The sequence below is a fragment of the Lysobacter sp. 05T417 genome, from assembly GCF_056396405.1.
On record NZ_JBFTLK010000006.1, the window covers coordinates 1 to 57,671 of the forward strand.

The window sequence follows — 57,671 nt, forward strand, 5'->3', positions numbered from 1 at the left end:
TGTGGTCCCACCCGATCCCTTTCCGAACTCGGAAGTGAAACGCACATGCGCCGATGGTAGTGTGGCCTAAGCCATGCAAGAGTAGGTCATCGCCAGGGGCTTTACCCTAAAACCCCCAGCCGAAAGGTTGGGGGTTTTTCTTTGTGCGCACGGAAAGTTGATGCCCGCGCAAAGTTAATGCCGCCATTAACTTGCGGGATTATCCGGACGCGGCTTTCAGCCCGAGACGGCGGGCCGACCGCGCCAGATTCGCGCGATCCACCCCCAGCGATCGCGCCGCCGCGGCCCAGTTGTTGCCATGGCGATCGAGCGCTTGCTGGATGAGGCGCCTCTCTAGCGTTGCCAGGCTGTCCCGTAGGCTTTCGCCTGGCGGATGTTCTGTCGATTCCGGCTCGGGTTCTGCCGCCGGCCGCGCGCCTGGAAGATCGAGATCGCCGGCCTCGAGGCTCAGGATGCGCGGCCTGGTGGCGCGGGCGCTCAGGGCGCGGAGCGAACTGCGCGCGATCAGATGCTCCAGTTCGCGCACGTTGCCTGGCCACGCATACGCCAGCAGCGCGGCCTGCGCGTGGGCGGTCAGGCGCAGGCCGCCCAGGCCGAGACGGCGGCGATTCTCTTCGAGGAAATACCCGCTGATCAGCAGGATGTCGTTGCCGCGCTCACGAAGCGGGGGCACCTGCAGCGGGTACACGCTGAGGCGATGGTAGAAATCGGCACGAACGCGGCCGTTGCGTACCTCCTGGGCCAGATCGCGGTTGCTGGCAGCGATGATGCGAACGTCGACGCGGTGTTCGCGATCCGAGCCCACGCGCTGGAGCTGGCCGCTCTGCATCACCCGCAGCAGCTTGGCCTGGACCGGCAACGGCAGTTCGCCGACTTCGTCGAGAAACAGGGTTCCCTGGTCGGCCAGCTCGAACTTGCCGCGACGATCGCTTGTCGCGCCGGAGAATGCGCCGCGGACATGACCGAACAGTTCGCTCTCGACCAGCGACTCCGGCAACGCCGCGCAGTTGATCGAGATCATCGGCTTGCCGGCGCGCGGTGACGCCGCGTGCAGCGCCTTGGCGACCAGTTCCTTGCCCACGCCGGTTTCGCCCTTGAGCAGGACCGTCAGTTCGCTGTTGCCGACCGCCTGCAGTTCCGACTGCAGGCGCTTGAAAGCAGGGCTTCGTCCCAACAACGGCCGGGCGGCTGCGCCGTCCGCAGCGACACGGTAACTTTCCGCGCGCGACCGCGCGTGCTCGGCATCCTGGGCCAGTTGGCGAATGCGTTCGGCCGCGCTCACCGCAGCAGCGGCCAGGCTGGAGAACGTCCGCAACAGCTGCACATCGGAATCGTTGAAGCGACCCGGATCGAGCGCGTCGATGGTGAGCAATCCCCAGGGCCTGGCTGCCACGGTCAGCGTGCATCCCATGCAGTCGTGCACATGCAGGCGGCTGTCGTGGCCGAGCACGAGTCCGTCATAAGGATCAGGCAGATGGCTGTCGGCAGGAAAGCGCGTTGGGGCGTTGCTGGCCAGCAGTGCGGCCAGGCGCGGATGTTCGGAAACCAGGAACCGGCGGCCCAACGTGTCTTCGCTGAGTCCATCCACGGCCATCGGGACGAGGGTGTCGCCTTCGAGCTTCAGCAGCGCACTGGCGTCGCTGCCAAACAGGGTCCGCACTGCAGCCAGCAGCCGTCCGTAGCGCTCGTGCTCGGGCAGGTCGCGCGAGAGGTCGTCGACCACGGGAAGAACGGTCTCGAGCAGGTCCGGTGCAGTCAGATCGACACTCATCGGAGTCGATTCTACCGCCGGCGGCCGTGGTCGATTGGACCACCGACCGAACCATCTTGTTGATCTAGTTGGCTCAATTACCTGGCACGGGACTTGAGTAGACAGGGAGTAACCCACAACGAGAGACGGCTGCATGCTGACCACCGAACATCGCCAGATCATCAAGTCCACGGTCCCGCTGCTGGAGAGCGGTGGCGAGGCGCTGACCCGGCACTTCTACGCGATCCTGCTGGGTGAGAACCCACAGTTGCGTCCCTACTTCAACCAGGCCAACCAGCACAGCGGCGAGCAGCCGCGGGCGTTGGCCAACGGCGTGCTGATGTATGCCCGCCGCATCGACCAGCTCGATCAGCTCGCCGAGCTCGTTACGCTGATCTGCAACAAGCACGTCTCCCTGCAGATCCAGCCGGAGCACTATCCGATCGTCGGCGCCTGCCTGCTGCGCGCGATTGGCGAGGTGCTCGGGCCGGACATCGCCACCGATGCGGTGATCGAAGCCTGGGCGGCGGCGTACCAGCAACTGGCCGGGATCCTGATGGATACCGAGGCCAACCTGTATCAGGTGGCTGCGGATCGGCCGGGTGGCTGGCGCGGCGCACGCAGGTTCACCGTGATCGACAAGGTCATCGAAAGCGACGAGATCACTTCGTTCTACTTTGCGCCGAGCGATGGCGCACCCATCATGGCGCACGCATCGGGGCAGTTCATCGGTCTGCGCCTGGAGGTGGATGGTGTCGATCAGCGCCGCAACTATTCGTTGTCCGCGGCAGCCAACGACAATCACTATCGGATCAGCGTGAAGCGCGTCGCGGGCGGTGCGGTTTCAGGTCATCTGCACGCGCATGTGCAGGTGGGCGACGAGGTCGAGCTGTTCCCGCCTTCCGGGCATTTCGCGCTCAAGCCTGCCGAACGGCCGCTGGTGTTGATCAGTGGCGGCGTCGGCATCACGCCGACGCTGGCCATGCTGCAATCGGCGCTGCCGAGCGGACGCCCGATCCATTTCATCCATGCCGCGCGAAATGCCGGCGTGCATGCATTCCGCGAGTGGATCGACACGGCGGCACGCGAGCATCCGCACCTCCAGCGCTTCTACTGCTATGAGGACGAGGCCAATGCCGAAATGGCCGATGCCGTCGGTTACATCGACCGCTCATTGCTTGAGCAGTGGATGCCGCAGACGCGCGATGTGGATGTGTACTTCCTCGGACCGAAACCCTTCATGCGCGCGGTCAAGCGGCATCTGCGATCGATGGGCGTTCCCGAGCCGCAGTGCCACTACGAGTTCTTCGGTCCGGCCTCCGCGCTGGACTGATCGGCGAACAGACCTTGCAGCGTCCGGGTGCTTCAGCCCGGACGCCATGCCTGCAGGTCAGATCAAAGCAGCGTCGGCGGTTCGCCGCCGATGATCACGACGTCGGCGGGGCGGCGGGCGAACAGGCCAACGCTGACCACGCCCGGGATCTGGTTGATCGCCTGCTCCAGCGCCACCGGATCAACGATCGCCAGGCCGTGGATGTCGAGGATGACGTTGCCGTTGTCGGTGACCACGCCGTTGCCGGCGGCATCCTGACGCCACACCGGCTGGCCGCGGGTCATCGCCAGGATCTCGCGGGCGACCAGGCTGCGCGCCATCGGAATCACTTCGACCGGCAACGGGAACCTGCCGAGAACGTCGACGCGCTTGCTCGGATCGACGATGCAGACGAACTTCTGGCTGGCCTCGGCGATGATCTTCTCGCGCGTCAGCGCGGCGCCGCCGCCCTTGATCAGGCGCTTGTGCGGATCGCACTCGTCGGCGCCGTCGACGTAGAGCGACAGCGTGCCGGTGGAATTGAGGTCGAGCACTTCGATGCCGTGTGCGCGCAGGCGCTGCGTGCTCTGTTCCGAGCTGGAAACCGCACCCTTGATGCGATCCTGGATGCGCGCCAGGGCGTCGATGAAGTAGGCCACCGTGGATCCGGTGCCGACGCCGACGATCATGCCGTCCTCGACGTACTCGATGGCTTTTTCGCCGGCCAGGCGCTTGGCTTCGCTCATGGTTTCAACTCGTGGGGGCAGGAATTCTTTGCAGCGAGCGACAACGGGTTCACTCCAGCGACAGCAGGTACTTCCACTGCGCCGCCTGGACCGGGAACACCGACAGCCGGTTGCCCTTGCGGATCAGCGCGAAGTCCTCGCCGAGTTTGGCGGCGTGCTGCTTGATCTCGTCCAGGGAGATGGTCCGCTTCAACTTGCGATCGAAGGCGACATCGACCAGGAACCAGCGCGGTTCCTCGCGCGTGCTCTTGGGATCGTGGTAATCGGACTTCGGATCGAACTGGGTTTCGTCGGGATAGGCCTTGCTCGCCACGGTGGCGGTGCCGACGATCCCGGGAACCTCGGTATTGGAGTGGTAGAACAACACGCCGTCACCGATCTGCATGCCGTCGCGCATGAAGTTGCGCGCCTGGTAGTTGCGAACGCCGTTCCAGGGTTCGGTGCCGACGCGCTTGAGATCGTCGATCGAGAAAGCATCCGGTTCGGACTTCATCAGCCAGTAGCGGCGGCGTGCGGTCATGCGGTGGCCCTGCTGCTGCAATTGATCGTCGTCGTCCCGGTGCAGACCGCGTCGAGGGCGACATCCCAGTCGGCGCGGTCGAGCGTGTCGACGCGCTGGCTGTCGAAAGCCGCTCCCACCAGCCAGGGCGGAGCCGGCTGCTGGTGGCGGAATGCGAAGCTGCGATCGTACCAGCCGCCCCCCATGCCGAGCCGGTGGCCACGCTCGTCGAAGCCCACCAGGGGCGCCACCACCAGGCTCATCTGCTCGGGCTCGAGCAGCGAGGTCGGCGCGACGTCGGGTTCCGGGATGCCGTGACGATTGCTGACCAGCGGGTCGCCCGGACGCCAGGGGGCGAAGCGCAGGCGACCGTCCTCGTGCAGCACCGGCAGGCAGTACACGCATTCGCGCGGCAGCCGCAATTGCCAGACATGCAGGGCGATTTCGCCGTCGGTGGCCCAGTAACCGCTGACGTAGCCCGATTCCGGCGCGAACGGCAGCGCCAGCAGCTGCGCGGCCAGCCGCTCGGCGGCGGCGATGCGGTCTGCGGCGCCCAGGGCGCGGCGGCGATCGCGGAGTTCGCGGCGCAGCGCCGCGCGGTCAGCCGTCATGCGGCGCTCGTCCTTTGCTGTGAAAAAAGATCGGGCGCGAAGTCGCGCCCGGTCCTGGGGTACCGCGCGGGCCGATGCCAGGATCGACGCCGCTGAATGAGTAGTCCTCCGCCGATGGCGATGCCTGCGAAACGACCTTGAACCCGGGGTTCAAGTGGGAACGCTTGGCTGCCTTCGGGCTTCCCGCTACGAGGCGGACCTGCACTCCGGGCCTCCGTCGCGCCCCCGGTGTCGTCAATAAGGGACAAGGCGAATGTTTGCGCACGCTGTCGCGCACAGCAGAGGACAGAACGAAGTATAGCGCGCAGCCTGTGAAGTAAGTGCCCGCTCGTCGGTATGGACGTGGAACGGTTCAGTGCAGCCGTGTGCCGGATGCCTGGCGCGCGACGCTGGATTCAGCGGGCGGGCAGGTCGAACAGGTCGTCGAGGCGACGATGCAGATCGGTCAGCGTGCGCGAGAACTCGCGGTCGCGGCTGGCATGTTCGGTGCGCAGCTGTTGCAGGTCGTGGGCGAGATTGAGCGCGGCCAGCACTGCGACGCGGTCGAGCGCGGCCATGCGGTTGTTGCCGCGGATCTCGCGCATCTTGGTGTCGAGCAACTTCGCCGCCGACAGCAGGCTGTCGCGCTCGTCGGGCTCGCAACCCACGGTGTACTCGCGATCGAGCAGCCGGATGCTGACCGGTTCGCTGGCGCTGCTCATCGGGCCGGGCCCTGCGATGCAGATGCCGTCGATCCGGTGCCCGCCCCGATGCGCATCAGATCACCACTCACGTGTGCTGCTCCAGTGACTTCAATCGCGCGATCATCGCCTCTACGCGGGCGCGCGCCTGTTCGTTCTTTGCCAGCAATGCCGAGCGTTCCCCGGCCAGCTGTTCCTGTTGCTGGCGCAGGCTGCGGTTCTCCTCGCCCAGCCGGCGCGAGCGCTCGGCAAGCTGCTCGACCCGGTCGGCCAGCGACTTGAGTTGGGCGAGAAGTTCGGCTTGGTCCATGCCGCGCACGATAGCAGGGCCGGGGGACCGGTCAAGGGCGGCCGCGGCCCGGGTTCATCCGGAGTGCTCACTCCGGCCCGGTGCGGCCCCCGTGTCCGCCATGTCCGCCGTGTCCGCCGCGGTCAGCCCGGCGAACTGACGGTGCCCACGGTGCCGCCGGCGCCATCGCCGCTCGGTACCGACTGCGGTGTCCAGGCGCGGATGAAGGCCAGGCAGTCGGCCGCTTCGAGCGGACGCGCCAGCCAATAGCCCTGGATCTCGTCGCAACCGCGACCACGCAGGAACTGCATCTGCGCTTCGGTCTCCACGCCTTCCGCGATCACGGTCAGGCCGAGCGAATGCGCCATGGCGATGACCGTGGTGGTGATCGCCTCGTCGTCGGCGTCGCGGGTGAGGTCGCCAATGAATTCCTTGTCGATCTTGAGCGTGTTGATCGGCAGGCGTTTGAGGTAGGCCAGCGACGAATAGCCGGTGCCGAAGTCGTCGATCGCAAGGCCGACGCCGAGCGCGCGCAGTGCATCGAGCGTCGCCGAGGTCTGCCCGGCGTTGGCCATGATCACGCTTTCGGTCAGCTCCAGTTGCAGCATTTCCGGTGGCACGCCGCTTTCGACCAGCGCGCGTGCGACCTGCTTGGGCAGGTTGCCGCGCAACAGCTGCAGCGACGACACGTTGACCGCCATGCTCAGCTGGTCCAGGCCGTTGTGGCGCCAGCGCTTGAGCACGCCACAGGCCTCGCGCAGCGCCCATTCGCCGATGTCGAGGATCAGGCCGCTTTCTTCGGCGAGCGGGATGAACTGCGCCGGCGAGATGTCGCCCAGTTCGAAGCTGCGCCAGCGCAGCAGCGCCTCCACGCCGGTGATGCGCGACTGGTCCAGCGACAGCTTGGGCTGGAACACCAGGCGCAGCTCGTTACGGTCGAGCACGCCGCGCAGCGCTGCCGAAATCGTGGCGCGGCCGCGGATTTCCACGTCCATCGCCTCGGTGTAGCGCATGAAGGTGCGGCGACCTGCGGCCTTGGCCTGGTACATCGCGGTGTCGGCGTGCTTGAGCAGGTCGGTCGGCACCAGTGCATGGTCGGGGTACAGGCTGATGCCGATCGACGGCGAGATGACCACGTCGTGGCGCTGGTCGATGTCCAGCGGCGTCTCGAAGGCGACCAGCACGTCGCGCGCGACCTGCTCGGCCTGCTCGACGTGCTCGAGGTTCTCCAGCAGCACAGTGAACTCGTCGCCGCCAAGGCGGGCAACGGTGTGCTGCGGTCCGACCGCCTGCTGCAGGCGGATCGCGGCGGCGCGCAGGATGCGATCGCCGGCGGCATGGCCCAGCGAATCGTTGATGTCCTTGAAGCGGTCCAGGTCGAGGAACAGCATCGCGATGCGGCTGCCGTGGCGGCGCGCACGCACGATCGCCCGCGACAGCCGCTCCGACAACAGCGCGCGGTTGGGCAGGCTGGTCAGCGTGTCGTAGTTGGCCAGGTAGCGCAGTTCCTGCTCGGCGCGCTTCTGGTCGGTGATGTCGCCCAGCACGGCAACGTAGTGGCCGTGCTGGCCGCTGGAGTCGAGCACTTCACTGCCCTGGAACCAGCACAGGAACTCGTCGCCGTTCTTGCGTTGCTGCCAGATCTCGCCGGACCAGCGACCATTGCGGCGCAGTTCGCTGCGCACGTGCTGGTAGAACGCCGGATCGTGCTGGTCGCTGTCGAGCAGGCGGGTCGGGCGCCCGATCACTTCCGAGTCGGCATAGCCGGTCATGCGGGTGAAGGCGGGGTTGACCGAGACGAACTGGAACTCGCGATCGAACACCGCGACCGCCTCGATCATGCTGTTGAGCACCTGCCCGGCGATGAGGCGATCGCGCTCGGCGCTGCGGTTGGCGGTGATGTCGCGGGCAGTGCCGGCCACGCGCAGGGCGCGACCGTTGGCGCCACGCTCGACGACGCGGCCGCGGGCGCGCATCCATACCCATTTGTTGTCCTCGCGCACGCGATGCTCGGACAGGAAAAGGGCGGCATCGCCGCGCAGGTGGCGCTTGAGTTGTTCGACGGCGTGCGGCTGGTCTTCCGGATGGATCTGCAGGTTGGCGTCGACCAGGGTCTGCACGCCCAGTTCCGGCGTCAGTCCGGCCTGGTCGTCGGCGCGGGTGCGGCGCAGCACGCGGCTGTCGAGGTCGTAATCCCAGAACTGCTCGCCGGAGGCCCACAACGCCAGTTTCAGTCGTTCGTCGCGTTCGCGGATCTGGGCGAAATAACCGCGCTCGCGCCGGCGGTCGCGGTGGCGTCGCCATGCCAGTACCAGCGCCAGCGCCAGTGCGGCGAGCACGGCGCCGGCAATGACCAGCGGATGACGCCACAGCGGCGGCGCGATATGGACCGGGATTTCAAGGGTCTGCTCGTTCCAGACACCGTCGCGGTTGGTGGCCTGGGCGAGGAAACGGTAGTTGCCCGCCGGCAGGCGCGTATAGGTGATGTCGTGCTGGTCGCCGTTGTCGACCCAGTCCTTGTCGAAACCGTCCATGCGGTAGCGGTAGCGGATGCCGGCCGCAGGTGCGAAGTCGAGCGAACCGATGCGCAGGCGCAGCAGGCCGGCGGCATCGGGCAGGTCGAGCCGGGTCGGCTGCCACAGGGCGCGCGGCTCGGTGGTGGCCTCGCTGCCGACCCACGCGCCGAGCAGGCGCAACGGTGCGGTGTAGTGCGAGTCGACGATGCGGGTGGGGTCGAACACGTTGAGGCCGCGCACGCCGCCGAAGACGATGCGGCCGTCGCTGAGCTGCGCCGCCGAGCCACCATGGAACTCGAGGTCCTGCAGGCCGTCGGCGAGGCCGTAACTGCGCGTGCGCTCGCTGGCGATCTCGAAGCTGATGATGCCGGCCTGGGTGCTCAGCCACAGCCTGCCGGCCGGCCCTTCGGCGATCGCGAACACCACCGGCACCATCGAGCTGTTGAGCGTGCCGGTCAGCGGCTGGACGAAGCTGATGCCGCCATTGGCGGCTTCGGCCACGCGGCTGAGGCCGGCATGCGTGCCGACCCAGAGCGTGCCATCGCGGGCCAGGTGCAGGGCGCGCACGCGGTTGCCGGGCAGGCTCGACTCATCCTGGCCGACGTGGCGGAAATGGCGCATGCGGCCATTGGCCGGATCGAGCACGTCGAGGCCGTCGCCGGTGCCGATCCAGACGTGGCCGTGGCGGTCTTCGGCAATGGCGTGCACCACCGGGTAGCTGACGCTGTCGGGGTCGTTTTCCCGGTACGGGTAATGCGTGAGCGCGCCGCTGTCGGGCGTGTAGTGGTACGCGCCGTTGCCGTGGCTGCCGATCCACAACGAGTTGTCGCGCGCGACCGCCAGTGAGCGCAGCGGTTGCCGCTCCAGGCCGGGGATCGCCATGTAGCGCGCCTGCCGCCGCTTCGGGTCGAGCCGGTACAGGCCGACATCGGTGGCCACCCACAGGTCGCCCGCATCTGCCGGTGCAAACCCGGTCACGCGCGGCGGCTTGGCCTGGTCCTGGTCGGAGATCAACGCGGTGAGATCGTCGAAGCGATCTTCCTGGGGCTCGTAGCGCAACAGGCGTGAGTTGTCGGTGCCGAGCCAGAGCGCGCCGTCCTCGCCCTGCGTGACCGAACGGATGCTGTCGGCCGCCGCCGGGCTGCGCGTGCGCGGCTGCTCCAGGTTGAACACGTAGCTGAAACGCGTGCCACGGGGATCAGCGACCGCGACGCCGCGGAACTGGCCGCCGACCCAGAGCATGCCGCCGCGGTCGACCATCATCGCGTTGACCGCGTCATCGGGGAGGCTGGCCTCGATGCCCGGCTCCTCGTGCACCTGCACGTCCTTGCCGCTGGCCGGATCGAAGCGGCGCAGGCCGTAGCCGTAGACCGACAGCCACAACTGGTGGTCGGGCGCCTGCACGATCGCGCGGACGGCGGTCGCGTTGGCATCCTGCGGCGGCTCCTGCGGCCATGCACGCACCAGGTCGCGGCCGTTGCTGTGCAGGCGGAACAGGCCATCGTTGCGACCCAGCCAGAGCTGCCCGGCCTTGTCCTGCTGCAGCGACAGCACCGCCACTTCCGGTCCGACGCGCTGCACCGTCCCGGCCGGATCGATCCGGTACAGGCCCAGCGGGCCGCCGTACCAGGCCATGCCGTCGCGGGTCGCCAGCAGGGTCTGCCGGGCCGGGCTGCCCGCCGGCTGCGATTGCAGCGACAGCACGGTCCGGCGCGCGCCGCTGACCGGGTCCAGGCGCTCCAGGCCCGCAGCCGTGCCGACCCACAGCTGGCCGCGCCACGGCAGGACCGCGATGACCTGGCGATGAGGGTGGCTGGGGGCCGAGGCGGCGTAGCGGCGGATCTTGCCGTTGCCCAGGTCGAGCCGGCTCAGGTACTCCGAATACGTGCCGACCCACAGGGCGCGATCGCCTTCCAGCGCCAGCGAGGTGATGTTGCTGTCGGGCAGGCTGTCGGGGTCGCGCGGGTTGTGCCGATACGGCAGATAGCGCTGGCCGTCGTAACGATGCAGTCCGCCCTGGGTGGCCACCCAGACGAAGCCCTGGGGGTCCTGCACCATCGCCGTGACGGTGTTCTGGGTCAGGCCGCGTTCGCCGCCCAGCCGCGAGAAGTAGAAATCGCGGGTCGCCGCCGCGACCGGCGCGGTCGCGGTCGTCAGCACCAGCGCCAGCATGGGACCGGCAAGCCGGCCTAGCCACACGAGCCGGATGGGGAAGCTGGAGGCTGGGGAGGGCGGACGCACGGACACCCGGGGTTTGAGTATTGCAGCGCGCAGTGTAGGCAAGCGTTTGCTCCGGCAACAAGACGCGGCTGCGTTGCTACACTGCCGTGACTCCCCCGAGCCTTGTCCCGTGTCCGAAATTGAACTGCCCGATCTGACCGCCATCGAGGCCGAGAGCCGCCAGCTGGCCCTTGCTGCTTCGCCCTTTGAGCTCCATGGCGGCCTCTGCGGCTGGCTCGCCGGCGGCGGCGCCGCGGTGCGCGAATGGCCCGCCCGGGTGCTGGCCGACGAAGCCCTGCCGGCGCCTGCCGAAGGCAGCGCGCTCGACGAACTGCGCAAAGCAAGCGCCGCCCAGCTCGCCGACCGCAGCTTCGACTTCGCCTTGTTGCTGCCTGCCGCCGACACCTCGCTGGCCGAGCGCAGCGGTGCGCTGTTCGAATGGTGCCGCGGTTTCCTCGGTGGTTTCGGCCTGGCCGGTGGCGGCAAGACCAAGCTGTCGGAAGAAGGCCAGGAAGCACTGGCCGACCTGGGCAAGCTCGCTGCCGCGCAGCCGCAAAGCGACGGCGACGAGGAAGACGAGATCGCGCTGGTCGAGATCGAAGAGTTCGTTCGCGTCGCGGTATTGCTGCTGCACGGCGACTGCGTGCTGGCGGCGCAGCACAGGCAGCGCCTGAACTGATCGATCGGTCCATCGGCCCGGGGCGAATGCCCCGCGCGGGTGGGAGCAGGGCCCAGTCAACGGAACTCCATGCCCAAGCCCATCACCATCCCCGCCAAGGCCTACGCCCGCCGCCGCAAGCAGCTCATGCGCATGGCCGGCGACGACGCCATCCTGGTCCTGCCGGCCGCGCTCGAACGCATCCGCAGCCGCGACACCCACTATCCGTACCGGCAGGATTCCGACCTGCTCTACCTGACCGGCTTTCCGGAGCCCGAGGCGGTGCTGGTGCTGGTGCCCGGCCGCAAGCACGGCGAAGTGCTGCTGTTCTGTCGCGAGCGCGATCCCGAGCGCGAAGGCTGGGATGGCCCGCGCTTCGGCCCGGAAGGTGCGGTCGAGGCGTTCGGCCTGGACGACGCCTATCCGATCACCGACCTCGACGACATCCTGCCGGGCCTGCTCGAAGGTCGCTCGCGGGTGTACTACCACTTCGGCCGCGACCAGGAATTCGACCTCAAGCTGATCGGCTGGCTCAACCGCGTGCGCGCGATGGTGCGCCAGGGCGCGCAGCCGCCGCACGAATTCCTCGAGCTGGGCCATCTGCTCGACGAGCTGCGCCTGTTCAAGGATCGCGACGAGATCCGCATCATGCAGCGCGCTGCCGACATCAGCGTGCTCGCGCATGAAGCGGCGATGCGCGCCGCGCGTGCCGGCATGCACGAGTACGAGCTGCAGGCGGAAGTCGAACGCGTGTTCCGCCAGCACGACGCCGAACCGGCCTACAGCAGCATCGTCGGCGCCGGCAGCAACGCCTGCGTGCTGCATTACCGCGCCAACAACGCGGCGCTGAAGGACGGCGACCTGGTGCTGATCGATGCCGGCGCCGAATACCGTGGCTATGCCTCCGACATCACCCGCACGTTCCCGGTCAGCGGCCGCTTCAGCAAGGAGCAGCGCGCACTGCACGACCTGGTCGGTGCAGCGCAGGCGGCATCGCTGGCGCAGGCGCGCGCCGGCATCCCGTACGAGGCAGGGCACGTGGCGGCAGTGGAAACGTTGACCGAAGGGCTGCTCAGGCTCGGCCTGCTCAAGGGCAGGCTCGAGAAGAACCTGGCCGATGGCAGCTACCGCCGCTTCTATCGCCACAAGACCGGCCATTGGCTCGGCCTGGACGTGCACGACGTCGGCGAATACCGCATCGACGGCGAATCGCGCCTGCTTGAACCGGGCATGGTGTTCACCATCGAGCCCGGCCTCTATGTGGCGCCCGATGACACCAGCGTCGACGCGAAGTGGCGCGGCATCGGCATCCGCACCGAAGACGACGTGCTGGTGACGCAGGATGGCTGGGAGGTCCTGACCGACAAGCTGGCGCGCAGCGCCGACGAGATCGAGGCGTTGATGGCGCGGGCGTGAGTGCGGCGAGGCAGTCGAACGGACCGCGCTGATCATCCCTTCACCGTGCGGCCGTAGGCTGCGACGGTGCCCATTGCGAAAACTTCATCGACGATCCGTCCGCCGCGCCCGGCCAGGGCCATCGTCGGGCTCGGCATCGCCCTCGTCCTGCTCGCCAGCGCTGGCGCAGTGCCGGCACGCCAAGCCGACTGCAGGCAGCGCCTGCTGGAGCAACTGGGCTGGCGGTTCGTGCCGTCTGCCGGTGCGGCTGTAGAGATCGCTGCCGGCTCGCCCTGCGACCGGGCCAGCCTGGCCGAGGCGACGGCCGCGGGCGATCTGGTCGTACGCGTGCCCGAAAGATTCGACGCAGCGGCGATGGAACGCCTGGGCGACGAACTGCTGCACCATCCGGCCACGAGTTGCGCCTATGGCTTCGCGCTGGGAGCCGCAACCCGGCGTGCGGTCGACCGGCTGGTCGCCAACCCCGGCTTCCGCTTCACATCGGTGCAGACCGGCTGGATCGGCTTCGGCGCGGGCGGCGCGGCACACGACGGCTGGAAGCCCATCGCCACCTTCGGCCGCGGCTATCAACCCAGCGGCAGCAACTCGCGCGCGATCGAGGCGTTCTACAGCGGGCACGTTCGCGGCGAATGCGGACTGGGCCGGCAGGTCGCGCAATACGCAACCCTGGCCGAGCTCTACGGCAACGAAGGATTCGACAACGCGTTCGACGCCGACGAGATCGTGATTGGCACCTTCAACCGGCTGCGCTCGACGCGCAGCATCCTGCTGGGTTCGTCGGCCGGCGAGTTCACCCGTGACGGCCGGGCCGAGGCGGCATCACGGCAGGGCCGGCAGGCCTTCATGGGGCTGCCGGGTTTCATCTTCCACGTGTTCGCGCGCAGCAAGCTCGACGACCTCAACAACCAGGCCGAGAATTTCGTTGTCTACGACGTCAGTGCGCAGGCGGCCGCGGCATTGCGCGAGCATGAGGGCTTCGAGTTCTACAACGAACGCAATCAACAGATGTGGTCGCTCGCGCGCACGATCCAGGCGCGCAAGCCGCGGCGGTACTTCGAGCGGCTGTTGTACGAGAAGGATCCGGTTCTGCGCGCACAACAGTCGGCGGCGACACTGGCGACCCTGGCGCGCATCGACGCGCTGCTGGACGATCCGTTCTATCGCGGCTTCGAGGTCTACGTGCACCGGCAGGGCGTGAAGCCGGTCGGGTTCCACATCGCACGCCTGCTCGATCGAAACCCGCGCACGCCGTTCCGTATCGAGCTGGCGCTGCACAACGTGCACAACGCGTTGTACGAGCGCTATGTCGCGTACCGGCTTCGCACCTGCGCCGCGCAATCGACCAGGGCACCGCAGCAGCGCTGAGCGCTCAGGGCGCTGGGCCGGTGGTCGTTTCGATGATGGTCCGCAACGACGCGGTGGGCGCACCGGCCTCGTCGACGATGTTGCGCGCGCACGCCGGCACGCGCGCCTGGCCGCACAGGCCGACGTAGTTGTTCCAGTAGACATCGAGGTCGCGATCGGCCGGGCGCACGGTCACCACCACCGAATAGACCGTGCGACGACCGATGCCGTTGTCGGGATCGAGAGTGGCGACCTTCAGGCGGATGCGTGCGTCCTTGCTGTCCTCGACCAGGGCCAGATCGAGCGACTGGCGCAGCTGTTCGCGGATCGCTTCGACGAACAGGCGGCCGACCTTGTCCTGGGCCGAGGCCGACACCTGGACGGTGATCGCCACGTCCTGGGGGACGTCGACCGGCGGCGCTTCGGGAGGCGCAGGTGTTGCGGACTGGGCCGTCCCGGGCTTCGTCTCCTGTGCCAGCCCCCGCGCAGGCGCCACTGCGCCCGCCGTGGCCAGCACCAGTCCGAACACCAGCCCGAGCACCATCGTTTGCCGCATGACTCCCCTCCCGCCGCAGGCCCATGGTCAGGCTAACGGCGAGCGGGGAAATTGCAGGTAACGGGCCGGCCACTTCCTTCAGGCGTGCCCGTTCCAGGCGTGCCCCCTCCCGGCGGCAGAGGGAGGCTTGCGCTCAGGCCGCCTCGTCGAAGCCGTCGCGGGTCAGGTTGGCCGGTGCGGCATCGGTGCAGGCGACGTCGTCTTCGATGCGGATGCCGCCGAAGGGCTTGAAGGCCTCCACGCGCGCCCAGTCGACGCTGTCGGCATGGCCGTTGGCCTTCACTTCGTCGAGCAGCATGTCGATGAAGTAGAGGCCCGGCTCGATGGTCACGACCATGCCTGGCTCCAGCACGCGGGTCAGGCGCAGGTACGGGTGGCCATCGGGCCTGGCGATCGTGCCGCCACTGTCGCTGGCGGCGAAGCCGGCGACGTCGTGCACCTGCAGGCCGATGCCGTGGCCGATGCCGTGCGGGAAGAACGCGCTGCTGACGCCGGTGGCCAGCGCCGCTTCCGGCGACACCTTGATCACGCCGAAATCCTTGAGGATGCCGGCCAGCGCCAGGTGGGCGTCGACATGGATCTGCTTGTAGTCGGTGCCGGCGCGGACCTGGTCGCACATCTTCAGCTGCGCGGCATCGACGGCGTCGATCATCGCCTGGAACTCGCTGCCGGCATCGAGCGCATAGGTGCGGGTGATGTCGCAGGCGTAGCCGTGGTGTGCGGCGCCGGCATCGATCAGGAAGCTGCGCACCTGCGCCGGCGGCACCAGGTCGCGGTCGGTGTAGTGCAGCACCGCGCTGTGTTCGTTGAGGGCGATGATGTTGCTGTACGGCAGGTCGTTGGCATCCTGGCCGGCGGCCTGGCAATACACCAGGTGGATGCCGAACTCGCTGGCGCCGGCACGGAACGCGCGCTCGGCGGCGCGGTGCGCGCGCACGCCGCGGCGGGTCGCCTCGCGCATCGTCGCGATCTCGTACGGTGTCTTGTAGGCGCGGTGGTACTCGAGGTAGTTGACCACCGGCGCGGGGTTGTTCGGCACGAACGCGCCCAGTGCGCTCTGCGCCTCGCCGATGATCGCGCAGCGCGCGGGATTCGACGGCAGGTGCTGCAGCGCCTCGTCGGGCTTGCGGATCACGACGACGTCGAAGTGATCGGCCCAGTAGCCGCCCGGTGCCGACGGCACCACGTGCCAGTAATCGAACGGCTGCAGGAAGATCAGCTTGGGCTTGTGACCCGGCGTCGCCACCAGCCAGCTGCCGGGTGCGCGCGTCAGCGGCAGCCAGGCCTTGAACTGCGGGTTGACCGCATACGGGTAGTCGCGATCATCGAACGCCTGGTAGTGCGAGGTGCCGCTGGGCACGACCAGGTGATCGAAGCCGCCGCGTGCCAGCGCCTGTTCGGTGCGGCGGTGCAGTTCGGCGAGGTGCTGGGGGTACAACGAGGCGAGCGTGCTCATGCGTAGGCGGCGGGATGTCGGAGACCGGACCATTTTGCCGCATCGACGTGCAGGCGCGGGTCGCCTTTGCTGGCGGTTGGGCCGGTTGCCGCGGCTGGTTCAGGAAACGGTCGGCCCCACCTGTGCCGGGGTCGATGCCGGCATCAATGGCCGTTGGTCGTGTCCAGCCAGTTGCGCAACTGCTGCAGCTCGCTCTCGAGCATGGTGATGAAGCGGAAGCCCGACCAGGTCTGGCCCGGCGTGCTGGTCTTGTCCTGCCACAGCAGGTGCGCACCGACTTCGATCGGTGAACTCTGGTGCGGGGTGCCGCGCAGGTTGAAGCGCAGCTGGTACAGGCCATCGTCGACCAGTGGCGAGTTGGCGATCAGCAGCATGCCGCTCTCGGACAGGTTGCTCAGTTGCCCGATCACGGTGTCGGTCATCGTGTCGACGACCTGCACCGGCTCCTGGATGGAGCGACGTCGGGCGCGGCGGAATTCTTCGTTCATGCGTGCGCCTCTTGCGCGGTCGGGCCCGATACCAGGTTGCTCAGTGCGCTGACCACGGCGCTCCAGGCGCGATCGACCAGGCGGCTCTTCTCGACCGTGACGATGCGCGCGCGGCCCGCGGCCATCTGCCGCGCCAGGCTGTCGAGCGACTGCTCGCCGACGCGCTGGCCGCGCTGGTTGACGAACAGGGCGTTGTCGGTGAGCGGGCTGAACCAGGACAACCGGCGGCGGATGACCTCGCCCGGCGCTTCCAGGTCGAACTCGAACCAGGTGCCGAAGGGTAGCGTGCGCAGGTGTTGCCAGCATTCCTGTTCGTGCGGATCGCGCGGCTGAGTCTCCACTGCGCGCGGCGCATCCTCCTCGCCCAGTCGCGTGCGCGACTTGAGCTTGAGCGCCAGCTCGGTGCGGGTGGCGGCGTCGTCGTTGGCGGCGTGGCCGGTGGTCAGCTGGCGCGAGATCGCACCGGCGTCATCGACGTGGTAACCGACCTGGGTCAGTGCCTGTTCGATATCCTCGCCGAGCGGTTCCGGCGCCGGGGCGCGGTTCTCGACCGTGTTGGCGGCGATGATCTGGCGCGTGGCTTCGAGCTGGCGCTGCCACTCGTCCGACTCCTCGCCATGGCGAAGGAGCGTGAGGGTCAGCACGTCGGTCCACGCCTGGGTCAGCAGGGTGTGGACGAACTTGGGCAGCTTCTGGTCGTGCAGCGCCTCGGTGATCGCCTCGGTGGCCTGGTGCTTGGCCAGCACCAGCTTTTCCTTGCCGCGTGCGGCTTCGACGTGGCGACGCTCGGCCACTTCGGCCTTGCGCGCCATCAGCCGCAGGTGCTCCTGCAACTGCTGGTTGGCCGACTCGAACACGCCATCGTCGCCGTCGTAGTGCTCGACCACGTGATCGACTGCGCGCCGCAGCTGTTCGTTGAGCGCCGGGTCGGCCTCTTCCTTGGGCAGCCAGTGCGCGCCGGCTTCGGCGACCGCATTGAGTAGCTGTCGCGCCGGATGTTCCTGGCGGACGAAGAACGCCTGGTCCTGCAGCGCCAGGCGCAGCAGCGGCACCTGCAGGCGGTTGAGCAGTGAGGAGACGGCGGCGTCGTTGCGCAGTTCGCGGCCGATCTCGTTGTAGAACTGATCGAGCAGCTCGAAGGTGTCGGCGTCCTCGCGGGTGAGTGAGGTCGCTTCACCGCGCTGTTGCCGCGCCTGTGCCAGCAGCGTCTGGCGCACGTCGTTGAGGTTGCGCGGCGGCGTGGCATGGGCGGGGATCGACTGCAGCCCCGCCAGCGCGCTGGAAATGTCGCTGGCCGACAAGGTCGGCCGCGGCGTGCCGGGGTCGCCACCGGTACGCAGCTTGTCCATCAGCTCGCGGCGGCCACTGAGCAGGTTCTGCAGCGAGACGTAGGATTCGTGGTCGTCGCCGTGGTTCAGCACTGGCTGCCCCGGCCACGCGGTATGCGGGCGCTGCGGATCGAACAGCGGACTGCTGGCGTCGGCGCCGCGGCGCGGCACCATCGAATCCTCGCGTTGTCCCTGCCCCTGTTCGCCGCCCTGGTCCTGTGCCTGGCCGTGTCCCTGCGCGTGGCCGTGCCCCTGGCGCTGGCCCTTGGCGCGGCTGCGCACCGGCACGAACGACAGGCTCGGCAGCACGTTCTCGCGTGCCAGCAGCGCGTTCATCGTTTCGACCAGTTGCGCGTAGCCCGACATGACGTGCTGGTCGAAGACGCGGTACAGGTGCAGTCGCGCTTCTGGAGTGATCTGCAGCGACTGCGTGGCTTCGGCCAGGATCCTGCACAGCTGGTACGGACCGACCGGCAGGCGGTCTGCGTCGAACGCAGGCGCGCCGCCTAGCACGCCGAAGCGCTGCCCGAGCAGCAGCAGCGGCAGGCCGGCGCGGGCTTCGTGGCGGATCGCGATGCTGCGCAGCAGGTTGGCTTCGTCGGCCTCGCCGTCGTCTACCAGGCGCAGGTCGCGGAAGGTGGGCAGTGCCGCTGGCGCTTCGGTGGTGGGTGTTGGATCGCGGACGGTGGTCAGCGCGCCTTCCAGCAAGGCCAGGAAGTGCGGAACCAGGTCGGAGCGATTGAGTCGTGCAGTGCGCAAAGTTTCAAGATGGGCCGACTGCTGCGCCGACGTGCGCGCCTGGTCGGCATGCTTGAACAGCTGCTGTTCGAATTCGCCGAGCATGTGCTCGAGCTGGCGCGCCATCTCATCGGAGACCAGCGCATAAAGATGCTCCAGTACCCGTCGAACCCGCTTTGGCAACGCGGCTGACGCCAGCGTAGGCCTGGGAATCGAACTACCGAGAGGTTCGAACGTTGCAGACATTAGGGTCACCCTGGCGATCGGGACGATCATGCATCGTCACCCCGGTGCCCCGCCAGCCTCCCGCCCCAGCGGTCCTCAGGGAGCGACCAATTGTTGTAACGGTGAGGGCGGCCATTAGCGGCCAGCGCAAGCCCGCCTACGGGGCCTTGCGCTACTTTGCGCGGTCAACCATGACGCGCTGCGACACGTTCGGACCTCCCGGGTCGTTCTCGGTCTCGCCGGTCGCATCCTCGACCAGGAACAGCTCGACGACGTCGTTGGTGAAGCGACGCCCCAGTTCGGTCGGACGCACGCGGTCGCCGTCGGTTTCCAGCCAGCCCTGTGCGATGGCCTGGGTCAGTTGCGGGGCGATGGCCTCGCGCGTCAGGCCGGTGCGCGCCTCGAACGCGGCCAGGCTGAAGCCTTCGACCAGGCGCAGGGCATTGAGCATGTACTCGAACGGACGCCGCGCCGGCTCGACCCGGTCGTCGCCGCCGATCGCACCGGCGTGCCCGGCCTGCACCAGGTACTGCGTCGGGTGCTTGGTCTTCCAGCGCCGCAGGACGGTCTGCTCGGCACCCAGGGTCAACTTGCCGTGGGCGCCCGCGCCGATGCCGAGGTAGTCGCCGTATTGCCAGTAGTTGAGGTTGTGCTGGCACTGACGGCCAGGCTGCGCGTAGGCACTGACCTCGTACTGGGCGTACCCGGCCGCGGCCAGCAGTGCCTGGCAATGCTCCTGCATGTCCCAGCTGGCGTCTTCGTCGGGGATGCCTTGCGGCGGCCGCGCGGCAAACACCGTGTTCGGTTCCAGCGTCAGCTGGTAGTGGCTGACGTGGGTGGGCTGCAGGGCGAAGGCGCGTTCGAGGTCATGCTCGGCCATCGCCAGCGTCTGCCCGGGCAGCGCGTACATCAGGTCGAGGTTGAAGTTGTCGTAGCCGGCGCCCTGGGCCAGCTTCACCGCCGCCTCGGCCTCGCCGCTGTCGTGGATCCGGCCCAGGCGCTTGAGGCAGCCGTCGTCGAAGCTCTGGATGCCGAAGCTCAGGCGGTTGACTCCGGCTTGTCGGTACAGCTCGAAGCGGCCGTGTTCGGCGGTGCCTGGATTGGTCTCCAGGGTGATCTCGCAGCCCGGGACGAAGCGCAGGCGGCTGCTGGCCTGCTGCAGGAAACGGTCGATGTGTTCGGGCGGGAACAGGCTGGGCGTGCCGCCACCGAAGAACACCGAGTGCACGTTGCGGCCCCAGGCTAGCGGCAGGTCGAAGTCCAGGTCCGCCAGCAGCGCATCGACATAACTGTCGAACGGCAACGCGCCGCGACCCTCGTGCGAATTGAAATCGCAGTAGGGGCACTTGCGCACGCACCATGGCAGGTGGACGTAGAGCGACAGCGGCGGCGTGGTCAGCGACACGGCGGTCAGTGCGTTCCGACGTGCAGCAGTTGCCGCAAGGCGGCGAGGGCGCGGCCGCGGTGACTGATCCGGTTCTTCAGGCCGGTTTCGAGCTCGGCGGCGCTGCAACCGTGGTCGGGATCGAAGAACACCGGGTCGTAGCCGAAGCCGCCGTCGCCCCGACGCTCATGCAGGATGCGACCGGACCAGCTGCCTTCGGCGATGAAGGGCTGCGGATCCCCGGCGTGGCGCAGCAGCACGATCACGGCGTAGAAATGCGCGCCGCGCTGCGCGTCGGGCACATCCCTCATCGCGTGGAGCAGCTTGTCGATGTTGGCGCCGGCATCGCCGTGAACGCCGGCGTAGCGCGCCGAGTACAGGCCCGGAGCGCCACCCAGGGCATCCACGCACAGGCCCGAATCGTCGCCGAGCGCCGGCATGCCGGTCTCGCGCGCAGCCTTGCGCGCCTTGAGCAGCGCGTTCTCGACGAAGGTCAGGCCGGTTTCGTCGGCATCGCCGACGCCGAGCTCGCCCTGGGTCACGAACTCGATGCCGCTGCCGCCGAGCAGATCGCGGAATTCGCGCAGCTTGCCGGCGTTGCTGCTGGCGATCACCCATTTCATCGGCAGGTTCATTGCTTCAGTTCCAGCAGGTCCCAGCGATTGCCGTACAGGTCTTCGAACACCGCCACGATGCCGTAGGCCTCAAGTCGTGGCGCTTCCAGGAACCGCACGCCATTCGCGCGCATCGCGGCATGGTCGCGGTGGAAGTCGTCGGTGTGCAGGAAGAAACCGACACGGCCGCCGGTCTGGTCGCCGATGCGCGTCCGCTGGGCGTCGTCGACGGCTTGCGCCAGCAGCAGCGCGGTCTCGGCCGCGCCGCGCGGCGCCACGCGCACCCAGCGCTTGCCGTCGCCCAGGTCGATGTCGTCGAGCAGGTTGAAGCCGAGCGCGCCAGTATAGAAGGCGATGGCCTCGTCGTAGTCGCGGACGACGAGGGTGACGTTGGCGATGGTCTGTTTCATGGCAGCAGCTACATGGCGGCGGCGAACTCAGCCCGCCAGCGCCTCGCGCTGCCTGGCCACCAGTTCGGCGATGCCGGCCTCGGCCAGCGCGGTCAGCGCGTTCAGTTCCTCGCGGCGGAAGGCATGGCCCTCGGCGGTGCCCTGCAGCTCGATGAAGCCGCCGCCGTCGTTCATCACCACGTTCATGTCGGTGTCGCAGTCGCTGTCCTCGGCATAGTCGAGGTCGAGCACCGGCACGCCACGGTAGATGCCCACCGAGACCGCGGCGACCGCGCCGAACACCGGATCGCGAGTGATCTCGCGGCGCGACTGCAACAGGCGCACAGCATCGACCAGGGCGACATAGGCGCCGGTGATCGCGGCGGTGCGGGTGCCGCCATCGGCCTGCAGGACGTCGCAGTCGAGGGTGATGGTGCGTTCGCCCAACAGCTTGCGATCGACGCAGGCGCGCAGCGAGCGGCCGATCAGGCGCTGGATCTCGAGGGTGCGGCCACCTTGTTTTCCGCGTGCGGCTTCGCGGTCGCTGCGCGTATGCGTGGCGCGCGGCAGCATGCCGTACTCGGCAGTGACCCAGCCTTCGCCCTTGCCGCGCAGGAATCCCGGGACCTTGTTGTCGACGCTGGCGGTGCACAGCACCCGGGTCTCGCCGAAGCTGACCAGGACGGAGCCCTCGGCGTGGCGGGTGTAGCCGCGCTCGATGCGGACTTCGCGCATTTGCGCGGGCGCCCGCCCGCTGGGGCGGACCACCGCCTGCGCGGTTTGGCCGGCGGAAGGGGCTTGCGGCGTGCCGGTCGTGGTCATGATGGCCGATGATTACCGTTCTGGGGGCGCGCGAGTTTACCATTCGCACCCTGCCAGCCCTTGGATTTGCCGATGATCCGCAGCATGACCGCCTTCGCCAGCGGCGAACGCGCCACTCCGTGGGGCACGCTCGGCTGCGAGCTGCGCTCGGTCAACCACCGTTTCCTGGAGCTGGGCGTGCGCTTGCCCGACGAGCTGCGCGCGCTGGAGCCGGCACTGCGCGAGCGCGTCGCCGCCCGTGTCGCCCGCGGCAAGATCGACCTGGCGCTGCGCCTGCGCACCGCCGATGGCGATGGCGCGCTGCAGCTGAACCCGTTGCGCCTGCGCGAACTGGGCGAGCTGGCGCTGGACCTGGAGGCACGGTTCCCGCGCCTGCAGACCGATTTCACCCAGCTGCTGCAATTCCCCGGCGTGCTGCAGACCCAGTCCGCCGACCCGGCCGCGCTGCAGGCGCAGGCCCTTGAGCTGCTGGAGCAGGTGCTGGACGAGTTCATCCGTGCGCGCGAACGCGAGGGCGCCAAGCTCTCGACGGTGATCGTCGAACGCGTCGACGGCATCGCCGCGATCGCGGCCGAAGTGCGCACGCTGATGCCGGTGATCCGCGCCGGCCAGCGCAGCAAGCTCGAGGCGCGCATGGCCGACCTGGCGCAGCCGCTCGACTCCGGTCGCCTCGAACAGGAACTGGTGATGTGGCTGCAGAAGCTCGATGTCGACGAAGAGCTCGACCGGCTGGATTCGCATGTCAGCGAGGCGCGCCGCGTGCTCAAGCTCAAGGAAGCGGTCGGCAGGCGCCTGGACTTCCTGCTGCAGGAGTTCAACCGCGAGGCCAACACCCTGGGTTCGAAGTCGGTCGACGCGCGCAGTTCGGCGGCGGCGGTGGAGCTGAAGGTGCTGATCGACCAGGTCCGCGAACAGATCCAGAACATCGAATGACACGGGCCCACTGATGCGCGGAACTCTCTTCATCGTCGCGGCGCCGTCGGGCGCCGGCAAATCCAGCATCGTCAATGCGGTGCTCGAGCGCGACCCGAACATCTGCCTGTCGATCTCGTTCACCTCGCGCCAGCCGCGACCGGGCGAGCGCCACGCCGAGCATTACCACTTCGTCAGCAAGGAAGAATTCGAACGCATGGTCGCCGCCGGCGACTTCTTCGAGTCGGCGCTGGTGCACGGCGACTGGAAGGGCTCGGCCCGGCAGTCGGTGGAGCCGCAACTGGCCGCCGGCAAGGACGTGCTGCTGGAGATCGACTGGCAAGGTGCGCGCCAGGTCCGGGCCAAGGTGCCCGATGCGGTGAGCGTCTTCATCCTGCCGCCTTCGCGCAAGGCGCTGGACCAGCGCATGCGCAACCGTGGCCAGGACACCGAGGAAGTGATCGCGCAACGCCTGGCGGCGGCGCGCGAGGAGATGTCGCACTACGGCGAATTCGACTTCGTCATCGTCAACGAGCACTTCAACACCGCCGTCGACGAGATGTGCGCGATCTTCACCGCCAGCCGCGTCCGCCGCGACCAGCAGGTCGCGCGCCATTCGCGCCTGATCACGGCGCTGCTCGCCGACGAGTGACGCGGTTCGACCCCCTCCCAGCCTCTCCCTGCAGGCAGGGGGAGAGGCAAAAGTGGACAGCCGGTCAGTTGTGCGCGCCTAACTGATTGATTTTCAACGAACGGCTTGCTTCGCACCCGCGCCGCGACTACACTCTGCGGTCCCTTAAAGCCTGTATGGACGGCCCGCCGGCCGCCAGGAGCCCCATGGCCCGCATCACCGTTGAAGATTGCCTGGAAGTGGTCGATAACCGCTTCGAACTCGTCATGATGGCCGCCAAGCGCGCCCGCCAGTTGGCCAATGGCGTTGACCCGCAGCTGGACAACAGCGAAGCCAACGACAAGCCGACCGTGCTGGCCCTGCGCGAAATCGCCGCGCGCCGCATCGATACCGATTACATCGACGCCGTCGAGAAGGCCGAGCGCGAGCGCAAGGAGCGCGAGGCGCTGGAATGGGCCGCCGCCGAAGTGGTCGCCGACGACGACCTGTCCAAGGGCGACGACTGATCCAACCCCTTCGCAGCCGCGTTCAACCGGCGCCGCGAACTGCACGGCCCCGCCTCGGCGGGGCCGTTTGCATTTGTGCGCCCTGATTGCACAGCGCGCCGCCGCACGCGTAGATTCTCTCCATGACCCCCGCAGAGTCCGCAATCAGCACGCATCCCGCCGTCGTCCTCGATGACGCGGACGTGCCGGACTACGTGCGCGAGCTGGAAAACGCCGCCGAGTACCTGCCCGCGCCCCAGCGCCAGAGCCTGCGCCGGGCCTGGGCGATCGGCGCGGCCGCGCATGCCGGCCAGACCCGCAAATCCGGCGAGCCCTACATCACCCACCCGGTGGCCGTGGCCAAGGTCCTGGCCGACCAGGGCCTGGACGTCGAGACGCTGATCGCGGCGATCCTGCACGACACCATCGAAGACACGCCGCTGACCCGCGACGGCCTTGCCAGCGAGTTCGGCGAAACCGTGGCCGAGCTGGTCGACGGCGTCACCAAGCTCGACAAGCTGCAGTTCCGCGACCGCCAGGAAGCCACCGCGGAAAGCTTCCGCAAGATGCTGCTGGCGATGTCGCGCGACCTGCGCGTGATCCTGATCAAGCTCGCCGACCGCCTGCACAACATGCGCACCCTTGGCGCGCAGAGCATGGAGGCGCGCCACCGCATCGCCCGCGAGACGCTGGAGATCTACGCACCGATCGCCCAGCGCCTGGGCATGAACCTGATCAAGGCCGAGCTGCAGGACCTGGGCTTCCGCGCGCTGCATCCCTGGCGTCACGCGGTGATCGAAAAACGCCTGCGCACCCAGCCGGTGGTGCGGCGCGAGTCGCTGGTGCAGATCGAGGCGCAACTGGCGCAGCGGCTGGCGAAAGAGAAGGTGCCGCACCGTCTGGTCAGCCGGGTCAAGTCGCCGTGGAGCATCTACACCAAGATGCGCTCGGAGCACAAAACCTTCGCCCAGGTGATGGATGTGTTCGGCTTCCGCGTGGTCGTGCGCACGGTGCCGGACTGCTACCACGCCCTGGGTGTGGTGCACGCCTCGTACAAGCCGCTGGACTCGCGTTTCCGCGACTTCATCGCGATTCCCAAGGCCAACGGTTACCAGTCGCTGCACACGGTTCTGTTCGGCCCTTACGGTTCCCCGATCGAAGTGCAGATCCGCACCGAGGAAATGGACCTGATCGCCGAGCGCGGCATCGCCGCGCACTGGTCCTACAAGCACGGTGGCGACGGCCCGAGCAGCGCGCAGAGCCGAGCCCACAGCTGGATCGCCAACCTGGTCGAGTCGCAACGCTCCACCGGTTCGTCGCTGGAGTTCCTCGAGAACGTCAAGGTCGACCTGTTCCCGGACGAGGTTTACCTGTTCACGCCCAAGGGCGACATCATGTCGCTGCCGCGCAATTCGACCGCGCTCGATTTCGCCTACGCCGTCCACACCGACGTCGGCAATCGCGCCGTGGCGGCGCGCGTCGACGGCAAGCTGGTGCCGCTGCGCACGCGGCTGGCCAGCGGCCAGCGGGTGGAGATCATCACCGCCAAGTCCTCGTCGCCGAAGCCGCAGTGGCTCGAGTTCGTCGTCTCGGGCAAGGCCCGCACGTCGATCAGGCAGCAGCTCAAGCAGCTCGAACACGAGGATGCGGTGCAGCTGGGCCATCGCATGCTCGACCGCGCGCTGGAGGCACTGGGCATCTCGCTCGACCGCGTGCCTGCGGTGCGGATGGAGTCCTACCTGGCCGAATTCCGCTATCCGCGCCTGGAGGCGCTGCTGGCCGACATCGCCCTGGGCAATCGCATGCCGCAACAGGTGGCGCAGGCGCTGGCGCGCGAGAGCCCTGGAAAACCGCTGCGCGCGAAGGACCTGCCGCTGCAGCCGCTGTCGCAGGACAAGATCCTCATCACCGGCGCAGAGCGCGGCGTGATCAGTTTCGCCAACTGCTGCCTGCCCATTCCCGGCGACGAGATCATGGGTTACCACACGGCCGGCAAGGGCATCGTGGTGCACCGTCTCGATTGCCCGAACGTCGCCGACTACCGCAAGTCGCCCGACCGTTGGGTGCCGATCGGCTGGGACCGGCAGGTTACCGGCGACTTCGCCGCGGCGTTGCGCATCGAAGTCGACAACCGTCCGGGTTCACTGGCACAGGTTGCCGCGGCGATCGCGGAAGCGGAGTCGAACATCGACCGCGTCGAATACCTCGACCGCGATGCGAACGTGGCGGTGATGCGTTTCGCGATCGAGGTCAGCGGCCGCCGCCACCTCGCCGACGTGATGCGGCGCGTGCGCCGCCTGGGCGTGGTGCTGGGCGTGCAGCGGATGTAGTCGCCAGTTGCTGGCCTTGTGTTGCTAGCATGGCCCTCTGACTTCCCGAGAGCCATCCCATGTCCCGCCAGATCATCCACACCGACAAGGCCCCGGCCGCCATTGGCCCGTACTCGCAGGCCGTGCGCGCCGGCGATACCGTCTACCTGTCCGGGCAGATTCCGCTCGATCCGGGTACCGGCCTGCTGGTCGAAGGTGACATCAGCACGCAGGCACGACGCGCTTTCGAGAACCTCAAGGCCGTGTGCGAAGCCGCCGGCGGGTCGTTGTCCGACGTCGTCCGCCTCGGTCTCTACCTGACCGACCTGGGCAACTTCGCCGCGGTCAACGCGGTGATGGGCGAGTTCTTCCAGGCGCCGTATCCGGCGCGATCCACGATCGAAGTGTCGGGGTTGCCGCGCGGCGCCGGTTTCGAAGTCGACGCGGTGATGGTGCTGGAATAAAAGGCCGCAGCGGCTTCAGCCCTGCGTGCGCATCTCGCGCGGGGCCACGCCGGTCCAGCGCTTGAACGCACGGCGGAACTCGCGTGCGTCCTTGAACCCGACCGCGGCGCCGACGTTGGCGATGCTCAGCTTCTGGTCGCCCAGCAGCGCCCGCGCCGATTCGCTGCGCACGCGGTCGTGCAGTTCGCTGAAGCTGGTCTGCGCCGCCTGCAGCTGGCGACGCAGCGTGCGCTCGGTCAGGTGCAGCGCGGCGGCGATGTCGACCAGCCTCGGGTTGTCGGCCAGGCGCTGCAACAGCAGGCGCTCCACCACTGCCACTATTTCGCTGCGGGCCTGACCGGCCGGCATCTGCTCGTCGCACAGCGCCAGCACATGCTGGGCGCTGGCGGCATTGCCGGCGGGCATGGCCGTGTGCAGCCAGCGCGCGTCGATGACCACGCGGTTGCGCGGGCAATCGAAGCGGATCGCGCAGTCGAACACGCGCGCGTAGTCGTCGGCGTAATCCGGTGCCGGGTAGGCCAGTTCCAGCACCGTCGGCCGGAAGTCGGCGCCCAGCAGGCCGCGGCAGAGCATCAGGCAGCTGGCGAACAGTTCTTCGCACAGGAACGGCTCAAGTTCCGGATCCGGGCTGCGCATGATGGCCACCATGCCCAGGTCATCGCCGCCGTCGGCATCGAGCTGGAGCTCCATCATTGCCCCGGTGATCGGCGCGTAGTGCACGCCCAGCTGCAATGCTTCGGCGAAGCGCGGTGCGGTCAGCATCGCCAGGCCGAGCAGGCCGAAATGGCCGATGTTCTGGCGCTCACCCAGGACCAGGCCCGGTCCGCGGCCCGGCAGGGTGCGTATGGCGCGGCGGATGATCTGGCAGGTCTGGCGGTAGGACAGGTAGACCGGCGTATCGCCGTCGAACTCGGCCGGCCCCAGCCGCAGGCCGGCGAACCAGCCCTCGCAGCCGATCCCGGCCTCGCGCGCCATGGCGACCAGCCCGGCAACAATGCCGCTCTTGATGTTGGCTACGCTCTGGCGCGGGTCGTCGTTATGGATAGGTTGCATACGCTTGCGTAGCTTGTCCGGTTTGCCCCCCAGAGTATGCCGGCTTTGCCCTCCACTGGCGTCGTCCGAACGTCACAGACTGCGGATTGATTTCCTCCCCCTGTCGCCATGCGTGGGGGCGAGGCCACTGGGATCAGTCTGGAACGGGGACGGACGCAAACCTTATGAAGCGCATCACACTCAGCATTGCGATCGCAGTTGGCGTGGCGGGCCTGGCCGGTTGCCAGAAGCAGGAGGTCGCGGCCCCGGCCGCCGATGCGGACTACCAGAAGGTGCTGATCGGCCGCCTGCTCGATGCCAAGCCCGGCGACGTGATCGAGATCCCGGCCGGCCGCTTCGCCTTCGACCGCAGCCTGAGCCTGCGCGTGGACGGCGTGACCATCCGCGGCGCCGGCATGGACAAGACCATCCTGAGCTTCAAGGGCCAGAAGTCCGGCGCCGAGGGCCTGCTGGTCAACGCCGGCAACTTCACCCTGGAAAACCTCGCCATCGAGGACACCAAGGGCGACGGGCTGAAGATCAACGAAGGCGAGAACATCACCATCCGCGGCGTGCGCGTGGAATGGACCGGCGGTCCCAAGACCACCAACGGCGCCTACGGTATCTACCCGGTGCAGACCACCAACGTGCTGATCGAGGACTCCGTCGCGATCGGCGCCTCCGACGCCGGCATCTACGTCGGCCAGTCGAAGAACGTGGTCGTGCGCCGCAGCCGCGCCGAGCGCAACGTCGCCGGCATCGAGATCGAGAACTCGATCGGCGCCGACGTCTACGAGAACACCGCCACCGAAAACACCGGCGGCATCCTCGTGTTCAACATGCCCAACCTGCCGCAGCCGGGCCATACCAGCCGCGTCTACCGCAACAAGGTGTTCGCCAACAACACCGACAACTTCGCCGCCAAGGGCGCCGCCGTCGCCAGCGTGCCGGCGGGCTCGGGCGTGGTGATCAACTCCAACGACAAGGTCGAGATCTTCGATAACGACATTGCCGACAACAACACCGCCAACATCATCGTCTCGAGCTACTTCTCGACCGGCTACATGACCGAGAAGGGCGTGGCCAAGGCATTCGATCCGTATCCGGAAGAGATCGCCATCCACGGCAACCGCTTCAAGGGCGGCGGCGACAAGCCCGACGGCCTCGACCTGAAGGCGCTGAAGGTGGCGATGTTCGGCCTTGGCGGTCGCCTGCCGGACGTGCTGTGGGACGGCTACGTCAACACCGCGCGCCCCGGCGGCGCGCAGGTCTGCGTCGACAATGGCGCCGCGCAGACACTCAATGCCGATGGCCCGAACAAGTACAAGAACCCGAGCCTGGTCACCGACGCGGTGCGTTGCCAGTTGCCGCCGTTGCCGGTGGTGACGTTGCCGGTCGACAGCGCCGCTCCTGCAGTGAAGGCGGCTCCGACGGCATGAAGCACGTGTTCGTGATTGGCGCGGCCGTGATGCTGGCCGCGATGTCGCTGGTGGGATGCAAGCGCAGCCAGGAGCCGGTGCAGTTCCACGCATCGGGCCACCCCGGGCAGCTCAGCGACTGGCACGTGGTGTCGGTCGTTGACGGTCATCTGCGCCTGAACGAAGGCGTCGAGCCGTACGCACTCAACAGTGCGTTGTTCAGCGACTACGCGCACAAGCTGCGCACGCTGTGGCTGCCGCCGGGAACCAAGGCCACGTACAAGCAGTACGAGGCCTTCGACTTCCCGGTCGGCACCATCATCAGCAAGACCTTCTACTACCCGCGCGCGGGCAAGGACGCAGCGGTGTTGCGCGTGGCCGAGCAAGCTTCGGAAACGCGCGACGGCCTCGACCTGGCCAAGGTCCGCCTGGTCGAGACGCGTCTGCTGGTGCGGCGCGAGCAGGGCTGGGTGGCGATGGCGTATGTCTGGAATGCCGAGCAGACCCAGGCCGTGCTGGCCCGCGAAGGCGACTCCGTCGCGATGACGATGCGCAAGCCCGACGGCAGCGGCGAGCAGTCCTTCAACTACATGGTGCCCGACGAGAACCAGTGCGCCGGCTGCCACGCCACCAACAACACCACGCGCGAACTGCACCCGATCGGCCCGAAGGCGCGCCATCTCAATCGCGACGATCCGTGGCATCCGGGCACGAACCAGCTTGCGCGGATGGTCCAACTGGGCCGGTTGCAGGGGCTGCCGGCCACCGGCGTGCCGCACAATGCACGCTTCGACGACGCCTCGGCCAAGGTCGAAGACCGCGCGCGCGCCTACCTCGACGTCAACTGCGGTCACTGCCACAACCCCAAGGGCGCGGCCGACACGTCCGGCCTGTGGCTCGATGCAGGCACCACCGAAACGCGTCGCCTGGGCCTGTGCAAGCCGCCGGTGGCGGCCGGGCAGGGCACCGGCGACCACATGTTCGACATCGTCCCGGGCGACCCGGATGATTCGATCATCATCTACCGCATGGACAGTCTCGATCCAGGTGCGATGATGCCCGAGCTCGGTCGGGGAACCGTGCACGAGGAAGGCGTTGCCCTGATCCGCGACTGGATCGGTGCATGGCTGGGAAATTGTGCCGATCCGGAGCAGAAGGTCGCGATCCAGTCGCGATGAGGTAAATCACCGCCGAGCGGTCCCATCAACGTGGACCGCCGGTGTCAAAACAACAAGAAAGTCATTGGGAGGGGAGTTCCGATGTCGCCACGCAAGAGCAGGCTCGCAATCAGTCTGGGCCGCGCGCTGTCAGGTCTAGCATTCACCGCGGCGATGCCGCTGGCCATGGCGCAGACGGCGCAGGTGCCGGTCAGCGCCACGCAGCTGGACACGATCACCGTCACCGCGCAGAGCCGCGAGCAGGAACTGCAGGACGTGCCGATCGCGCTGCAGGTCGTCACCGAGCAGCTGCTCGAGGACGTCGCCGCCGAGGACCTCGGCGACATCGACAGCTTCGTTCCCGGCCTGCAGATCAACAGCCTGCAGCCGACCCAGCCGAGCTTCCAGCTGCGCGGCATCGCCACCGACGACTTCGGCATCGGTACCGATCCGGCCGTCGGCGTCTACGTCGACGGCGTCTACGCCGGTCGCGGCGGCGGCGTGCTGCTGCCGTTCACCGACCTGCAGCGCATCGAAGTGCTCAAGGGCCCGCAGGGCACGCTGTTCGGCCGCAACACCGCCGCCGGTGCGATCTCGATCATCACCACCCGTCCCGAGGACGAGAACGGTGCGCGTGCCAAGCTGCGTCTTGGCAACGACAACAAGACCTACTTCGAGGGCATGGCGAACGTCGCCGTGAGCGAGGATTCGGCCTTCCGCTTCAACGGCATCTTCAACCACTCCGACGGCTGGATCCAGGATTCGGTCACCGGTGAAGACCTGGCGCCGGAGAACAACTGGGCCACGCGCGCTTCGTTCCAGACCCGCTTCGGCGACGACACGCGCGCCTGGATCAGCTGGGATCACGAGAGCCTGGACCAGCTCGGCCAGGCCACCACCGGCGTGGTGCCGATCCCGGCGCTGCCGGCGCTGCCGACCGTGCCGGCCGATCCGTCGCAGTTCCTCGATCCGCTGAACATTCCGACCGCGACCGACGCGCAGGGCAACGCCGAGACGCGCACGTTCGACGGTGTCACGCTCATCGTCGACCACAACTTCGGCTGGGGCAGCCTGACCTCGACCTCGGCGTGGCACGACTACGACTCGCTCAACCGCGTCGAAGAGGACGGCACCAACCTCAGCTACCTCTACGTCGATTCGACCAACACCGAGAGCAACGAGAACTACTACCAGGAGTTCAAGTTCAACGGCAGCACCGACCACATCGACTGGATCGCCGGTGTCAGCTACTTCCAGGAGAAGGCGCACCAGACCAGCGAGGTCAACGCGCTGACCGACTCGATCGACACCATCGCCAACAACATGGGTCTGGCGCCCGGCGGCCTGTTCGGCCCGGTCACGCAGATCGCGAACATGTTCGGCATCCCGGTCGACCTGACCGGCCTGCCGTGGAACGAGAAGTTCGTCAACACGCTCGAGACCAAGTCCTACGCCGCGTTCGGCGACGCCATCTGGCACGTCAACGACAAGCTCAACCTCACCGCCGGCCTGCGCTACACCCGCGACGAGAAGGACTTCACCTGGTTCAACGACCTGCGTAGCGCGCCGGCTCTCGACGCCCAGCTCGACCTGCTCGACTCGATCGGCTTCTTCGATGCGATCGGCCTGCCGAAGGAGATGTTCATCTTCGACGTGGCCTTCATCGATCCGCCAGCGATGATGAACAAGGGCGTGCAGACGCGCGCGAAGAAGTCGTGGGACGACTTCAGCCCTCGCTTCGTCGTCGACTACCACTTCGCCGATGACCTGATGGGCTTCGCCTCGCTGGCCAAGGGTTACAAGGCCGGTGGCTTCAACGCCCTGCAGATCGGCAGCGAGTTCGAGAACGAGGACGTCTGGAACTTCGAGACCGGCATCAAGCAGTCGTTCCCGGAGCAGCGCCTGGCGTACAACGTCTCGGGCTTCTACTACGTCTACGACAACCGCCAGGCCGTCACCCTGGACATGACCACGAGCATTCCGCGCTTCGTGATCAACACCTCCGACCAGGAAGCCTACGGCGTCGATTTCGACGTGCGCTGGCAGGCCACCGACGGTCTGGGCTTCGACTTCAACGCCGAGTACCTGGATTCGACCTACAAGAAGTACGTCAACCCGCAGGGCGTCGATCTGGCCGGTGATGCCACCGGCGCGCCGGAGTGGTCGTTCGCAGCTGGCGCCAACTACGTCTGGCACATGGGCGATGCCGGCGACATGCGTGCTTCGCTGCGCCATTCCTACGTCGGCGAGTGCCGCCGCAACGCCGAGTCCGACAGCGTTCTTGGCTGCGGCACCGGCGCCGGCGCCATCGACATCGGCGAGGCGCAGAACCTCACCGACGTGCGCCTGGGCTGGACCTCGTCCAGCGGCCACTGGGGTTGGGCGCTGTACGGCAACAACGTGTTCGACAACCAGTACGTCAACTCGCTGGGCACCTACGGTATGACCGTGCTCGGCACCGTTGGCGCACGCATGACCCAGCCACGCCAGTACGGTCTGGAAGTCAGCGCGAAGTTCTGACCTCGGGGCCTGGCCCCAACCGACCCCGGCACGCTTGTGCCGGGGTTTAGGTTTTTCGGCGATCCCGGCATCCTTGGCGGATGCCGACACGCAAGGGCGGGATCACCGTCGCTCTCCACGACCCGCAATCGATCAGCAGCCTGCCGATCAGCAGCCTGCGAGGCGTCGGCCCGCGCGTGGCCGAGAAGCTGGCTGCGCGTGGCCTGTCCACGCTGCAGGACCTGTGGCTGCAACTGCCGCGGCAGTACGAGGACCGCACCGCACTGACCCCGATCCGGCTGTTGCAGCCAGGTATGGCGGCACAGGTCGAAGGGCGCGTGGAGGCGGTCGAACGCGGTTTCCGTTATCGGCCCACGTTGCGCGTGGCGATCGGCGACGACTCGCGCGCGACCCTGGTGCTGCGCTTCTTCCATTTCCGCGCCGCCCAGGTCGCGCAGTTCCAGCCGGGCGCGCGCGTGCGCTGCTACGGCACGCCGCGGCCGGGCCAGAACGGCCTGGAGATCGTCCACCCCAGTTATCGCCTGCTCGACGAGGAAGCGGACGCCGGGCTCGGCAGCAGCCTCGACCCGGTCTATCCGGCGATCGAAGGCATCGGCCCGGTATCGCTGCGCCGGCTCATCGGCCTTGCCCTGGACCGGCTGCCCGACGAAGAGGCGCTGGAACTGCTGCCGCGCGAGCTGCGCGAAGGCTTCCAGCTGCCGTCGCTGCGGGAGGCGCTGCTGACCGTGCACCGCCCGCCGCAGGACGCCGATGTCGCCGCGCTCGCCGCCGGCCGCCATCCGGCGCAGCGGCGGCTGGCCCTGGAAGAGCTGCTGGCGCACCACCTCAGCCTGCGCCGCCAGCGCATCGCCCAGCAGGCCCATGCCGCGCCCGTGCTGCGCAAGACCGCGCTGGCCACGCGCCTGCGCAAGGCGCTGCCGTTCGCCCTGACCGGCGCCCAGCAGCGTGTGTTCGACGAGATCCGCGCCGACCTGGCCCGACCGCATCCGATGCTGCGCCTGGTGCAGGGCGATGTCGGCAGCGGCAAGACGGTGGTGGCGGCGCTGGCGGCGATGCAGGCCATCGAGGCCGGCAAGCAGGCGGCGCTGATGGCGCCGACCGAACTGCTGGCCGAGCAGCACCTGGGCAACCTGCGCGCCTGGCTGGAGCCGCTGGGCGTGCGCGTGGCATGGCTGGCCGGCAAGGTCACCGGTCGCGCCCGCGCCCAGGTGCTGGAGCAGGTGGCCTCCGGTGAGGCGCAGATGGTCGTCGGCACGCACGCGCTGATGCAGGACGGCGTGGCCTTCGGCGACCTCGGCCTGGCGATCGTCGACGAGCAGCACCGCTTCGGCGTGCATCAGCGCCTGGCGCTGCGCGACAAGGGCGTGGGGGGCAAGGGCAACGGTGACGCCATCGTCCCGCACCAGCTGGTGATGACCGCCACGCCCATCCCGCGCACGCTGGCGATGGCCGCCTATGCCGACCTCGATGTCTCGGCGATCGACGAACTGCCGCCGGGACGCACCCCGGTGCAGACCGTGGCGCTGAGCGCCGAGCGCCGACCCGAGCTGGTCGAACGCATCCGCCGCGCCTGTGCCGAAGGGCGCCAGGCGTACTGGGTCTGCACCCTGATCGACGACAGCGACGAAGTCATCGCCCAGGCCGCGCAATCGACCTTCGAGGACCTGTCCAAGCGGTTGCCCGAGGTGCGCGTGGGCATCGTCCACGGCCGCATGAAGGCAGCCGACAAGCAGGCGACGATGCGCGCATTCAAGGAAGGGGCGGTCGACCTGCTGGTGGCCACGACCGTGATCGAGGTTGGCGTCGACGTGCCCAACGCCTCGCTGATGATCATCGAGAACGCCGAACGCCTGGGCCTGGCGCAGTTGCACCAGCTGCGCGGCCGGGTCGGTCGCGGCAGTGCCGCCTCCAGCTGCGTGCTGCTGTACCAGTCGCCGCTGTCGCAGATGGCGCGCCAGCGCCTGGAAACCATGCGCGAGACCAACGATGGGTTCGTGATCGCCGAGAAGGATCTGGAACTTCGCGGCCCCGGCGAACTGCTCGGCACCCGCCAGACCGGCCTGGCCCAGTTCCGCGTCGCCGACCTCGCCCGCGATGCCGACCTGCTGCCGCAGGTGCAGGACCTGGGCGAGCGCCTGCTGCGCGAGTCGCCCGGGCTGGCGCAGCGCATCGTCGCGCGCTGGGTCGGCGGGGCGGTGCGGTTTGCGGGAGCGTGACGCCGGGGCGGCTGGCCGCAACCGCAAGTGGCATCATGCACAGTCCGACCCCCGGTCGACCGCCCGCATGCCGTGATCGCCGATTCTTCGAAGCAGTCCCCTGACCGACAGGGCGCCCAGCCGTTCATTGCCGCTGATGTCGGTGGCACCCACGCGCGCCTGGGGCTGGTACGGGTCGGCGCCGACGGCAAGGTCGACGTGCTGCAGTACCAGCGCTATGCCTGCGCCGAGTACCCGAGCCTGGCGGCGATCCTCGATCATTTCGCCGGCGCCAGTTCCGCCGAGCGCACCCACGCCGTGGTGGCGATCGCCGGGCGCCTGGAAGGCGACACGCTGATCAACAGCAACCTGCAATGGCCGGTGTCGGTGCAGCACACGCGCAAGGCCGCCGGGATCACCCACCTGGCCCTGCTCAACGATTTCGAGGCCGTGGCCTGTGCGATGTCGTACGTCGACGCCGCCACGATGACGCGCGTGTGCGGCCCCGAGCGCGCCGGCGATGGTCCGGCGCTGGTGCTGGGCCCGGGGACCGGCTTCGGCGCCGCCCTGTGCCTGCGCAGCGCGGCACAGCAGCGCACGCCGCTGCGCGTGCTCGCCAGCGAGGCCGGCCACGCGGCGCTGGCCGCCGGCACCGCGCGCGAACTCGACCTGGTCCGCCACCTCCTGCAGCGCTGGCCGCACGTGGACAACGAACGCGTGCTGTCGGGCCCGGGCCTGGTCAACACCTACCTGGCGCTGTGCGAACTCGACGGCGCCACGCCCGCGCTCGACAACCCCGAAGCGATTGCCGCCGCCGCCCAGGCCGGCAGCGACGCGCGTGCGGTGGAAACGCTGGAACTGTTCTGCGCGCTGCTGGGCAGCCTTGCCGGCGACCTCGCGGTGACCTTTGGCGCCGACGCGGTGTACCTGGCCGGCGGCATTCCGGCGCAGATCCGTCCGTTCCTGCTCGACAGCGACTTTGCCGCGCGCTTCCGCAACAAGGGCGTGCTCGGCGAAGTGCTCGCGCGCGTGCCGGTGTGGCTGGTCGACCACGGCCAGCTCGGTCTGGTCGGGGCTGCGGCCTGGTATTACGAGCGCCATTCCGGCTTCTGATCCCGTCGCAACGCTTGCGAGTCGATGCATGACCAACCGCCGTACGTTTCTCCAGTCGTCCCTGCTCGCCGCCGGCGCGCTGGCCCTGCCCAGAGCAGGTGCTGCGCCCGTTGCCGGCCGGGCCCGCGTCGTCTCGACCTGGGACTTCGGCATTGGCGCCAACACCGCGGCATGGCGCGTGCTCGGCGCTGGCGGCAGTGCGCTGGACGCCGTCGAGGCCGGCGCGCGCTGGGCCGAAGCCGACCTGTGCAATCCCACCGTTGGCCACTGCGGCAATCCCGATCGCGACGGCGTGCTCACCCTCGACGCCAGCATCATGGACGGGGACGGCCGCTGCGGTGCGGTCGCCGCGATCGAAGACATCGCCCATCCGGTTTCCGTGGCGCGCGCGGTCATGGAGAAGACGCCGCACGTGCTGCTGGTCGGCGCCGGTGCTCAACAGTTCGCCGTGGCCCAGGGCTTCGAGAAGACGCCGCTGCTGACCGACCAGGCGCGACAGGCCTGGCGCGAATGGCTCAAGACCGCGCAATACGCGCCGCAGATCAACGCCGAGCGCCAGCAGCGCCCGGGCGACAAGAGCAACCACGACACCTTGGGCATCCTTGCCCTGGACGCGCAGGGCCGCCTGGCCGGCGCCTGCACGACCAGTGGCATGGCGTGGAAGCTGCACGGCCGCGTCGGCGACAGTCCGATCGTCGGTGCCGGTCTGTATGTCGACAACGAAGTGGGCGCGGCCACCGCGTCGGGCGTCGGCGAGGAGATGGTGCGCAACGCCGCCAGCTTCCTCGTCGTCGAGCTGATGCGGCAGGGTCGCTCGCCGGCGGACGCCTGCCGCGAGGCGATCGAGCGGGTGGTGCGCAAGCGCCCGGAGGCGAGCAGGAATCTGCAGGTGTGTTTCCTCGCCCTCAATCGCGACGGTGAGGTCGGCGCATTCGCCCTGCACAAGGGCTTCGTCTACGCACTGCACGATGGCGGCGCGGGCCCGCACGAGCGCCTGCACGAGTCGTCATCGGTGTACGCGACGGAACACAAATGAGCCGGCCGCTGCTGGAGATCGCGGCCAACTCGCTGGCCTCGGCACTGGCCGCGCAGGACGGCGGCGCCGATCGCATCGAGCTGTGCGAGAACCTCGGCGAGGGCGGTTGCACACCGTCGTACGGCACGATCGCGGTTGCGCGCGAGCGCCTGCGAATTCCCCTGTACGTGCTGATCCGGCCGCGTGCCGGCGACTTCCTCTACGACGCCAGCGAATGCGAGGTGATGCTGCGCGACATCGCCTCCTGCGTGCGGCTGGGCTGCGATGGCGTGGTGATCGGCGCGCTGGCCGAAGATGGCGCGGTCGACGGCGCGACTTGCCGCGAACTCGTCGCCGCCGCTGGCGCACTGGGTGTCACCTTCCATCGCGCCTTCGACGTGGCCCGGGACCAGGCGCAGGCGCTGGAGTCGGTGATCGCGCTGGGCTGCGAGCGGGTGCTGACATCGGGTGCGCGAGCGACGGCACTGGAAGGCGCCGACCGCATTGCGCAGCTGGTGCAGCAGGCGGATCGGCGCATCCGCGTCATGGCCGGCGCGGGCGTCACCGGCGCGATCCTCGGCAAGCTGATGGTTCGCAGTGGTGCGGACGAATTCCATGCCTCCGCGAAGGCGGTGTGCACTTCGCGCATGCGCCAGGGCGATGCACGCCTGGGCGGCATCGACGGCGACTGGCTGCAGACCGACAGCGAACGCGTCCAGGCATTGCGCGCGGCGCTCGATGCCGGTTAGCGCCGCAGCGTTGTCATCTTTCCGGCCATGGCGGCCATAATGGGCCGATGAGCGAAAAGATCCCCCTGCTGATCGATACCGACCCGGGCGTCGACGACGCGCTGGCCCTGCTGATGGCCTTCAATGATCCGCGCCACCAGATCGTTGGCCTGACCATCGCGGCCGGCAATGTCGGCCTGCGCCACACCGTGGCCAATGCGCTGAAGCTGTGTGAGGTCGCGGGCGTCGACGTGCCGGTGTTCGCCGGTTGTGCCGGACCGCTGCTGCATCCCGCGCCGGACGCCGGCTACGTCCACGGCCAGGACGGCTTCGGCGATGTCGGCTATGAGCCGGCGCGCCAGCAGGTGCAGGCCGAGCACGCCGCACAGGCGATCGTGCGCCTGTCGCACCAGCATGCCGGCAAGCTGCTGCTGGTCGCGCTCGGCCCGCTGACCAACATCGCCCTGGCGCTCAAGCTCGATCCGACCCTGCCCGAGCGCGTCGCCCGCTTCGTCGTGATGGGTGGCTCGGTCACCGGCCACGGCAACATCACCCCGGCCGCCGAGTTCAACATCTACTTCGATCCGGAGGCGGCGCACATCGTCTTCGCGGCCTTCGCGCAGATCGACCTGGCCGACTGGGAGGGCACCATCGCCCACGGCCTGCACCACGACCGCGTGTTGGAATGGCTGGGCGCGGACTCCGAACGCGCCCGCTTCTACGAGCGCATCTCGAAGAAGACCCGGGAGTGGTCGGCCGACCGTCGCGGCGACTACTGGCATTCGGCCGATGCCTACGCCATGGCCTTCGCACTGGCCCCGGACGGGGCCGTGGAGACGGCCGAGCGTCCGCTGGCGATCGAGCTGGGGCACGGCCCTGCCCGCGGCATGACGGTGGTCGACTGGCAGCGCCAGAGCGGCCGGCCAGACGCCGTCCGGATCCTGCTGAAATACGACCAGGCGCGCCTGGACCGCCTGATCCGCGAGGCGCTCGCCGCCGTTTGACCAGGACGTTGATCGGTGCGTAATCCGGACTTGCCGGAAGCCAGAGTGGTCGCTATACTTCCCGGCTTTCCCGCTTAAAGATTGGTGAGTGCCATGAAGGCCGGCATCCATCCCGAATACCGCGAAGTCGTGTTCCAAGACGTGACCACCGACTTCCAGTTCCTGACCCGCTCGACCCTTGGCAGCAAGGAATCGATCAAGTGGGAGGACGGCAATGAGTATCCGTTGATCAAGGTCGACATCAGCTCGGCTTCGCACCCGTTCTACACGGGCAAGCACAAGATCATGGATACCAGCGGTCGCGTCGACAAGTTCCGCAAGCGCTACGCCCAGAAGTGATGTTCCGGGCCGTGCCTCAGGCACGGTTCGACCCGGGCATCGTTCCAGGCGAAGTGCGGAATCGACTGTAGCAACGGCTGCCGCCAGGCGGCCGTTGCCGTCTTTGCCGTTCCGGTGCAGACGAGCGATCCAGTGTTGTAGCGACGGCTGCCGAAAGGCGGCCGTTGCTGTTTCTGGCCGTTCGCCCCGTTTCCAGGGGCCGCTTGAGGCTCCGGGCTGGCCGCGGGACGGCCCATGCCCCCGGGGACCGCCCAGGCGCGACGGTGCGTTGCGCCGGCGCGGCGCCAGCCGACCAAAGTCCGAGCCTTGGCTCCAGGTCGTTGTGCGATAATTCACTATCGCGGTTCGGCCGAGTTTCGCCGTGACCCCGTGCCCATTCGTGGCCCACTCGTGCCCGGCCTGCCTGCGAGGCAGGCATGCAGACTTGAGGAGTGTTTCGTGTCCGATTCGAACAAACCCGGCTTCGACCAGGTCACCCTGACCGCTGGCGACAAGACCGTGACCCTGCCGGTCCACCATCCGGTTCTCGGCCAGCCCTGCATCGACATCGCCAAGCTGCCGAAGGAAACCGGCGCTTTCACCTACGACAACGGCTTCACCGCCACTGCCAGCTGCAAGTCGGCGATCACCTACATCGATGGCGATGCCGGCGTGCTGCTGTACCGCGGTTACCCGATCGACCAGCTGGCCGAGCATTCGAGCTTCCTCGAAGTCGCCTACCTGCTGATGAACGGTGAGCTGCCCAACCCGGGCGAGTTCGCCAAGTTCGAGCACGAAGTCACGCATCACACGATGATGCACGAGGCGTTCCGCACGTTCCTGTACGGCTTCCGCCACGATGCCCATCCGATGGCGATGCTGGTCGGCATGCTCGGTTCGATGGCGAGCTTCTACCACAACGATCTCGACCTGGAAGATCCGGAACAGCGCCGCCTGGCCGCAATCCGCCTGATCGCCAAGGTGCCGACGATTGCCGCTGCCTGCCATCGTTATTCGATCGGCTGGCCGATGCGCTATCCGAAGAACAACCTCGAGTACACCACGCGCTTCCTGCACATGATGAAGGAAGTGCCGAGCGAGCCGCTGGAGCTCAGCCCGGTCGCCGCCAAGGCGCTGGACCTGCTCTTCATCCTGCACGCCGACCATGAGCAGAATGCTTCGACGTCGACGGTGCGCCTGGTCGGTTCCACCGGCGCCAACCCTTACGCGTGCGTCGCCGCCGGCGTTGCCGCGCTGTGGGGCCCGGCACACGGCGGCGCCAACGAAGCCGTGCTGAAGATGCTCGAGCAAATCGGCCGTCCGGAGAACGTCGGTTCGGCGGTCGCCAAGGCCAAGGACAAGGAGTCGGGCTTCCGCCTGATGGGCTTCGGCCACCGCGTCTACAAGAACTTCGATCCGCGCGCCAAGATCATCCGCGAGATGACCCACAAGGTCCTGGGCGAGCTGGGCGTCAACGATCCGCTGCTGGAAGTGGCGATGAAGCTGGAAGAGGCGGCGCTGAAGGACGAGTACTTCGTGCAGCGCAAGCTCTACCCGAACGTCGACTTCTACTCGGGCATCATCTACAAGGCGCTGGGCATCCCGGTGGAGATGTTCACGGTGATGTTCGCCATCGCGCGCACCGCCGGCTGGGTCGCGCACTGGCTGGAACAGCAGAACGATCCGGAGAACAAGATCGGCCGTCCGCGCCAGATCTACATCGGTTCGCCGCAGCGCGACTACGTCGACGCCGGCAAGCGCTGAGTCTTCGCGTACATGCCCGGCGTTCGCGCCGGTGCAACCTCAAAGCCGCGGCCCTGGTCGCGGCTTCGTCGTTTCCGGGGCTGTCAGCGGGCTGTCAGGGCGAATTCGCGCCCTTCTCGTAGTCGAGGATTTCGTCGTCGGCAAGCAGCTGCCGCAACTGCGCGGCGCTGGCGCGCTTCATCGGCTTTTCGTCGGTGCTCGACAGCGGCGCCTGGCGCAGGACGTCCAGTGGCAGCACGGTCAGGTCGAAGGTGATGTCCTCGGCGCTGAAGACCCAGACGGGGAAGTCGCCGTCGCGTTCGCGGTCCAGGCGCAGGCGGCGGCTGCGCGCCTCGGCGGGGATGCCGTGCTGTTCGAGGAAGCGCGGCGGAGCATCGGGGTCGTCGCTGTAGAGGTGCAGGGCGACCGGGCTGCGCGTGTCGGCCGTGCCGTCCAGTACCGGGCCGACCAGGCGCGGTTCGAACGACTGGAAGAACTCGAGCGCACGCAACGCCGACTCGCGCCGTTGCCGCAACGCCGGGATGTTCCCGCGCTGGAACAGGCGCTGGTACTCGCGAAGCGCTTCCTCGATCTCGCGGTTACGCGGCAGTGAAGCGTCGTCGAAGATGCCGAGGCGTTCGGCGGCCTTGAGCTTGGCCTGGTGGTAGTCGCGGATGCCGCCTTCGGCCATCAGTCGCGCAGCTTCATGGGCGAGGCGGTGGCGGCGTTCGCGGGTGCGCGTCTGGGCGTGCAGGGTGGCGTGCTGGTTGGCGTTGTGTCGGGCGTGGGACATGACGACCTCCGCATCTGGCACGACGTCGGCGACCTGGTTCGCCGCGGCCGAAACTGCACCGGCAGCGGCAACCTAACACGTTTCATCGCGCCTGGAAGTTACCGCTTTTGCCGTATCGGCAGCGTTCATGCCGTGCCCTCAGCATGAACCAATGCCATACGATAGCGAAGGCCGGAAACGACGACGCCGGGCGAACCCGGCGTCGTTTTCGTGCGTGTTGGCGTTGCCTCAGAAGATGTCGAATTCTTCCTCGGCCGGCGCCGTCTCGGTCGGGCCGTAGTCGACGTAGCTCTGCATGCGCTCCAGGTCCTCGGCCTTGACCCACTCGACGATGCCGCCGCCTTCGCCCGGCACCAGTGCGCCGCTGGCCGAGACCGAGACCTTGACCATGCCTTCCGGCGGCTCGTTCAGCGCGATCGGCTGATCCTTGAGGGCCACGCGCATGTACTCGATCCAGATCGGCAGCGCGGCCTTGCCGCCGTACTCGCGATAGCCCAGCGACTTGTAGTTGTCGCGGCCGACCCAGACGGTGGTGACGTAGGGACCACCGAAGCCGGAGAACCATGCATCGCGGTGGTCGTTGGTCGAACCGGTCTTGCCGCCGACGTCCTCGCGGCCGAGCACCTTGGCCGCGGTGCCGGTGCCGCGCAGGACCACGTCGCGCAGCATCGAGTTGATCTGGTAGGCGATGCGGTTGTCGATCGCGCGCGGCGCCAGGACCAGGTTGCTGGTGTCGATCTCGACTTTCTTCGGCTCGTCCTTGGGCTTGGCGTCGGCTGCCGCCGCGGCCGGCATCGCGTCTGGTCCCAGGTTGAATCCGTCGACCACGGCGGAAGTCTGCACGGCCCTGCTGGCGCCGCCGGCGCCACCGCAGGCGGGGCAGGCAACGGCCGGCTTTTCCTTGAACACCACCGCGCCCTCGCGATCCTTCACTTCGTCGATGAACCACGGCGTGATGCGGAAGCCGCCGTTGGCGAAAGCGGCGAAGCCGCGCGCCACCGACATCGGCGTCAGCGAGGCGCTGCCCAGCGACATCGACAGGTTCGGCGGCAGCTCGGCTTCGTCGAAGCCGAAATGGCTGATGTACTTGCGCGCGTAGTCGACGCCGATGGCATCGAGCAGGCGCACCGACACCAGGTTGCGCGATTGCACCATCGCCTCGCGCAGGCGCATCGGGCCGGCGAAGTTGCCGCTGTCGTTCTGCGGACGCCAGATGTGGCCGCGACGGTCCTTGAACACCACCGGCGCATCGAGCACGACCGAGGCCGGATTGAATCCACGCTCGAACGAGGCGGCATACAGGAACGGCTTGAAGCTCGAACCCGGCTGGCGTCGCGCCTGCGTTGCGCGATTGAACTTGGCGCCGGCGAAGCTGTAGCCGCCCGACAGGGCGCGCAGTGCGCCGTTGCCCGGCTCCAGCGACACCAGCGCGGCCTGCGCCTGCGGCACCTGGTCGAGGCGGTAGGTCGGCGCCGGCATCGGCCCGGTCTGGCCGGGCTTGGCCGGCGCCGGCTCGATGCGCTGCACGCGCACCAGGTCGCCGCGCTTGACCAGGCTGGCCGGGCTGCGCTCGGCGTAGCCCTGGTTCGGGCCCAGTTCGATCTGGGTGCCGTCGGCCAGCACCAGGCTGACCTGGCTGCCGTTGCTGCCGGTGACGATGGCCGGCAGCAGCGAGGCCTGCGTCGGGATGCCGCGCAGGCGCGTGCGCAGCGAGGCCGCGTCCTCGCCGGCGGCGAGGTCGAAGTGCTGCTCGACGCCGTGCCAGCCATGGCGGCGGTCGTACACCGACAGGCCGTCGCGGATGGACTGGTCGGCGGCAACCTGCAGCACCGGGTCGATGGTGGTGGTGACGTGATAGCCGCGCGTCAGGGCCTCGGCGCCGTAGCGGGCGACCATTTCCTGGCGGACCATTTCGGCCACGTACGGCGCGTACACCTCGACCGGACGCTCATGCGGGGTGGCGTGCATCGGCGCGGCCTTGGCCTGATCGGCCTCGGCCTGGCTGACGTAACGCAGGTCCACCATGCGCTGCAGGATGTAGTCGCGACGTTCCTTGGCGCGCTCGGGATTGCTGAGCGGATTGCCGCTGGAGGGGAACTTCGGAATGCCTGCAAGCGAGGCCATTTCATCGAGCGAGAGCTCGCCCAGCTTCTTGCCGTAATAGAACTCCGCGGCGGCGCCGACACCGTAGGCGCGGTTGCCGAAGAAGCTCTTGTTGAGGTACAGCTCGAAGATCTCGTCCTTGCTCAGCTCGCGCTCCATGCGCATCGCCAGCAGCATCTCGGCGAGCTTGCGCGTGTAGCTGTATTCGTTGCTGAGGAAAAACTGGCGGGCCACCTGCTGGGTGATCGTGGAGCCACCAGGAACGCGCTTGGCATCGGTCGTGGCGAGCAGCCAGACCGCACGGCCGATGCCCTTGAAGTCGACGCCATGGTGCTTGTAGAAGCGCGCGTCCTCGATCGAGATGAAGGCCTGCTTGAGCCGGTCGGGAACGTCCTGGATCGAGATCGGGTAGCGCCGGGTCTCGCCGAACAGCGCCATCAGGCGGCCGTCGCGGGCATAGACGTACATCGGCTCCTGCATCTCGACGGTGCGCAGGGTCTCGACGTCGGGGAGCTTGGGGGCGACCAGGTAGTACAGGGTGCCCAGGGCAATGGCGCCGAGCAGAGCCAAGCCGGCGGACGCGATCAGCGCCCAGCGCAGCAGGCGGCGGAAACGGGGCATCAAGGCAGGTTCCGATTGCGGGTGTAGTGGCCGTGGAGTATAGATGAGCCGGGGATGGGCACTTGAGCAGGGCAGGGGCGGGGCGGACGGGCCGGACGGGGCGGGCTGGCCAGCCGTTGAAGGGGCGGAAAGTGACGCAGTAAGGCAATTCCGAACGGAACAGTTGCCTTGCCGCGCAAACTTCGATATTTAAAGCAGGGTCACACGAAGCGCACGTAAGCGCCTGTGACAAGGGGAGAATACCGTGGGGATCGTCACAAAAAGCCAGCCGGCAGTCGTCGGCGTGGATATCAGTTCGACTGCCGTAAAGCTGTTGCAGCTCTCCCGGGCCGGCAACCGCTACCGCGTCGAGCATTACGCGGTTGAACCGCTGCCACCCAATGCCGTGGTCGAAAAGAACATCGTCGAGGTCGAGGCGGTGGGACAGGCGATCAAGCGCGCCGTGGCGCGCTCGGGCACCCGGGCCAAACATGCCGCTGCCGCCGTCGCCGGCTCCTCGGTCATCACCAAGGTCATCCCGATGCCGGGCGACCTGGACGATGACGACCTGGAGTCGCAGGTCGAGCTGGAAGCGGTCAACTACGTGCCGTACCCGATCGAGGAAGTCAGCCATGACTTCGAGGTCCTGGGTCCGATGCCGGGCAGCCCGGACATGCTCCAGGTGCTGCTGGCCGCCTCGCGTTCGGAAAACGTCGAAGTCCGCGCCTCGGCGCTGGAGATCGGCGGCCTGACGCCCAAGGTGATGGACGTGGAGGCCTTCGCCCTCGAGAACGCCTTCGCCCTGGTCGCCGACCAGCTCGGCGGGCCGCGCGACGGCCTGGTCGCCCTGGTCGATTCCGGCGCCACCATGACCACCCTCAACGTCCTTCGCCAGGGCCGCAGCCTGTATGCCCGCGAACAGGTATTCGGCGGCAAGCAGCTCACTGACGAAGTGATGCGCCGTTACGGCCTGAGCTACGAGGAAGCCGGTCTGGCCAAGCGCCAGGGCGGCCTGCCGGAAAGCTACGAGGCCGAGGTGCTGGAGCCGTTCAAGGAGGCGATGGTCCAGCAGATCAGCCGCCTGCTGCAGTTCTTCTACGCCGGCAGCGAGTTCAACCGCGTCGACCAGATCGTCCTGGCCGGCGGCTGCGCCTCGATCGCCGGCATCGCCGAGATGGTCGAAGAGCAGCTCGGCGTGCCGACCACCATCGCCAACCCGCTCGCCCACATGACCCTGGGGCCGCGCGTGCAGGCGCACGCCCTGGCCCAGGATGCGCCGGCGCTGATGATCGCCTGTGGCCTCGCCCTGAGGAGCTTCGACTGATGGCACGCATCAACCTCCTCCCGTGGCGCGAAGAGCGCCGCAAGCTGCGCCAGAAAGAATTCGCGGTGATGTTCGCGATGGCGGCGCTGGGCGCGGTGCTGCTGTCGTTCGTGATCATCAGCTACTACAACGGCCAGATCGACGGCCAGAACGAGCGCAACGCCTACATGCGTGACCAGATCACGCAGGTCGACAAGGCGATCAAGGAGATCGAGGAACTCGACAAGAAGAAGGCCAAGCTACTCGCCCGCAAGGAAGTCATCGAACAGCTCCAGGCCAACCGCTCGCAGATGGTCCACCTGTTCGATTCGCTGGTGCGCACGATTCCCGATGGCGCCGTGCTCACCTCGATCAAGCAGGACAGCCAGACGCTCACGCTCGAAGGCCGCGCGCAGTCCAACGCCCGCGTCAGTACCTACATGCGCAACCTCGAGGGTTCAGGCTGGATGACCAGTCCGGACCTTTCGATCATCGAGGCCAAGGGTGGCGACAAGGGGCTGCCGTACGTGTTCCGCCTGCAGGTCAAGCTGGCCAACCCGAACGCACCCAGGGACGAGGACGGCGACGGCGTGCCGGATGCGCCGGCCGCAACGACCTCGCAGATCGCGCAGTCGGGTGAGGCCACCGCAGCCGGTACCGGTGCTGCCGCCACGCCGGCCGCGCCGGCAGCTGGCGCCGCCGCCGCGCAACCGGCCGGCACCCCGGCCCCCGCGCCCGTAGCAACCCCTGCCAACGCGCCGACGGCGCCGGCCGCAGCGCCGACCAAGGGAGCGGCGTCATGAGCAAGAAGAAATCCATCAAGCTCAACGAACTCGATTTCAACAACATCGGCTCCTGGCCGCAGCAGGCCAAGATGGGCTTCTGCGTCCTGGTCGCCCTGCTGATCGTCGGCCTGGCCTGGTACCTGTTCGTCAGCGACAAGAAGACGGAACTGGAAGGCCTGGAGCACCAGGAAGCCGACCTTCGCGCCGAGTACGAAACCAAGCAGGGTCGCGCCGCCAACCTCGAGCCGCTCAAGCAGCAGCTCGCGCAGATGGAACAGCAGCTCCAGCAGATGCTGCGCCAGCTGCCGAGCAAGACCGAAATGCCCGACCTGATCGTCGACATCTCGCAGACCGCGCTCGCCACCGGCATCACCAACGAGCTGTTCCAGCCTGGTCCGGAGCAGCCCAAGGAGTTCTACGCCGAGAAGCCGATCGCACTGCGCATGGTGGGCAGCTACCACCAGTTCGGCGGTTTCGTAAGCGGCGTGGCCTCGCTGCCGCGCGTGGTCATCATGACCATGCACGACATCTCGCTGAAGCCGCGCAGCAAGGAACCCGGCGCGGCGATCACGCCCAACAGTCCGCTCGAACTGGCTGGCACGGTCAAGACGTACCGCTACCTCGACGAGGATGAAGTGGCCAAGCAGGAAGCCTCGGCGGCCGGCAAGAAGGGGGGGACCTGAGATGCGCGCAATCTCCATTCGCAACGGCGCGGCACCGCGTGTCCTGACCCTGCTGGCAACGGCCCTGGTCCTGGCAGGCTGCTCGCGCGGCATCAGCAGCACGCCCGGCGAGGCGCCGAACCTGGACAAGTGGATCGCCGAGGTCAAGGCCCGTCCGGCGCCGCCGCTCGACCCGCTGCCGGTCATGCAGCAGTTCGAAACCTTCGAATACAACGCCTACGCCATGCGCGATCCGTTCAGCACGGCATTCACCGACGAGGATGGCGGCAATGGCCCGCGTCCGGACTCGGCGCGGCGCAAGCAGACGCTGGAGCAGTTCCCGCTCGACAGCCTCGACATGGTCGGTACGCTCGGCAATGGCGGCAGCGTGGTGGCACTGGTCATGGCGCCTGACAAGGTGACGTACCGGATCCAGCCGGGGGCATACATGGGGCAGAGCGACGGTCGCGTGACCGGCGTGTTCGAAGACCACATCGAATTGGTGGAACTGGTGCCGGATGGCGCGGGTGGCTGGCTGGAACGTCCGGCCACGGTCGCGTTGGAAGATCAATAGGGATTGGGGGATAGCAACGATGACCGTTTTCAACACACGCACGCGACCTTCCCGTCGCCCCCTGCTATTGCGCAGCGGGTCGGTGGGTCTGATGGTCGGCGCAATTGCCGCCTTCAGCGCAGTCCACGCCGCAGCACCGGCGCCCGCCACCGCACCTGCCAAGGTCGCACCCGCGGCCAGCCAGGATCCGGCCAAGCAGTTGCCGGGCGCCATTTCGGTGTCCGACATCGACTTCAAGCGCGGCGCTGACGGCTCCGGCCGCCTGGTGCTGAAGTTCAGCGGCGATGGTGCCGCGCCGGACCTGCGCAACCAGGGTGCCAGCGTCGTCATCGACGTCGGCAACGCCCAGCTGCCTGCCTCGCTGCAGAAGCCGCTGAACGTGGTCGATTTCGCCACGCCGGTGCAGCGCATCGATGCCCGCGCCAGCGGCACCGGCACGCAGCTGGTGCTCAACACCACCGGCAACTTCGAGTCGATGGCGTACCAGACCGGTCGCGAGTACATCGTCGAGATCGTGCCGCGCACCGCAGCAGCCACCGGTCGCGCCGTCGGCGCCACGGTGGACGGCAAGCCGGCACCGGCCGCCGCTACCCGCAGCTACACCGGCCGCCCGGTCACGTTCAACTTCCAGGACGTGCCGGTGCGCACCGTCCTGCAGCTGATCGCCGAAGAGTCCGGCCTCAATGTGGTGGCGGCCGACACCGTCTCCGGCAACGTCACCCTGCGCCTGATGAACGTGCCGTGGGACCAGGCGCTGGACATCGTCCTGCAGGCCAAGGGCCTGGACAAGCGTCGCAGCGGCAACGTCGTGTGGATCGCGCCGCAGCCTGAGATCGCCAAGTACGAGCAGGACAAGGAAGACGCGCGCATCGCACTGGAAACCCGCGTCGATCTGGCCACCGAGTACGTGCAGATCAACTACCACAACGCCGCGCAGATCTATAAGGCGCTGACCGAGGCCAAGGGCATCGGCGGCAGTGGCAGCGGTGGTGCCAACCAGGACAGCGGCTTCCTCTCGTCGCGTGGGCGCATCGTCGCCGACGAGCGCACCAATACCCTGATGATCAGTGACATCCCGAAGAAGATCGCGCAGATGAAGGAGCTGATCCACGTGATCGACCGCCCGGTCGACCAGGTGCTGATCGAAGCTCGCGTCGTCATCGCCACCGACACCTTCGCCCGCGACCTCGGCGCCAAGTTCGGCATCAGCGGCGCCAGCGGCAAGGCCGGCGATCGCAGCTCGGTCGGCTTCGGCGGCAGCGCCGATGCCTCCTCGGCCAATGCCAACTCGCGTGCCGACGCGGTGCAGAACGGCGCCAACGCCTTCGACATCACCCGCTCGCTGATGAGCAACCTGCCGGCCCAGTCGGTCACCACTCCCAGCGCGCTGGCCCTGTCGATCCTCAACGCCGGTTACCTGCTCGATGTCGAGCTGTCGGCGATGCAGGAAGAAGGCCGTGGCGAGGTGATCTCCAACCCGCGCATCGTCACCAGCAACCAGCGCGAGGCGGTGATCCGCCAGGGCCAGGAAGTCGGTTACGTGACGATCTCGCCGCAGCAGGGCGGTAACTCGATTCCGATCCCGAACGTGCAGTTCAAGGACGTGCTGCTGGAGCTGAAGGTCACCCCGACCATCACCCACGACGGCCGCGTGTTCCTGAACATGAACGTCAAGAAGGACGAAGTCGAAGGCTTCACCAACACCTCGATCGGCCAGGTTCCGCAGATCGCCAAGCGCGAGGTCAACACCGCGGTGCTGGTGCAGGACGGCCAGACCGTGGTCGTCGGCGGCGTCTACGAGTTCCGCGACCGCAGCGACATCTCCAAGGTCCCGTTCCTCGGCGACGTGCCGTTCCTAGGCAACCTGTTCAAGCGCAAGGGTCGCAACAAGGACAAGGCCGAGCTGCTGATCATGGTCACGCCGAAGGTGCTGAGGGTCGACCAGCGGTGACCAGGCTTCGCCTGGTAAACCCAAAGCTTGCTGTGCAAGCTTTGGGCCCCGCCAGCTGTGCTTCCACACCCCGCCATTTCGCGCCTGCGGCGCGAACCGCCCCCTGACTCAGGGGGCCAGGGCGAAAACAATCGGGCCCCGAAAGGGGCCCTTTTTGTTTTGTTGCTGAATGGACGAAGGAGGTCTTGAACCGCGCGGGTGTGTTTCGGTCAAACTGGTCCTGCCCCGCAACCGAGACCCCCATGGACCGCCGCAGCGATGACCTGCCCCGTGTGCACGATGCCTTCCGCGCGCTGCGCGATGCGCTCTCGGCCGAGATCGTCGGCCAGGCGGCGCTGATCGAGCGGCTGCTGGTGGCCCTGCTGGCCGACGGCCACCTGCTGGTTGAAGGCGCGCCCGGCCTGGCCAAGACCAGCGCCATCCGCGCACTGGCGGCGCGCCTGGACGCCGACTTCGCCCGGGTCCAGTTCACTCCCGACCTGCTGCCGGCCGACCTGACCGGCACCGAAGTCTGGCGGCCGCAGGAAGGACGCTTCGAGTTCCAGTCCGGCCCGATCTTCCACCCGATCCTGCTGGCCGACGAGATCAACCGCGCGCCGGCCAAGGTCCAGTCGGCGCTGCTGGAGGCCATGGGTGAGCGCCAGGTCACCGTCGGGCGCGCCACCTACGCGTTGCCGGCGTTGTTCCTGGTCATGGCGACCCAGAACCCGATCGAGCAGGAAGGCACCTTCCCGTTGCCGGAAGCGCAGCTCGACCGCTTCCTGATGTATGTGCGCATCGGCTATCCGGAGATCGCGGCCGAAACCGAGATCCTGCGATTGGCCCGCGAGCGCGCGCGTGCCGCCATGCACACGCCGGCGCAGGCGATCGAGCGCATGCCGTTGTCGGATGTCTTCGCCGCGCGCGCCGCCGTACTCGAGCTGCACCTGGCGCCGCCTGTCGAGCGCTACCTGATCGAGCTGGTCCTGGCTTCGCGCGATGCCGCGCGCTACGACCCGGCGCTGGCCCGGCGCATCGCCTGGGGCGCCAGTCCGCGCGGCTCCATCGCGCTGGAGCGCTGCGCACGCGCGCACGCCTGGCTGGCCGGTCGCGATTTCGTCACCCCCGACGACGTCCGTTCGGTTGCGCCGGACGTGCTGCGCCACCGCATCCTGCCCAGCTACGAGGCCACGGCCGAAGGCTGGGACGGCGACCGCCTGGTCGCTGAAATCCTGCAGCGGGTGCCCTTGCCCTGAGTCGTGGGCCCGGAGTGGATGCGATGACTTCGAAGCAGGCCGGCAATGACGATGCGGCAGCCATGGCCGACGGCATAACGCCGTCGCTGGCGGAGCTGGTGGCGCTGCGCGCAGTGGTCACCGCGCGCGGCCAGGCCCGTCGTGGCCGTTTCGGAATCAGCGGCCACGCCTTGTCGCCACTGCGCGGGCGCGGCATGGAGTACGCCGAGTCGCGCGAATACTCCAGCGGCGATGACGCCCGCCATATCGACTGGCGCCTGACCGCACGCACCGGTCGTGCCCACACCAAACTGTTCCAGGCCGAACGCGAGCGACTCAGCCTGATCGTCGCCGACACCTCGCCTGCGCTGTACTTCGGCACGCGCGTGCGCTTCAAGTCGGTGCAGGCGGCGCGCGCCGGGGCCATCGCCGCGTGGGCCGCAGTTCGCGACGGCGACCGCATTGCCGCCCTGCGCGGAAGCAGGACCGAGGCACCGGTGGCGCCTGCCGCCGGGCCGCGCGGCGCGCTGCGCGTGCTCGATGCGCTGGTGCGATGGTACGCCCGGCCACCGCAGGACGATGCCGGCCTGGACGTCGCACTCGACCATGCCCAACGCCTGCTGCGGCCTGGTTCGCGCCTGCTGGTGCTCGCCGATGCACAAAGCGTGGCCGCCATCGCCCAGCGGCGATGGCCGGCGCTTGCGCAGCACCACGAAGTCATCGTGCTGCTGCTGACCGATCCGCTCGAGGATGCGCCGCCGAAGTCGCCATTGCCGTTCCAGCACGACGATCGCCGCATCGAACTCGACCTGGCGTCGGCCGCGCAACGGCAGGCCTGGCGCAACGAGTTCGTGCGCCCGATCGAACAGGTGATGGCGCAGTTGCCCGCGGTCGGTGTGCGCGTGCAGTCGTTATCGACGCAGGTGGCGAGCGATTCCTGGCTGCCGTTGCTTGGCCGCAACCGGCCACTGGTGGCCTGATGGCCGGCCCGGCGCTGGTCCTGCGCGACATCCATTCGCTGCCGGCGCCGCCCTGGTGGCCGCCGGCACCGGGCTGGTGGCTGCTGGCTGCGCTGGTGATGGCACTGATCGCGGCGGTTGCCTGGGTCGTATTGCGTCGCCGCCGGCGTCGTCGCGCGATTGCCGAACTGTTCGATCGCAACGTCGATGCCGCCGCTTCGCCGGCCGCGCAGGTCGCCGCGATGTCGGAACTGCTCCGACGCGCGGCGCGCCGACGTGACGCGCATGCCGACCGGCTGGAAGGAGAGGCATGGCTGGCCTTCCTGGATGCAGGGCCGGGAGGTCCGGCGCGACCAGGTTCACGCCGATCCGTCACCCGCACCGACTTCAGCGGCGGCAGCGGCCGACTGCTGCTCGACGGTGGTTATCGCCGCGACGTTGCCGCGACCGACGTGCAGGCGCTGCGTCGCCTGGCGCGTGCGCGCTTCCTGCAATGGATGGGCGCCGCATGATGGCCTCGCTGCTGGCGCCGTGGGCCTGGCTCGCCGACCTGTTCGCGTGGCCATGGTGGTTGTTGGCGCTGCCGCTGCCGTTGCTGGCGAGGTGGCTTCTGCCACCTGCGCGCGGCACGGCGGCTGCATTGCAGGTGCCTTATGGCGACCGCCTGCAGCGCGTTGCCGCATCCGGCCGCCGCGGCGGACTGGGCGGTCGCACCAGTGCGCTCGCCTGGCTTGGCTGGATCCTGCTGTGCCTGGCCGCGGCGCGCCCGCAGCAACTGGGCGAAGCGGTGCAGCCGCCGCATGTGGGGCGCGACCTGATGCTGGCGCTGGATCTGTCGGCCAGCATGCGCGAGCCGGACATGGACCTGGGCGGTCGCAGCGTCGATCGCCTGACTGCCGCCAAAGCCGTGCTGGCCGACTTCCTCGACCGCCGCGGCGGCGACCGCGTCGGCCTGATCGTGTTCGGTCGCCGCGCCTACGCATTGACGCCGCTGACGCTCGATCTCGATTCCGTGCGCGAGCAGCTCAACGACAGCGTGATCGGACTGGCCGGCCAGGAAACCGCGATCGGCGATGCCATCGCCCTGGCAGTCAAGCGGCTGAAGGCACGGCCCGCGCAACAGCGTGTACTGGTGCTGTTGACCGATGGCGTCAACACCGCCGGCATGCTCGAACCGGCCAAGGCCGCGCAGATAGCCCGCGCCGAAGGCGTGCGCGTGCACACGATCGCCTTCGGCGGTGAAGGGTCGCTGTCGTTCTTTGGTTTGCCGATGCCCATGCCCGGCGCCGGCGACGAGATCGACGAAGCCGGCCTGCGCGCGATCGCCAAAACCACCGGCGGCCGCTTCTTCCGTGCCCGCGATACCTCGCAACTGGTCAACATCTACGCCGAGATCGATCGGATCGAACCGGTCGAGCAGCCGGGGCAGGCGCTGCGTCCGCGGATCGAACGTTATTACTGGCCCTTGTCGGCAGCGTTTGCCTGCGCATTGCTCGCTCTCGCCTGGCCGCGACGGAGGCTGGCATGAGCGAACTGGCAGGCATCGACCTGGCTGCGCTGCACCTGCTGCGCCCGCAATGGCTGTGGGCGCTGCTGGCGTTGCCGTTGCTGGCGTGGTTCTGGCGATCCCATCGTCGTCGTGCCAGTGCGTGGCACGACCGGGTCGACGCGCACCTGCTGCCGCACCTGCTGGCGCAGCGTGGCGACACACGCACGCGCCGGGCCGCCGTGTTGGCGGCGCTCGCCTACGCCATCGCGGTACTGGCGCTGGCCGGGCCGAGCTGGCGGCAACTGCCGCAACCGTTGTGGGAGAGCCGCGCGCCACTGGTGATCGCGGTCGACCTGTCGAGTGCGGCGCTGGCCGGTGACGTTCCGCCTTCGCGCCTGGCCCAGTCGCGCGCCAAGATCTCCACCCTGTTGCGCGAGCGCGCCGCCGGGCAGGTGGCGCTGGTCGCCTACGCCGGCGATGCCTTCACCGTCGCGCCGTTGACCGAGGACGCGGCCAACGTCGCGCTGTTTCTCGACGCGCTGGCGCCGGACGTGATGCCGGTCGATGGCAATCGTGCCGATCGCGCCATCGACTGGTCGGCGCAACTGCTGCAACGCGCCGGCTTCGACCGTGGCGACATCGTGCTGCTCACCGGCCAGTCCGACGCGGACGCGATCGATGCCGCCGCGCGCGCAGCCAAGCGCGGTTATCGCGTGTTCGCGCTGGGCGTCGGCAGCGAAGCGGGCGCGCCTTATCGCCGCAGCGATGGCAGCTTTGGCGAGGCGCGACTGGACTCGGCATCGCTGCGCCGCATGGCGGCTGCCGGTGGCGGCCGCTACGCCATGGTGGCCGCGGGCGACGAGGACCTTGCCAGGCTGGGCATCCTCGACGCCGGGCAGGGCGAGGCGGGCATCGCCCGCGGCACCGCTCGCACCTGGCAGGACCAGGGCTTCTGGTTGTTGCCGCCGCTGATGCTGCTGGCACTGCTTGCATTCCGCCGCAGCGCTGCATTGGCGGTTCTGGTGCTGGTGTTCGCATGGCCCATCTCGCAGGCGCAGGCCGCGCAGTTGTGGCAGCGCGCCGACCAGGCCGAACATGCGCGAATGGAGCAGGGGTCGCAGGCCTACAGGAGCGGCGACTTCGCCCAGGCGGCCACGTTGTTCGACGGCATCGACAACGCCGACGCGCATTACAACCGCGGCAACGCACTGGCCAAGGCGGGACAGTATCCACAGGCGCTGGCCGAGTACGATCACGCACTGAAGCAGCGACCGGGAATGGAAGACGCGATCGCCAACAAGCGCGCGGTCGAGGCAGCAATGAAGCGCCCGCCATCGCAATCGCAATCGCAGCGTGGCGGGGCCGGCCGGCCGCAATCGGGGCAGTCGCAACCGCAGCACAATCCCGCCGGCGATCCCACTTCACAAGCCGATCAGTCGGGTCAGCCTGACAAGCAACGCCAGGACCAGCAGCCACCGCAGCAGTCGCAGGACGGCCAGGCCAGGCCGGCCGACGCCGATGCCCAGCGCGACGCCGACGCGGCCCAGCGCGAGCGCATGCAACGCGCGCTGCAGCAGCAAGGCAAAGTCGAGACTGGGCCGCGACAGCAGGCGAAAGTCAACGAAACGCCGCAACAGCGCGAGCAACGCCTGGCCAACGAGGCGTGGTTGCGGCGCGTTCCCGATGATCCGGGCAGCCTGCTGCGCGAGAAATTCCGGCTCGAGCAGGAGCGTCGGCTGACAGAGGGCCAGGACAAGCCATGAGTGCAATTGCGGACCGCAACCTTCGCAAGTCGCCGACCCGGCTGCTGACACAGCTGGCGGCCTGGTTGCTGCTGTCGATGCTGAGCCTGGCGGCACCGGCGCAGACCCGCGCTTGGCTCGATCGCGATCGCATCGCGCTGGGCGAAACGGTCACCCTCAACATCGAGTCGAACTCGGTCCGCGCCGCCGAGCCGGACTACGCCCCGCTGGACGCGGACTTTGCCGTCAGCGGTCATACCAGCCGGCGCGAGTTCGAGCAGGTCAACGGTCGCAGCAGCATCCGCACGCTCTACGCGGTGGCGCTGCGGCCACGACGCGACGGCGTGCTGACGGTGCCGGCGCTGAGCCTGGGCAGCGAGCAGACCCAGCCGATTGCCCTGGTGGTCACGCCAGGCAGCGGACGCGCGCCGGCCCGCGCCGGCGATGACGTGTTCATCGAAAGCGAGGCCGACGACGCCGACCCCTACGTGCAACAGTCGGTGGGCTGGGTGGTGCGGTTGTACTCGGCCGCGCCGCTGGTTTCGGGCCAGCTCGACCAGGCTGCGCCGGAAGGTGCGTCGCTGCAACGCGTCGGCGACGACGCGCAGTACCAGCGCGATGTCGGTGGACGCCGCTACAGCGTGGTCGAGCGTCGTTTCCTGCTCGTGCCCGAACGCAGTGGCGCGCTGACCATCCCGCCGGCGAATTTCGAGGGGCGCGGTGCCGGGGGTTTCTTCGACGATCTGTTCGGCAGCAACCACGGCGCGCTGCAGGCGCAGGCGGCGCCGCGCGTGCTGCAGGTGCAGCCGGTCCCGGCCAACGCACCGCAGCCGTGGTTGCCGCTGCAGGACCTGCAGCTGCGCTACCAGTCCACGCCGCAGGAGTTGCGTGCCGGTGCCGCGGCAACGCTGGTGGTGGAGGCGGTCGCCGACGGCGCCACCGCCGCGCAGATGCCGGAACTGCAATTGCCTGTCATCGACGGCGTGCAGGTGTTCGCCGAGCCGGTCCAGGCCGACGAGCGTTTCGTCGATGGCCGGCCGCGGGCCAAGCTGACCCGGCGCTTCTCGCTGGTGCCTTCGCGGGCCGGCAAGGTGCAAATGAGCGGCATGCGGATGAGCTGGTGGGACGTGCGCGCCGGCGCGGTCCGGACCGCATCCCTGCCGATGCTGTCGTGGACGGCGCTGGCGCCGGCGGCCGCAACGGCGAGCGCGACCGATCCCGCTGCTACCGCTTTGCCGTCGCCGTCGCCAGCCACGGCGGCGCCTGCTGACGGCACCGCGTCTTCGTTGCGCGTCATCGCGGGCGCGAACCGTGGCTGGGTGCTGGCGACGTTGTTGTTCGCCGCACTGTGGTTGTTCACCCTGGTCTGGGGCCTGCACCGCGGCGATGCGCGGGCGGCGAGGGAAGTCGAGCCAGGGCATGACCGGGCGGAACAACCGGAGTGGGCCAGGCAGAAGTCCGCCGAACCGGCGGGCCACTTCAAGCAGGCCCTCGATCGCGGCGCACTGGGTGACGTGGCCGATGCGCTGTGCGCGGCCGCGCGACCGCGTGCGCGCGATCTGGACGAAGTCATGGCGCGCCTGGCCGACGCCGACCAGCGCGGGGCGGTGCAGGCCCTGCAGCGGGCGCGCTGGGGCGGCGGCGATGGCGTCTCGGCACGGCAGTGGCTGCGCAAGGCGTTCGCCCCGGGGCCGCGCTGGCGCGAGGGGCCTGTCGACAGCGGGCCTTCGCCGCTGCCGCCTCTGTACCCGGGCGAACGCCGCGGCGCATGACCCGGCAGGGCCCGGCCTGCGCCTGCGGCCGGCCTGCATCGACTCCGGGTCGACCGGGTCTGTTTGCTAAGCTCCCGCGGTTCCCCGAGGAGTTGCAGGATGAGTGATTCAAAGACCAGCGCCGGCAAAGGCAAGTTGCCGCTGCACTGGAAGATGGCGATCGGCTTCGTCGCCGGCCTGCTGCTGGGCCTGGTGGTGCATTACGGAGTCGGGGCCGACACGGCCTGGGTCAAGACCTTCACGACCTACGTGACCCAGCCCGCCGGCACGCTGTTCCTGCGACTGATCTTCATGCTGGTGATCCCGCTGCTGTTTTCGGCACTGGTCATCGGTGTCGCCGAGATGGGCGACGTCCGCTCGCTCGGCCGGATCGGCTGGAAGACGCTGGGCTACACCGTCGTGGTGTCCGGCATCGCGGTCATCCTCGGCCTGCTGCTGGTGAACTGGCTGCAGCCTGGCGCAGGCGTCGACCCGGTGCGTGCGCAGCAGCTGCTCAGCGAAGGCTCCGAGCGCGCCAGCGCCATCGTCGGCAGCACCCACGTCCAGCCCAAGGGCCTGGACATGCTGATGGCGATCGTCCCGGACAACATCGTCAAGGCCGCCGCAGACAACACCATCCTGGCGGTGATGTTCTTCGCG

48 protein-coding genes, 1 rRNA gene, 1 other RNA gene and 1 pseudogene (1 of these 51 running past the window's edge) are annotated in these 57,671 nt (G+C 68.3%); 32 read left to right on the forward strand and 19 right to left on the reverse strand.

Features of this window, described 5'->3' with window-relative positions; genetic code table 11:
• Positions 1–98, forward strand: a 5S ribosomal RNA gene (gene rrf, locus AC1DER_RS12015); the annotation flags it as partial.
• Between the two features lie 101 nt (positions 99–199).
• Here the strand turns inward: rrf and norR are convergent.
• Complete coding sequence (norR, locus tag AC1DER_RS12020) at positions 200–1,906, reverse strand: nitric oxide reductase transcriptional regulator NorR (RefSeq protein WP_477358045.1); 1,707 nt, start codon at positions 1,904–1,906, stop codon at positions 200–202.
• Between norR and hmpA the strand changes: the two genes are divergently transcribed.
• Positions 1,905–3,083, forward strand: coding sequence for an NO-inducible flavohemoprotein (gene hmpA, locus AC1DER_RS12025; protein ID WP_477247547.1), 1,179 nt, complete (start codon positions 1,905–1,907; stop codon positions 3,081–3,083). The genes norR and hmpA overlap by 2 nt on opposite strands.
• 62 nt (positions 3,084–3,145) lie before the next feature.
• On the opposite strand, the gene rpiA is transcribed toward hmpA, so the two are convergent.
• The 7 genes from rpiA to AC1DER_RS12060 all read right to left on the reverse strand — a co-directional run bounded on the left by rpiA (position 3,146) and on the right by AC1DER_RS12060 (position 10,563).
• Positions 3,146–3,808: a ribose-5-phosphate isomerase RpiA gene (rpiA, locus tag AC1DER_RS12030; protein WP_477247545.1), complete on the reverse strand. Its 663-nt coding sequence runs from the start codon at positions 3,806–3,808 to the stop codon at positions 3,146–3,148.
• 49 nt (positions 3,809–3,857) lie between these two features.
• On the reverse strand, positions 3,858–4,328 hold the full coding sequence (locus tag AC1DER_RS12035; RefSeq protein WP_441817027.1) for an EVE domain-containing protein: 471 nt from the start codon (positions 4,326–4,328) through the stop codon (positions 3,858–3,860).
• Positions 4,325–4,918, reverse strand: a complete 594-nt coding sequence (locus tag AC1DER_RS12040) for a 5-formyltetrahydrofolate cyclo-ligase (RefSeq protein ID WP_441817028.1) — start codon at positions 4,916–4,918, stop codon at positions 4,325–4,327. The genes AC1DER_RS12035 and AC1DER_RS12040 overlap by 4 nt, the downstream gene beginning before the upstream one ends.
• A gap of 101 nt (positions 4,919–5,019) precedes the next feature.
• Positions 5,020–5,206, reverse strand: a non-coding RNA gene (gene ssrS, locus AC1DER_RS12045) — 6S RNA.
• 107 nt (positions 5,207–5,313) lie between these two features.
• Positions 5,314–5,619, reverse strand: a complete 306-nt coding sequence (locus tag AC1DER_RS12050; protein WP_441817029.1) for a cell division protein ZapA — start codon at positions 5,617–5,619, stop codon at positions 5,314–5,316.
• Positions 5,620–5,686: 67 nt separating this feature from the next.
• Positions 5,687–5,908 (reverse strand): TIGR02449 family protein, encoded by a 222-nt coding sequence (locus AC1DER_RS12055; protein WP_441817030.1) that lies wholly within the window; start codon positions 5,906–5,908, stop codon positions 5,687–5,689.
• A gap of 122 nt (positions 5,909–6,030) precedes the next feature.
• The gene (locus tag AC1DER_RS12060; protein WP_477247305.1) at positions 6,031–10,563 is read right to left on the reverse strand and encodes an EAL domain-containing protein; all 4,533 of its coding nucleotides are present in this window, start codon (positions 10,561–10,563) and stop codon (positions 6,031–6,033) included.
• 199 nt (positions 10,564–10,762) lie between these two features.
• Between AC1DER_RS12060 and AC1DER_RS12065 the strand changes: the two genes are divergently transcribed.
• From AC1DER_RS12065 to AC1DER_RS12075, 3 genes are all read left to right on the forward strand, one after another.
• Positions 10,763–11,302: a UPF0149 family protein gene (locus AC1DER_RS12065; RefSeq protein ID WP_477247311.1), complete on the forward strand. Its 540-nt coding sequence runs from the start codon at positions 10,763–10,765 to the stop codon at positions 11,300–11,302.
• Between the two features lie 69 nt (positions 11,303–11,371).
• Positions 11,372–12,697 (forward strand): aminopeptidase P N-terminal domain-containing protein, encoded by a 1,326-nt coding sequence (locus AC1DER_RS12070; RefSeq protein WP_477247303.1) that lies wholly within the window; start codon positions 11,372–11,374, stop codon positions 12,695–12,697.
• Positions 12,698–12,832: 135 nt separating this feature from the next.
• Positions 12,833–14,062 carry a hypothetical protein gene (locus tag AC1DER_RS12075; protein WP_477247309.1) on the forward strand — a complete coding sequence of 410 codons (1,230 nt, stop codon included), beginning with the start codon at positions 12,833–12,835 and terminating at the stop codon, positions 14,060–14,062.
• Positions 14,063–14,066: 4 nt separating this feature from the next.
• On the opposite strand, the gene AC1DER_RS12080 is transcribed toward AC1DER_RS12075, so the two are convergent.
• The 8 genes and pseudogenes from AC1DER_RS12080 to rph form a co-directional block, all read right to left on the reverse strand.
• Complete coding sequence (locus tag AC1DER_RS12080) at positions 14,067–14,597, reverse strand: hypothetical protein (RefSeq protein ID WP_477247301.1); 531 nt, start codon at positions 14,595–14,597, stop codon at positions 14,067–14,069.
• A gap of 133 nt (positions 14,598–14,730) precedes the next feature.
• Entirely contained in the window at positions 14,731–16,053 is a 1,323-nt protein-coding gene (gene pepQ / locus AC1DER_RS12085) for a Xaa-Pro dipeptidase (RefSeq protein ID WP_477247299.1), read from the reverse strand.
• A 143-nt stretch (positions 16,054–16,196) separates the two neighbouring features.
• Entirely contained in the window at positions 16,197–16,541 is a 345-nt protein-coding gene (locus AC1DER_RS12090; RefSeq protein WP_441817036.1) for a PilZ domain-containing protein, read from the reverse strand.
• Positions 16,538–18,883, reverse strand: a complete 2,346-nt coding sequence (locus AC1DER_RS12095) for a DUF1631 domain-containing protein (RefSeq protein ID WP_477358000.1) — start codon at positions 18,881–18,883, stop codon at positions 16,538–16,540. Before AC1DER_RS12095 ends, AC1DER_RS12090 begins: the two co-directional genes overlap by 4 nt.
• Positions 18,884–19,088: 205 nt before the next feature.
• Positions 19,089–20,237: pseudogene (gene hemW / locus AC1DER_RS12100) on the reverse strand (radical SAM family heme chaperone HemW); the annotation flags it as partial.
• A gap of 5 nt (positions 20,238–20,242) precedes the next feature.
• Complete coding sequence (rdgB, locus tag AC1DER_RS12105; RefSeq protein ID WP_477247307.1) at positions 20,243–20,839, reverse strand: RdgB/HAM1 family non-canonical purine NTP pyrophosphatase; 597 nt, start codon at positions 20,837–20,839, stop codon at positions 20,243–20,245.
• 8 nt (positions 20,840–20,847) lie between these two features.
• Positions 20,848–21,240 (reverse strand): VOC family protein, encoded by a 393-nt coding sequence (locus AC1DER_RS12110; RefSeq protein ID WP_477247294.1) that lies wholly within the window; start codon positions 21,238–21,240, stop codon positions 20,848–20,850.
• Positions 21,241–21,267: 27 nt separating this feature from the next.
• A complete protein-coding gene (gene rph, locus AC1DER_RS12115) occupies positions 21,268–22,041 on the reverse strand; it encodes a ribonuclease PH (protein ID WP_441817039.1) in 774 nt (257 codons plus the stop codon).
• Positions 22,042–22,113: 72 nt separating this feature from the next.
• On the opposite strand from rph, the gene AC1DER_RS12120 reads away from it, so the two are divergent.
• From AC1DER_RS12120 to AC1DER_RS12140, 5 genes are all read left to right on the forward strand, one after another.
• Positions 22,114–22,974 (forward strand): YicC/YloC family endoribonuclease, encoded by an 861-nt coding sequence (locus tag AC1DER_RS12120; RefSeq protein ID WP_441817040.1) that lies wholly within the window; start codon positions 22,114–22,116, stop codon positions 22,972–22,974.
• A gap of 13 nt (positions 22,975–22,987) precedes the next feature.
• Positions 22,988–23,605, forward strand: a complete 618-nt coding sequence (gene gmk / locus AC1DER_RS12125) for a guanylate kinase (RefSeq protein ID WP_441817041.1) — start codon at positions 22,988–22,990, stop codon at positions 23,603–23,605.
• 185 nt (positions 23,606–23,790) lie between these two features.
• On the forward strand, positions 23,791–24,090 hold the full coding sequence (gene rpoZ, locus AC1DER_RS12130; protein WP_158734183.1) for a DNA-directed RNA polymerase subunit omega: 300 nt from the start codon (positions 23,791–23,793) through the stop codon (positions 24,088–24,090).
• 122 nt (positions 24,091–24,212) lie between these two features.
• Positions 24,213–26,399, forward strand: coding sequence for a RelA/SpoT family protein (locus AC1DER_RS12135; RefSeq protein WP_441817042.1), 2,187 nt, complete (start codon positions 24,213–24,215; stop codon positions 26,397–26,399).
• Between the two features lie 59 nt (positions 26,400–26,458).
• Positions 26,459–26,842, forward strand: coding sequence for a RidA family protein (locus AC1DER_RS12140; RefSeq protein WP_441817043.1), 384 nt, complete (start codon positions 26,459–26,461; stop codon positions 26,840–26,842).
• Between the two features lie 15 nt (positions 26,843–26,857).
• On the opposite strand, the gene AC1DER_RS12145 is transcribed toward AC1DER_RS12140, so the two are convergent.
• On the reverse strand, positions 26,858–27,895 hold the full coding sequence (locus tag AC1DER_RS12145; protein ID WP_441817044.1) for an AraC family transcriptional regulator: 1,038 nt from the start codon (positions 27,893–27,895) through the stop codon (positions 26,858–26,860).
• Positions 27,896–28,059: 164 nt separating this feature from the next.
• Here AC1DER_RS12145 and AC1DER_RS12150 point away from each other — a divergent pair, with 164 nt between their 5' ends.
• The 10 genes from AC1DER_RS12150 to AC1DER_RS12195 all read left to right on the forward strand — a co-directional run bounded on the left by AC1DER_RS12150 (position 28,060) and on the right by AC1DER_RS12195 (position 41,106).
• Entirely contained in the window at positions 28,060–29,313 is a 1,254-nt protein-coding gene (locus AC1DER_RS12150) for a parallel beta-helix domain-containing protein (protein WP_441817045.1), read from the forward strand.
• Entirely contained in the window at positions 29,310–30,470 is a 1,161-nt protein-coding gene (locus tag AC1DER_RS12155; protein WP_477247290.1) for an SO2930 family diheme c-type cytochrome, read from the forward strand. The genes AC1DER_RS12150 and AC1DER_RS12155 overlap by 4 nt, the downstream gene beginning before the upstream one ends.
• Positions 30,471–30,551: 81 nt before the next feature.
• Positions 30,552–32,969, forward strand: coding sequence for a TonB-dependent receptor (locus AC1DER_RS12160; RefSeq protein ID WP_477247288.1), 2,418 nt, complete (start codon positions 30,552–30,554; stop codon positions 32,967–32,969).
• Between the two features lie 80 nt (positions 32,970–33,049).
• On the forward strand, positions 33,050–35,185 hold the full coding sequence (gene recG / locus AC1DER_RS12165) for an ATP-dependent DNA helicase RecG (protein ID WP_477247286.1): 2,136 nt from the start codon (positions 33,050–33,052) through the stop codon (positions 35,183–35,185).
• Positions 35,186–35,257: 72 nt separating this feature from the next.
• The gene (locus AC1DER_RS12170) at positions 35,258–36,277 is read left to right on the forward strand and encodes a glucokinase (protein WP_441817049.1); all 1,020 of its coding nucleotides are present in this window, start codon (positions 35,258–35,260) and stop codon (positions 36,275–36,277) included.
• Positions 36,278–36,305: 28 nt separating this feature from the next.
• Entirely contained in the window at positions 36,306–37,313 is a 1,008-nt protein-coding gene (locus AC1DER_RS12175) for a glycosylasparaginase (RefSeq protein WP_477247284.1), read from the forward strand.
• Complete coding sequence (locus tag AC1DER_RS12180; RefSeq protein ID WP_477247282.1) at positions 37,310–38,041, forward strand: copper homeostasis protein CutC; 732 nt, start codon at positions 37,310–37,312, stop codon at positions 38,039–38,041. Before AC1DER_RS12175 ends, AC1DER_RS12180 begins: the two co-directional genes overlap by 4 nt.
• A gap of 47 nt (positions 38,042–38,088) precedes the next feature.
• A complete protein-coding gene (locus AC1DER_RS12185) occupies positions 38,089–39,024 on the forward strand; it encodes a nucleoside hydrolase (protein WP_477247280.1) in 936 nt (311 codons plus the stop codon).
• 93 nt (positions 39,025–39,117) lie between these two features.
• Positions 39,118–39,363, forward strand: coding sequence for a type B 50S ribosomal protein L31 (locus AC1DER_RS12190; RefSeq protein WP_158734120.1), 246 nt, complete (start codon positions 39,118–39,120; stop codon positions 39,361–39,363).
• Positions 39,364–39,801: 438 nt separating this feature from the next.
• Positions 39,802–41,106, forward strand: a complete 1,305-nt coding sequence (locus tag AC1DER_RS12195) for a citrate synthase (protein WP_441817053.1) — start codon at positions 39,802–39,804, stop codon at positions 41,104–41,106.
• A 94-nt stretch (positions 41,107–41,200) separates the two neighbouring features.
• Here AC1DER_RS12195 and AC1DER_RS12200 read toward each other — a convergent pair whose 3' ends face one another.
• Positions 41,201–41,878, reverse strand: a complete 678-nt coding sequence (locus AC1DER_RS12200; protein ID WP_441817054.1) for a hypothetical protein — start codon at positions 41,876–41,878, stop codon at positions 41,201–41,203.
• Between the two features lie 228 nt (positions 41,879–42,106).
• Complete coding sequence (locus AC1DER_RS12205; RefSeq protein WP_477247277.1) at positions 42,107–44,602, reverse strand: penicillin-binding protein 1A; 2,496 nt, start codon at positions 44,600–44,602, stop codon at positions 42,107–42,109.
• A 244-nt stretch (positions 44,603–44,846) separates the two neighbouring features.
• Here AC1DER_RS12205 and AC1DER_RS12210 point away from each other — a divergent pair, with 244 nt between their 5' ends.
• The 12 genes from AC1DER_RS12210 to AC1DER_RS12265 all read left to right on the forward strand — a co-directional run.
• Positions 44,847–45,905, forward strand: coding sequence for a pilus assembly protein PilM (locus AC1DER_RS12210; RefSeq protein WP_441817056.1), 1,059 nt, complete (start codon positions 44,847–44,849; stop codon positions 45,903–45,905).
• Positions 45,905–46,687: a PilN domain-containing protein gene (locus tag AC1DER_RS12215; RefSeq protein WP_477358003.1), complete on the forward strand. Its 783-nt coding sequence runs from the start codon at positions 45,905–45,907 to the stop codon at positions 46,685–46,687. Before AC1DER_RS12210 ends, AC1DER_RS12215 begins: the two co-directional genes overlap by 1 nt.
• Positions 46,684–47,352, forward strand: coding sequence for a type IV pilus inner membrane component PilO (locus AC1DER_RS12220; protein WP_441817058.1), 669 nt, complete (start codon positions 46,684–46,686; stop codon positions 47,350–47,352). The genes AC1DER_RS12215 and AC1DER_RS12220 overlap by 4 nt, the downstream gene beginning before the upstream one ends.
• Position 47,353: 1 nt before the next feature.
• Positions 47,354–47,905 (forward strand): pilus assembly protein PilP, encoded by a 552-nt coding sequence (locus tag AC1DER_RS12225; RefSeq protein ID WP_441817059.1) that lies wholly within the window; start codon positions 47,354–47,356, stop codon positions 47,903–47,905.
• 19 nt (positions 47,906–47,924) lie between these two features.
• Entirely contained in the window at positions 47,925–49,856 is a 1,932-nt protein-coding gene (locus AC1DER_RS12230; RefSeq protein WP_477247659.1) for a type IV pilus secretin PilQ, read from the forward strand.
• Positions 49,857–50,098: 242 nt separating this feature from the next.
• On the forward strand, positions 50,099–51,091 hold the full coding sequence (locus AC1DER_RS12235; RefSeq protein WP_441817061.1) for an AAA family ATPase: 993 nt from the start codon (positions 50,099–50,101) through the stop codon (positions 51,089–51,091).
• A gap of 23 nt (positions 51,092–51,114) precedes the next feature.
• A complete protein-coding gene (locus tag AC1DER_RS12240; RefSeq protein WP_477247657.1) occupies positions 51,115–52,050 on the forward strand; it encodes a DUF58 domain-containing protein in 936 nt (311 codons plus the stop codon).
• A complete protein-coding gene (locus AC1DER_RS12245; protein ID WP_477247655.1) occupies positions 52,050–52,541 on the forward strand; it encodes a DUF4381 family protein in 492 nt (163 codons plus the stop codon). The genes AC1DER_RS12240 and AC1DER_RS12245 overlap by 1 nt, the downstream gene beginning before the upstream one ends.
• Positions 52,541–53,557 (forward strand): vWA domain-containing protein, encoded by a 1,017-nt coding sequence (locus AC1DER_RS12250; RefSeq protein ID WP_477247664.1) that lies wholly within the window; start codon positions 52,541–52,543, stop codon positions 53,555–53,557. Before AC1DER_RS12245 ends, AC1DER_RS12250 begins: the two co-directional genes overlap by 1 nt.
• Positions 53,554–55,281, forward strand: a complete 1,728-nt coding sequence (locus tag AC1DER_RS12255; RefSeq protein ID WP_477247653.1) for a VWA domain-containing protein — start codon at positions 53,554–53,556, stop codon at positions 55,279–55,281. Before AC1DER_RS12250 ends, AC1DER_RS12255 begins: the two co-directional genes overlap by 4 nt.
• Entirely contained in the window at positions 55,278–57,032 is a 1,755-nt protein-coding gene (locus AC1DER_RS12260) for a BatD family protein (protein WP_477247651.1), read from the forward strand. The genes AC1DER_RS12255 and AC1DER_RS12260 overlap by 4 nt, the downstream gene beginning before the upstream one ends.
• A gap of 99 nt (positions 57,033–57,131) precedes the next feature.
• On the forward strand, positions 57,132–57,671 hold the 5' portion of the coding sequence (locus AC1DER_RS12265) for a dicarboxylate/amino acid:cation symporter (RefSeq protein ID WP_441817066.1). The gene runs 777 nt beyond the window's last position; the window shows 540 of its 1,317 coding nt (coding positions 1–540); it begins with the start codon at positions 57,132–57,134; its stop codon lies beyond the right edge, outside the window.

Excerpts from the sequence above, each read along its gene's own strand:
- hmpA (WP_477247547.1), top strand. The coding sequence starts at position 1,905 with ATGCTGACCACCGAACATCGCCAGATCATCAAGTCCACGGTCCCGCTG.
- norR (WP_477358045.1), bottom strand. The coding sequence starts at position 1,906 with ATGCAGCCGTCTCTCGTTGTGGGTTACTCCCTGTCTACTCAAGTCCCG.
- rpiA (WP_477247545.1), bottom strand. The coding sequence starts at position 3,808 with ATGAGCGAAGCCAAGCGCCTGGCCGGCGAAAAAGCCATCGAGTACGTC.
- AC1DER_RS12035 (WP_441817027.1), bottom strand. The coding sequence starts at position 4,328 with ATGACCGCACGCCGCCGCTACTGGCTGATGAAGTCCGAACCGGATGCT.
- AC1DER_RS12040 (WP_441817028.1), bottom strand. The coding sequence starts at position 4,918 with ATGACGGCTGACCGCGCGGCGCTGCGCCGCGAACTCCGCGATCGCCGC.
- AC1DER_RS12050 (WP_441817029.1), bottom strand. The coding sequence starts at position 5,619 with ATGAGCAGCGCCAGCGAACCGGTCAGCATCCGGCTGCTCGATCGCGAG.
- AC1DER_RS12055 (WP_441817030.1), bottom strand. The coding sequence starts at position 5,908 with ATGGACCAAGCCGAACTTCTCGCCCAACTCAAGTCGCTGGCCGACCGG.
- AC1DER_RS12070 (WP_477247303.1), top strand. The coding sequence starts at position 11,372 with ATGCCCAAGCCCATCACCATCCCCGCCAAGGCCTACGCCCGCCGCCGC.
- AC1DER_RS12080 (WP_477247301.1), bottom strand. The coding sequence starts at position 14,597 with ATGCGGCAAACGATGGTGCTCGGGCTGGTGTTCGGACTGGTGCTGGCC.
- pepQ (WP_477247299.1), bottom strand. The coding sequence starts at position 16,053 with ATGAGCACGCTCGCCTCGTTGTACCCCCAGCACCTCGCCGAACTGCAC.
- AC1DER_RS12090 (WP_441817036.1), bottom strand. The coding sequence starts at position 16,541 with ATGAACGAAGAATTCCGCCGCGCCCGACGTCGCTCCATCCAGGAGCCG.
- AC1DER_RS12095 (WP_477358000.1), bottom strand. The coding sequence starts at position 18,883 with ATGATCGTCCCGATCGCCAGGGTGACCCTAATGTCTGCAACGTTCGAA.
- rdgB (WP_477247307.1), bottom strand. The coding sequence starts at position 20,839 with ATGAAATGGGTGATCGCCAGCAGCAACGCCGGCAAGCTGCGCGAATTC.
- AC1DER_RS12110 (WP_477247294.1), bottom strand. The coding sequence starts at position 21,240 with ATGAAACAGACCATCGCCAACGTCACCCTCGTCGTCCGCGACTACGAC.
- rph (WP_441817039.1), bottom strand. The coding sequence starts at position 22,041 with ATGACCACGACCGGCACGCCGCAAGCCCCTTCCGCCGGCCAAACCGCG.
- AC1DER_RS12120 (WP_441817040.1), top strand. The coding sequence starts at position 22,114 with ATGATCCGCAGCATGACCGCCTTCGCCAGCGGCGAACGCGCCACTCCG.
- gmk (WP_441817041.1), top strand. The coding sequence starts at position 22,988 with ATGCGCGGAACTCTCTTCATCGTCGCGGCGCCGTCGGGCGCCGGCAAA.
- rpoZ (WP_158734183.1), top strand. The coding sequence starts at position 23,791 with ATGGCCCGCATCACCGTTGAAGATTGCCTGGAAGTGGTCGATAACCGC.
- AC1DER_RS12135 (WP_441817042.1), top strand. The coding sequence starts at position 24,213 with ATGACCCCCGCAGAGTCCGCAATCAGCACGCATCCCGCCGTCGTCCTC.
- AC1DER_RS12140 (WP_441817043.1), top strand. The coding sequence starts at position 26,459 with ATGTCCCGCCAGATCATCCACACCGACAAGGCCCCGGCCGCCATTGGC.
- AC1DER_RS12145 (WP_441817044.1), bottom strand. The coding sequence starts at position 27,895 with ATGCAACCTATCCATAACGACGACCCGCGCCAGAGCGTAGCCAACATC.
- AC1DER_RS12150 (WP_441817045.1), top strand. The coding sequence starts at position 28,060 with ATGAAGCGCATCACACTCAGCATTGCGATCGCAGTTGGCGTGGCGGGC.
- AC1DER_RS12155 (WP_477247290.1), top strand. The coding sequence starts at position 29,310 with ATGAAGCACGTGTTCGTGATTGGCGCGGCCGTGATGCTGGCCGCGATG.
- AC1DER_RS12160 (WP_477247288.1), top strand. The coding sequence starts at position 30,552 with ATGTCGCCACGCAAGAGCAGGCTCGCAATCAGTCTGGGCCGCGCGCTG.
- recG (WP_477247286.1), top strand. The coding sequence starts at position 33,050 with ATGCCGACACGCAAGGGCGGGATCACCGTCGCTCTCCACGACCCGCAA.
- AC1DER_RS12175 (WP_477247284.1), top strand. The coding sequence starts at position 36,306 with ATGACCAACCGCCGTACGTTTCTCCAGTCGTCCCTGCTCGCCGCCGGC.
- AC1DER_RS12180 (WP_477247282.1), top strand. The coding sequence starts at position 37,310 with ATGAGCCGGCCGCTGCTGGAGATCGCGGCCAACTCGCTGGCCTCGGCA.
- AC1DER_RS12185 (WP_477247280.1), top strand. The coding sequence starts at position 38,089 with ATGAGCGAAAAGATCCCCCTGCTGATCGATACCGACCCGGGCGTCGAC.
- AC1DER_RS12190 (WP_158734120.1), top strand. The coding sequence starts at position 39,118 with ATGAAGGCCGGCATCCATCCCGAATACCGCGAAGTCGTGTTCCAAGAC.
- AC1DER_RS12200 (WP_441817054.1), bottom strand. The coding sequence starts at position 41,878 with ATGTCCCACGCCCGACACAACGCCAACCAGCACGCCACCCTGCACGCC.
- AC1DER_RS12205 (WP_477247277.1), bottom strand. The coding sequence starts at position 44,602 with ATGCCCCGTTTCCGCCGCCTGCTGCGCTGGGCGCTGATCGCGTCCGCC.
- AC1DER_RS12215 (WP_477358003.1), top strand. The coding sequence starts at position 45,905 with ATGGCACGCATCAACCTCCTCCCGTGGCGCGAAGAGCGCCGCAAGCTG.
- AC1DER_RS12220 (WP_441817058.1), top strand. The coding sequence starts at position 46,684 with ATGAGCAAGAAGAAATCCATCAAGCTCAACGAACTCGATTTCAACAAC.
- AC1DER_RS12225 (WP_441817059.1), top strand. The coding sequence starts at position 47,354 with ATGCGCGCAATCTCCATTCGCAACGGCGCGGCACCGCGTGTCCTGACC.
- AC1DER_RS12230 (WP_477247659.1), top strand. The coding sequence starts at position 47,925 with ATGACCGTTTTCAACACACGCACGCGACCTTCCCGTCGCCCCCTGCTA.
- AC1DER_RS12235 (WP_441817061.1), top strand. The coding sequence starts at position 50,099 with ATGGACCGCCGCAGCGATGACCTGCCCCGTGTGCACGATGCCTTCCGC.
- AC1DER_RS12240 (WP_477247657.1), top strand. The coding sequence starts at position 51,115 with ATGACTTCGAAGCAGGCCGGCAATGACGATGCGGCAGCCATGGCCGAC.
- AC1DER_RS12245 (WP_477247655.1), top strand. The coding sequence starts at position 52,050 with ATGGCCGGCCCGGCGCTGGTCCTGCGCGACATCCATTCGCTGCCGGCG.
- AC1DER_RS12250 (WP_477247664.1), top strand. The coding sequence starts at position 52,541 with ATGGCCTCGCTGCTGGCGCCGTGGGCCTGGCTCGCCGACCTGTTCGCG.
- AC1DER_RS12255 (WP_477247653.1), top strand. The coding sequence starts at position 53,554 with ATGAGCGAACTGGCAGGCATCGACCTGGCTGCGCTGCACCTGCTGCGC.
- AC1DER_RS12260 (WP_477247651.1), top strand. The coding sequence starts at position 55,278 with ATGAGTGCAATTGCGGACCGCAACCTTCGCAAGTCGCCGACCCGGCTG.